Origin of the sequence: Haematobacter genomosp. 1, assembly GCF_002196855.1 — a bacterium.
GTDB lineage: Bacteria > Pseudomonadota > Alphaproteobacteria > Rhodobacterales > Rhodobacteraceae > Haematobacter.
The window spans coordinates 1-56115 of the sequence record NZ_NIPW01000024.1; the positions used below are offsets into that span (position 1 = coordinate 1).

Below are 56115 nucleotides of genomic sequence, written 5' to 3' on the forward strand. Positions count from 1 at the left end.
GGCTGGTCGCGGCGGCGCGGCCCCCGGTCGCACCCGCTCCACCCGCAATCGGCGATGAGGTGCTGCGGGCAGCGGGGCTGGCGCGGCGCTTCCGTCTGGCGCGGGGAGGCTGGCGCGGGACGCGTATCGCCGCGGTGGAGAGCGCGGATCTGGCCCTGCACGCGGGGGAGGCGGTCGGCCTCATCGGGCCGTCGGGCTCCGGCAAGACCACCTTGGCCCGGATGATCTGCCGGCTGGAGCAGCCCGATGGCGGGAGGCTGCGTCTCATGGGGGAGGATGCGCTGGCCGTCCCCCTTCGCCGTTTCGCGCACCACCCTTTGCGCGTCGCCGTGCAACTGGCGCTTCAGGATGCGCAGGGTGCCCTGCCGCCGCGCTGGACGGCCCGGCGTGCGATAGGCGATCCGCTGCGCCTGCTGCGGCCCGCGCTCGGTGAGGCGGAGCGAGAGGAGCGGCTGCGGGAGGCAGCCCGGCTTGCCGGCCTGCCGGAGGTGCTGCTGGACCGTCCGTCGCACACCCTTTCCGGCGGGGAGAGGGCGCGGGTCGGCCTGGCCCGCGCCCTCGCGCCCGAACCTGCGGTTCTGGTGCTGGATGAGCCGACATCCGCGCTGGATGCGACGCTTCGGGCAGAGCTGCTGGAGCGGCTGGACGCGCTGCGGCGGCAGCGGGCTCTGGCGCTCCTGTTCATCAGCCACGACCTTTCCGCCGTCGCGCGGCTGTGCGACAGGGCGCTGGTCATGGAGGCGGGCCGCGTGGTGGAGGCGGGGCCGGTGGTGCGCCTGCTCTCTCATCCGCAGGCGGACTGCACCCGTGCCCTGGTCGCGGCGATGCCGGTGCTCGCCGCCTAGCAGGCTGCAGAAGTTCTGCAGTGCCGCTGCTTGGGAAACCGGGAAATCGGCCCCGGTATGACCCAAGATGTGCCGGTTTCCGGCCGGAGTTGGTCCTATCGCGAACGATTTCCACTCCGGCGCGGCCCTGAAGGTCTCCTAGCCCCGCGACAGGGTGCGCAACTCCAGCATCCGGTGGAAGATGAAGCTGTAGCCCTCCACATCCTGGCGCATCGCGACATCCAGTGTCGGATGCCACAGCAGGATGATCGGCATGTCCTCCTTCACCATCTGGATCATGCGGGCCACATCGGCCTCATAGGCTGCCCTGTCGGTTTCGAACCGCGCCTTTTCCACCAGCTCCGCGAATTCCGCGTTCTGGTAGTTGCCGAAGTTCCACCGCGTGGTGCCGGTGTAGAAGATGCGGAAGAAATAGTCCGGGTCGCGCAGGAAGGCGATAGAGGCTTCGAAGTAGAAGGGAACCTTCTTCTCCTGCAACAGCGTGCCGAGCTGCCCGGAGGGCACCTTCTCGATCGTCACCCGGATACCGACCTTGCCAAGCGCGTCCTGCAGCAGCAGCGCCACGGGCTCCGCCACGCTCGCCTGCGACAGATCGTAGGAAAAGGTCGTGTCGAACCCGTCCTCCAGCCCTGCCTCCACCAGCAGCGCCTTTGCCCGCTCCGGGTCCGTCATCGTTCCGAGCGGCTGCGGGAAGGACAGGTCGCCCTCCGGCGCGGGGCCGAACAGCGGGGCCCCCCGGTTGAAGAGGGCGGTGCGGAACATCTCCTCATAGGGCAGGGCATGGGCGATGGCCTGCCGGACGCGCACATCGTCGAAGGGAGCGATGCCGCCGTTCATGCCGATGAACTGGAAGGCGGCGGTGGGCATCCCGGCGACCTTCAGCTCCGGCTCCTCCTGAAGGCGGGCCACGTCGGGGGCGGGGATGTCCTGCACGATATCCGCATCCCCCTTGCGCAGCGCAGCGAGGCGGGTCTCGGGCTGCGGCACCGTCTGCCACAGCACGCGGCGGATGCCGGGGAGCGGGCCGCTTTTCCAGTCCTCGAACCGCTCGAAAAGCACGCGTTCGCCCAGAGCGGCATCCGCCACGCGGAAGGCGCCGCCCCCCGCCGGGTTCATGCGCAGCCATTCGGAGGCGAAGGGATCGGCCTCCGTCGCGTGCTGCCGGGCGAGAGCGGAGTTGACGATGATCGGATAGGTGAGAGCGAGGTTCGGCAGCGCCAGCCGGTCCGGCTGCGGCAGGTCGATGCGGAAGGTGTGGCTGTCCACCACCACGAATTGCGCGGGATCGGTTAGGGAGCCGGTGGCGAATTGCGACCGTCCGATCGGGCTGGCCAGAACGCGGTCGAGCGAGAATTTCACATCCTCGGCGGTGACGGGCGCTCCGTCGTGGAAGGTGGCGTCGGGGCGCAGCCGGAACAGGATCTGCCGCCCGTCTGCGGACACCTCGTAGCTTTCCGCCAGTTCGGGCCGGATGTCGTAATAGTCGAAGCTGGCGAAACCGTCGGGCTGCGGCTTGTAGCCGAATGTCAGCAGCCGGTCATAGACGTTCCAGGTGATCTGCAGCGCGTTCCGGTTCACCCCGGCGGAGAAGCTGTCGAAGGCATTGGGCGCGCCTTCGGACAGGACGCGGAGATCCTGCCCGCGGCCCTGCGCCATGGCCCATTTGGCCGGCAGAAGGGCGGCACCCGTTCCCATGGCGAGCGTGGCAAGGAAGTGGCGTCGGTCCATGTGTCTTTCCTCGGATGGACAGCCCTGTGCGGGCGTTGTCGAACTGCTGCTCGATTTCGTCTGCAATGTCGTCAGATTTCGGTCGCGAGGACCGGTTCAGCTACGCGGTAAGGCATACCGGCCTCATAGCTGTTGGGGAAAGCTCCTGCAGCGGCGCGGGGGGAGATGGTTTCTGCCGCCATTGCCGCCTCCGGTCTGCCGAAGGCTTCTGGCGGGAGCCGTGGCGGGGAGAAGCTGAACCGGCGCCCGACATGAAAGCCGGATATGAAAAAGGCGCGGGGAGAGGACCCCGCGCCTTTCGCGTTTCGTCGTCAGCGGCTGAACTTCTTGTACTTGACGCGTTTCGGCGCCGCCGCGTCCGGGCCGAGGCGGCGGATCTTGTCGGCCTCGTAATCCTCGAAGTTGCCCTCGAAGAACTCCACATGCGCATCCCCCTCGAAGGCGAGGATATGGGTGCAGAGCCGGTCGAGGAAGAAGCGGTCGTGGCTGATGATCACGGCACAGCCCGCGAATTCCTCGATCGCCGCCTCCAGCGCCTGAAGCGTCTCCACGTCCAGATCGTTGGTCGGTTCGTCGAGGAGCAGCAGATTGCCGCCGGATTTCAGCAGTTTCGCCATGTGGACGCGGTTGCGTTCGCCGCCTGACAGCAGTCCCACCTTCTTCTGCTGGTCCGCGCCCTTGAAGTTGAAGGCGCCGACATAGTTCCGGCTGCTGATCGTCGCGTCGCCCAGATGGATCATCTCGGCCCCGCCGGAGATCTCCTCCCACACGTTCTTGTCGGGGTCGAGCGCGTCACGGGACTGGTCCACATAGGACATCTTCACCGTGTCGCCGATGGTGACGGTGCCCTCGTCCGGGGTCTCGTTGCCCGTCAGCATCTTGAACAGCGTGGATTTCCCGGCGCCGTTCGGGCCGATCACGCCGATGATGCCGCCCGGCGGCAGGGTGAAGGACAGGTTCTCGATGAGAAGCTTGTCGCCCATCGCCTTCTTCAGCCCCTCGACCTCGATCACCTTTCCGCCCAGACGCGGGCCGTTCGGGATGACGATCTGGGCCTTGCCCACCCGGTCCTTGACCGATTCCTCCACCAGCTTGTCATAGGCGGAGATACGGGCCTTGGATTTCGCCTGACGCGCCTTGGCGCCCGCGCGGATCCACTCCAGTTCCTTCTCCAGAACCTTCTGCTTGGCCTTGTCTTCCCGGGCCTCCTGCTCCATCCGCTTGGCCTTCTGCTCAAGCCAGTTGGAGTAGTTGCCCTCGTAGGGAATGCCCCGCCCGCGCTCCAGCTCCAGGATCCAGGAGGTGATGTCGTCGAGGAAGTAGCGGTCGTGGGTCACGCAGAGGATCGTGCCCTTGTATTCGATCAGGTGCTTCTGCAGCCAGGCGATGGTTTCCGCATCGAGGTGGTTGGTCGGTTCGTCCAGCAGCAGCATGTCGGGCGCTTCGAGCAGCAGCTTGCACAGCGCGACGCGCCGCCGCTCCCCGCCCGAGAGGGTGCTGACATCGGCGTCGTCCGGGGGGCAGCGCAGCGCTTCCATCGCCACATCCACCTGGCTGTCCAGATCCCAGAGGTTCTGGCTGTCGATGAGGTCCTGCAGCTCCGCCATCTCCTCCGCCGTCTCGTCGGAGTAGTTCATGGCGAGGTCGTTGTAGCGGTCGAGGATGGCCTGTTTGGACTTCACCCCTTCCATCACGTTGCCGCGGACGTTCAACTGCTCGTCGAGCTGCGGCTCCTGCGGGAGATAGCCCACGCGCGCGCCCTTGGCGGCCCAGGCCTCACCGGTGAAATCCTTGTCGATCCCGGCCATGACGCGCAGCAGCGAGGATTTCCCCGCGCCGTTCACGCCGACCACGCCGATCTTGACCCCCGGCAGGAAGTTCAGGCGGATATTCTCGAAGACCTTCTTGCCACCCGGATAGGCCTTGGAGACGCCATCCATGTGATACACATACTGGTATGAAGCCATTTCCGTTCCCTTCGTGGCGCTTTGCCCCCCATCTAGGGGAGATGCGGACAAAGGACAATCGCGGAGCGGGGGCGGAACGCCGGGAAACCGCTGCCGCGCGGGGTGAAATCCGCAACGACGCCCGCCGGTGCGGGCCGACTGTCGCCCCGGGAGCGCATGTGTCGGCCACGTGACGCCGCTTGTGGATTGTGCGGGCGAAGGCTGCTAGGAGGCGATGCGTCCAGCGGAGACCTCCGTTTGTCCATGTATGGCTTTCCCCATGCCCGCCCCGGGCAGAAGATCGGCTTGCTCGGCGGTTCCTTCGATCCGCCGCATGCGGGCCATGTCCATATCACGCTGGAGGCGCTGAAGCGGTTCCGGCTGGACAAGGTGTGGTGGCTCGTCTCCCCCGGCAATCCGCTGAAGCGCGAAGGCCCGGCCCCCCTGCATCGGCGGATGGAGGAGGCAGCGCGCGTCATGCACCATCCCCGCGTCGCCATCACCGACATCGAGGCGCGGCTCGGCACCCGCTATACGGCGGAGACGCTGAAGCGGATGCAGGCGATCTATCCCGGCGTGGATTTCGTCTGGCTGATGGGGGCCGACAATCTCGCCACCTTCCATCGTTGGGAAAACTGGCGCTGGATCATGGAGCATGTTCCGATCGGGGTCTTTGCCCGGCCCGGCAGCGGAATCGCGGCGCGCACCTCACGGGCGGCCAACCGCTATGCGGGTTTCCGCATTCCGCCCTCGGAAGCCGGGCGTCTGGCGCGGACCCATCCGCCCGCCTGGTGTTTCCTCGACATTCCGATGCGGCCGATCTCCTCATCACAGATTCGTGCGCGGGGGGAGTGGCGGCGGTGAGAGGTGCTTGCGGGATGCACGGCGCTGCATTTAACTCCCGCCGATGACCCGCTTTCCGTCTCTCAGCCGCCGTTCCCTGCTGGCACTTCTCCTCGCCGCTCCCGCCGGGGCGGCCTGCGCCCGCGCGCCGGAAACGGCGGCGCGTCCGCCGTCACGGCCGGGGCCTGACGATCTCGACGCGCTGCTGGCCCGCGCGCGGCTGGGGGCGGAGGTCTCCTTCCTGCTGGTCGATCCGGCGACGGGGGAGGTGCTGGACGCCCGCGACCCGACCGCCTCCCTTCCGCCCGCGAGCGTGGCCAAGACGATCACGACGCTCTACGCGTGGGAGACGCTTGGCTCCGCCCATCGTTTCACCACGCGCCTGCTCGCCACCGGGCCGATTCGCGACGGCGTGGTGCAGGGAGACCTGATCCTCGCCGGGGGCGGGGATCCCATGCTCTCCAGCGACGATCTGGGCGACATGGCGGAGGCTCTGCGCCAGCAGGGCGTCCGCGGGGTCAAGGGCGCGTTCCTCACCTGGTCGGGCGCGCTTCCCTATGTGGAGCAGATCGACCCGGCCCAGCCCGCGCATGTCGGCTACAACCCCGCCGTCTCGGGGCTCGATCTGAACTTCAACCGGGTGCAGTTCTTCTGGCAGCGGCAGGGTGGCGGCATCACCACCCGGATGGAGGCCACGGGCGACCGCTTCCGCCCGGAGGTCAGGATGGCGCGGATGCGTCTGGCCGACCGCGACACACCGCTGTTCACGTTCAGCGGCGGCAGGGGCACGGACGACTGGACGGTCGCGGCACGCGCGCTGAACGCGAAGGGAAGCCGGTGGCTGCCCGTCCGCTCCTCCGCCGCCTATGCGGGCGAGGCGTTTCGCGCGCTGGCCGCGCAGAAGGGCATCACGCTTGGCCCGCCCACACCTCTTGCCGGTGCGGCCCAGGGCTCGGCGCTCGTCTCGCATTCGAGCGACGACCTTGCCGCCGTCGCTGCCGACATGCTCAAATTCTCCAACAATCTGACGGCGGAGACGCTGGGCCTGACCGCCACGCTGGCGCGCGGGGGCAGGGCGGGCTCGCTCGCCAGTTCGGCAAGCGAGATGTCGGCCTGGGCAGCGGCCCGGTTCGGTGCCACAGGGATAGATCTGGTGGATCACTCGGGCCTGGGCGGAGAGTCACGCGTGACGGCGGCTGCCATGGTCCGGGTGCTCTCGGGCGGCGGCGTGCTGCCGACGCTGCTGCGCCGCTACGACCTGCCGGCGGGCTTCGGCCGCGGGCCGCAGCCGGTGGAGGTGCGGGCCAAGACGGGGACGCTGAACTTCGCCTCCGGCCTTGCGGGCTATATCCTGACACCGGGCCGGCCGCTGGTCTTTGCGATGTTCATGGGGGATCTTGACCGCCGCCGCGCCCTCTCCCGGCAGGAGCGGGAAAATCCGCCGGGCGCGCTGGAATGGACCTCCCGCGCCCGCCGGTTTCAGCAGGAACTGCTCGCCCGCTGGATCGCGGTCAGTACCTGAGCCGCGCTGTCAGAGGTGCCGGTAGCGCGCGCGCGCCCCGTATTCGATGGCAGCGGCATGGAGCCGGTCGATATCCAGCTCGTGGCGCATCTCCTGCAGCAGCCGCAGTTCCGTCTGCCGCGTGGCGCCATCGGTCGCGGCCACATCGCAGGCCAGCGCATAGGCCGTCTCGCGCAGGCGCTCGGGCAGGAAGCGGCGGATCAGGCCGAAGAACGCGTCCAGCCCGTCCTCCTCCTCGAACAGGTCGAGCACCACGCTGGACACGAAGCCGATGCGGTCCGGGTCGTAATTCGCGAACACCGGCAGATGGCCCACGATATCCTCGATGGCCAGCAGTTCCGATGTCGGCATCTGCTGATCGGAGGCGGAGACGGCGACCATGACCGCGACGAGGCAGTCCTGGGGTGTCATTCCGGCGTCGTTCTCGGTCTTGGTAGCCACGGAGGTGCCTCCCTCGATTCGGGTTTCGCATTGCTTAGAGAGGCGGCTTCTGTCCGGCAAGAGGCGGAGGCGCACCGCCAAGGGGTGCCAAGGGGTGCTTGACCGGAGCGCGGTGACGCGACATTAGGGTCTTTCCCCTGCGGGAAAGCCTGCGGGGCAGCATTTGACCCAGGCGCCTGCGCCGCGATCCGGGCGACCGCCCGCGCGGCCACGGCACCACCCTTCTGTCCGAAAGGAACGATCCCATGAGCGCCCTCAGAGACGCCGCGATGACCTCAAAGGCCTGGCCCTTCGAAGAGGCCCGCCGCCTGCTGAAGCGTTATGAGAAGGCGCCGCCGGAAAAGGGCTACGTGCTGTTCGAGACGGGCTACGGCCCCTCCGGCCTGCCGCATATCGGTACGTTCGGAGAGGTCGCGCGGACCACGATGATCCGCCGCGCCTTCGAGGTGATCTCCGACATCCCGACGCGGCTCATCTGCTTCTCGGACGACATGGACGGGATGCGCAAGGTCCCCGAGAACGTGCCCAACCGGGAGATGCTGCAGCGCAACCTTCAGCGCCCGCTGACGGAGGTGCCCGATCCGTTCGAGGAATTTGCCTCCTTCGGCGCCCATAACAATGCGATGCTGCGCCGGTTCCTCGACACCTTCGGGTTCGAGTATGAGTTCATCTCTGCCACCGAGTTCTACAAGTCCGGCCAGTTCGACGCGACGCTCCTGCGCGCGGCGGAGCGTTACGATGCGCTGATGAAGGTCATGCTGGCCAGCCTGCGGGAAGAACGCCAGCAGACCTATTCCATCTTCCTGCCGATCAGCCCCAAGACGGGCCGCGTGCTCTACGTGCCGCTGAAGGAGGTGAACGCCAAGGACGGCACCATCACCTTCGACGACGAGGACGGCGAGGAGATGACCCTGCCCGTCACGGGGGGCAATGTGAAGCTGCAGTGGAAGCCCGACTTCGGCGCCCGCTGGGCCGCGCTGGACGTGGACTTCGAGATGTATGGCAAGGACCATTCCACCAACACGCCGATCTACGATTCGATCTGCGAGATTCTGGGCGGCCGCAAGCCGGAGCATTTCACCTATGAACTGTTCCTCGACATCAATGGCGAGAAGATCTCCAAATCCAAGGGCAACGGCCTGACCATCGACGAATGGCTGACCTATGCCTCGACGGAGAGCCTCAGCTATTTCATGTATCAGAAGCCGAAAACGGCGAAGCGGATGTCCTTCGATGTGATCCCGAAGGCGATGGACGAATATCACCAGCAGCTCCGCGCCTATCCGGGGCAGGATGTGGCCAAGCAGGTGGACAACCCCGTCTGGCACATTCACGGCGGCACCCCGCCCGAAAGCCATATGGTGGTGTCCTACTCGATGCTGCTGAACCTCGCCTCCGTCGCCGGGGCCAGCGACAAGTCCGGGCTGTGGGGATTCATCCGCCGCTACGCGCCGGAAGCCACGCCGGAGAAGAACCCCGATCTGGACGCGGCGGCGGAATATGCCGTGCGCTATTTCCGCGACTTCGTGAAGCCGACGCTGGTTTTCCGCCGCGCCGAAGGCAAGGAGGTTGCCGCGCTGGAGGATCTGCGCCGCCGTCTTTCCACTTGGGAGGGCGGTCAGGATGCGGAAGCGTTGCAGACCATGGTCTTTGCAGTGGGGACCGACCACGGGTTCGAGCCGCTGCGGAGCTGGTTCTCCACGCTCTACGAGGTGCTTCTGGGGCAAAGTCAGGGGCCGCGGTTCGGCGGGTTCATCGCGCTCTATGGCATCCATGAGACGATCGCCCTGATCGACAGGGCGCTGGCGGGTGAACTGACCGCCTGATCCACCCAGATCTGCTGCTCAGCCCAGATCTTCGGCCGTCAGCCGGAAGGCACGGCCGAAGCCACCGTTGAGCGAGGCTCCCGTCGGGGTGAAAACCACGAAGCGGAAATCCGGCAGATCGACATAGAGCGTCGATTTCGGCCGCAACGTCAGCCAATGCGCCCGGAGGGCCTCATGCTCCGCCGTCCCGCGGGCGATGAACCGGGCGGTGGCGGAGAGCGAGAGGCGCGGATGGGTGAGCGGGTCGCCCTTCTCCCCCGGCTCGCCGATGAGCAAGCCAGCACGCGGATCCGCCGCCAGCGCGCGCGTGTGGAGAGCCAGACCGGAGACGAGGCTTACCGGCAGGCCCTCCGGCGTGGTGGCGAGCGCGACCCGGCTCACCTGCGGACCTTCCTCCGTCACCACGGCGAGCGCGGTGAACCGCGCAGCGTCCATCAGGCCGCGCGCCAGCGCGCGTGCCTCGTCATCGGTGGGGCGCAGGACATCCTTCGCTTCGGCCATGTCGTTTCCCTCTCGCCGGGCCCGTTCTTCCACGGGGCGTTCGCCTGTCTGGGCTTGCCGGAGGGCTGGCGCGACTCGTGTCGTTATCCGCGCGCTCCCGCTTCTGCGCAAGTCGTCGCGCTTCGGTTTTTCTGCGGGACAGCGGCATCCGGCGGAAAATGAACATTCATAATATTGAATTGATGCGGAAAATTCATGCCGCGATGCAGAGGATTTACAGAAATCCGTTTTCATCGTGAAGAAATTTACAGAATTTTCGCGCTATGAAAAGGGTTTACGCCTTCGTTTACTTGGGATTACACTCCTGTGATTGGCGAGGTCCGGAGGGGCTGGCGAAAGCCGGTGGACGCGCGAGCTGAGGAGGAACAATGTCGGCTCAGACAAAGGCGCAGCATGCGCAGGAATCGGAGACTCATGTCCCGTCGGCGGATTTCGTGGCGCAATCCCATGTGACCCCCGAGAAATATGAGGAACTCTATCGCGAGTCCATCGAAGATCCCGATGCCTTCTGGGGTCGGGAAGGCAAGCGGATCGACTGGATCGAGCCCTATACCAAGGTGAAGAACACCGACTTCACCTTCGGCAAGGTGTCGATCAAGTGGTATGAGGACGGGGTGCTCAACGCCTCTGTCAACTGCATCGACCGGCACCTCGCCACGCGGGGCCACCAGACGGCGATCATCTGGGAGCCGGACGATCCGAACCAGCCCGCGCTGCACATTACCTACAAGGAACTGTCCGAAAAGGTGAATCGCTTCGCCAACGTGCTGCTGAGCCAGGGCGTGATGCGGGGCGACCGTGTGGTCATCTACCTGCCGATGATCCCGGAGGCCGCCTATGCGATGCTCGCCTGCGCGCGGATCGGGGCGGTGCATTCGGTGGTTTTCGCCGGCTTCTCCCCGGACGCTCTTGCCAACCGGATCAACGATTCCGGCGCGAAGGTGGTCATCACCGCCGATACCGCTCCCCGCGGCGGCAAGCGGACGAACCTGAAATCCAATGCTGACATGGCGCTGCTCCATTGCTCCGACCGGGTGCGCTGCATGGTCGTCAAGCATACGGGCGATCAGACGACATGGATGGACGGCCGGGACGTGGACGTGAAGGCGCTGATGGAACACGCCAGCCCTGATTGCCCGCCGCGGCCGATGGGGGCGGAGGATCCGCTCTTCATCCTCTATACCTCCGGTTCCACAGGCAAGCCGAAGGGCGTCGTGCACACCACGGGCGGCTATCTCGTCTATGCGGCGATCACCCATGAGGTGACCTTCGACTATCACGAGGGGGACGTGTTCTGGTGCACGGCCGATGTGGGCTGGGTCACCGGTCACAGCTACATCCTCTACGGCCCGCTCGCCAATGGTGCGACCACGGTGATGTTCGAGGGCGTTCCCACCTATCCCGATGCAGGCCGCTTCTGGGCCGTCTGCGAAAAGCACAGGGTAAGCCAGTTCTATACCGCGCCGACGGCGATCCGCGCGCTGATGGGGCAGGGGCCGGAATGGGTGGAGAAATACGACCTTTCCTCCCTCAAGCTGCTTGGCACCGTCGGCGAGCCCATCAACCCGGAGGCCTGGCACTGGTACGACAAGCACGTGGGCAAGGGCGCGCTTCCCATCGTCGATACCTGGTGGCAGACGGAAACCGGGGGCCATCTCATCACCCCGATCCCCGGGGCGATCCCGACGAAGCCCGGCTCCGCGACCAAACCGTTCTTCGGCGTGAAGGCGGTGGTGCTGGAGCCGGAAAGCGGCAAGGAAATCGACCGGGTGGAGTGTGAGGGAGTGCTCTGCATCGCCGACAGCTGGCCCGGACAGATGCGCACCGTCTATGGCGATCACGAGCGGTTCCAGGAGACGTATTTCCAGCAATACAAGGGCTATTACTTCTCCGGCGACGGGTGCCGGCGGGATGCCGACGGTTATTACTGGGTCACCGGCCGGGTGGATGACGTCATCAACGTCTCCGGTCACCGCATGGGCACGGCGGAGGTGGAAAGCGCGCTCGTCGCGCATCCCGACGTCGCCGAAGCCGCCGTCGTCGGCTATCCGCATGAGATCAAGGGGCAGGGCATCTATGCCTATGTCACCCTGATGAACGGGGTTGAGGCGACGGATGACCTGCGCAAGAAGCTCGTCCAGTTCGTGCGCACCGAAATCGGCCCGATCGCCAGCCCCGACGTGATCCAGTGGTCGCCGGGCCTGCCCAAGACGCGCTCGGGCAAGATCATGCGCCGCATTCTCCGCAAGATCGCCGAGAACGACACCGGAAGCCTTGGCGATACCTCCACCCTCGCCGACCCGGGGGTGGTGGACGACCTCATCGCCAACCGCGCCAACAAGGGATGAACATGGACACCGCGACCCGCCCCGCCGCTCCGCCGGTCCTCATCCTGCTCGGCCCCCCCGGTGCGGGGAAGGGAACCCAGGCCCGGATGTTGGAGGAGCGTTTCGGCCTCGTCCAGCTTTCCACGGGCGACATGCTGCGCGCCGCGGTCGCCGCGGGAACGGAGGCAGGCCGCGCCGCGCAGGCGGTGATGGAAGCGGGCGGCCTCGTCTCCGACGGGATCGTCCTCTCCGTGCTGAACGAACGCCTCTCGGCGCCGGACGTGGCGCGTGGGGTCATCCTCGACGGCTTCCCCCGGACGGAGGGGCAGGCCGCTGCGCTGGATGCGCTGCTGGCGGAGCGGGGGCAGCGGATCGACGCCGTGGTGGCGCTCGATGTCGATGACGCCGCGATGGTGGAGCGCGTCGCGGGACGCTACACCTGCGCCGGTTGCGGCGAAGGCTATCATGACAGCTTCAAGACCCCGGCCGTGGCCGGGACTTGCGACAAATGCGGCAGCGGCGATTTCAAGCGCCGCGCCGACGACCGTGCCGAAACCGTGGCCGCGCGGCTTGCCGCCTACCACGCGCAGACGGCACCGCTGATCGCCTATTACGACCGCCGGGACGTGCTTGAGCACATCGACGCGATGGCCCCGATCGGGGATGTCGCGGAGAGCCTCGTCGGCATCGTGGAGCGCGTATCGGCCTGACGGGAAGGCCTTCGGCCCGGAGGAGGGGCCGGAGGGTGGCGGTTTCGCCGGCAACCTGATGAGCAAGAAGGGACAGGGATCTCCCCGTCGCGGCAGCGCCGCGATGGTCTGGGGACGCATGTCTCCGATGAATTCTGCATGCCACGGAGGAGGATACAGATGGCGATGGCAGATACCACGGTGCGCGAGCGCGCCCGTCCCATGACGCGGGAGGAGAAGAAGGTCATTCTGGCTTCTTCCGCCGGGACGATCTTCGAATGGTATGACTTCTATCTTTACGGGTCGCTGGCGGCGATCATCGGGGCACAGTTCTTTTCCGCCTTCCCGGAGGCGACGCGGAACGTGTTCGCACTGCTGGCCTTTGCGGCGGGCTTCATCGTGCGGCCCTTCGGTGCGCTGGTCTTCGGCTCGCTCGGCGACATGATCGGGCGGAAATATACCTTCCTGATGACGATCCTCATCATGGGGATTTCAACCTTCATCGTGGGCGTGCTGCCGGGCTATGAGTCGATCGGCGCGGCCGCGCCGATCATCCTCATCGCCCTGCGCATGCTTCAGGGCCTGGCGCTGGGCGGCGAATATGGCGGGGCGGCCGTCTATGTGGCCGAACACGCGCCGCAGGGGCGCAGGGGCTTCTACACGAGCTGGATTCAGACGACTGCGACGCTCGGTCTGCTGCTGTCGCTCATCGTGATCCTGATTACCCAGAGCATCGTGAACAACAACTTCGCCGCGGTGCCGCAGGTGATGAACGGCCAGCCCGTCCTGAACGCCGACGGCGTGCAGGTCATGCTCGACCCGTTCCGCGCCTGGGGCTGGCGGATTCCGTTCCTTGCCTCCATCCTGCTGCTGGGCATCTCGCTCTATATCCGGCTCCAGATGGAAGAAAGCCCCGCCTTCAAGAAGATGAAGGAGGAGGGCCGCGCCTCCAAGGCTCCGATGCGCGAGGCATTCGGCAACTGGAAGAACGGCAAGGTCGCGCTGATCGCACTGCTGGGTCTGACGGCGGGTCAGGCGGTGGTGTGGTATTCCGGGCAGTTCTACGCGCTGTTCTTCATCAACAACGTGGTCAAGGTCGATACCTTCACGTCCAACGTGCTGGTGGCCTGGTCGCTGATCCTCGGCACGGCGGGCTTCGTGTTCTTCGGGTCGCTCTCCGACCGCATCGGGCGCAAGCCGATCATTCTGGGCGGCTGCCTGATCGCGGCGATCACCTATTTCCCGGTGTTCGAATTCCTGAGCAAGACCGCGAACCCCGCGCTCTATGCCGCGCAGGAAACCCCGGTCACGGTGACGGCCTCCCCCGACGACTGCTCGTTCCAGTTCAACCCGACCGGCACCGCCAAGTTCACCTCGTCCTGCGACGTGGCCAAGGCGATGCTGGCGAAGAACTCCGTCAACTATTCGACGGTGGATGCGCCGGCCAACACGCTCGCCACGGTGGATATCGGCGGGACGGTGATCGCGTCGTATGACGCCTCCGCCCCGGATGCGGCGGAGCAGAAGAAGGCGTTCGAGACGGCGGTGAATACCGCGCTGCGCGGCGCGGGCTATCCACTGACGGCCGCAGAGAATACGACCGTCGCGAAGGCTGCGCATTTCTTCGACATCTTCACGGCGCAGAAGCTCACGCTCGTGCTTATCCTGACCTATCTCATCGTGCTTGTGACGATGGTCTATGGCCCGATCGCGGCGGCGCTGGTCGAACTTTTCCCGACACGCATCCGTTATTCCGGCATGTCGCTGCCCTATCACATCGGCAACGGCTGGTTCGGGGGGCTGCTGCCTGCGACGGCCTTCGCGATCAGCGCCCAGAGCGGAAACATCTACTCCGGTCTGTGGTATGCCATCGTCGTGGCGCTGATGACGGTGGTGATCGGGGCGATCTTCGTGCCGAACACGCACAAGCGGGATATCTTCTCGGACCGCGACTACCAATAAGGTCCGCCAGTTCGGACAGAAGGCGCGGCGGCTCCGGTCGCCGCGCCTTTTCGTTCAGCCGAAGGGATCCAGCGGATATTCCACACCGGTGAGGTAAAGCCCCTGCGGCGGAGAGACCGGACCGCAGGCGGCCCTGTCCCGCGCCTCCAGCGCGCGCGTCACATCCTCCGGCGTCCACCCGCCCGCCCCCACGCGTTCCAGCGTGCCAACCATGGAACGGACCTGATTGTGCAGGAAGCTCCTTGCGCGAAGATGGAAACGGTATTCCGTGCCGCCGGGATAGGGCAGCACTTCCAGATCGAACCGGTCCAGCGTCTTGACGGGAGAGTTCGCCTGGCAGAGCGTGGAGCGGAAGGTGGTGAAGTCATGCCGGCCAACAAGCCGCGCCGCGCCCGCCCGCATCGCCTCTGCGTCCAGCGTCTGCCGCACCTGCCAGACCAGTCCCGCGTCATGGGTGACGGGCGCCCGCCGCGAGACGAGGCGGAAGGTGTAGCGCCGCTCCAGCGCGGAGAAGCGGGCGTGGAAATCGGCGGCGACCTCCGCGACGGCCACCACCGCCACGGGAGCAGGCTTCAGATGGTGGTTCAGCGCCTCCATCAGCCGGAACGGCTGCCAGGCGCGCGCAAGGTCGCAATGGGCCACCTGGCCTGTCGCATGGACGCCGGAATCCGTCCGCCCCGCCGCGCCGATGCCCGGCGCCTCCGCCTCCAGCCGGCGGAGAGCGGTTTCCACCGCCTGCTGCACCGACGGCTGGCCGGATTGGCGCTGCCACCCGGCGAAAGGCGCGCCATCATATTCGATTTTCAGGGCATAGCGTGGCATGGTCGCCATGTGACCCCAAGCGGCGCGTTTCGCAAGCCCTACACAGCGCCCCGATCCGGCCCTATGTTTGCAGAACACGCGAAAGGGAGCGGCAGTTGGTTCTTGGCAGGATTGCGGATGGCGTCTCGCGGAGCGTCGAAACCCTGGGCGCGACCGTGTCGGAGGCGTTTTTCGAGCCCGTGATCCGTCTGGGCGTCACCGGGCTCGCGCGTTCGGGCAAGACGGTGTTCATTACCTCGCTGGTGGCGAACCTGATGGATCGCGGGCGGATGCCGCAATTCTCCCCCGCCGCTTCGGGGGCGATCAAGGCGGCGTGGCTTCAGCCGCAGCCCGATGACACGCTCCCGCGGTTCGACTATGAATCGCATCTTGCCGCGCTGAGCGGTGACAATCCCCGCTGGCCGGAGTCGACGCGCTCCATCTCCCAGCTCCGCCTGTCCTTCCGGGTGCAGCCCACGGGTTTGCTGGGCGCCGTGTCAGGACCGCGGACGGTGCATCTGGACATCGTGGATTACCCCGGCGAATGGCTGCTGGACCTTGGGTTGATGGAAAAGACCTATGCCGACTGGTCCGCGGAAACCCTGCGGCGGCTGGAGACGCGGGAGGAGGGTCGTGCCTTCCTCGCCCTCCTTGATGACACCGATGCAGGCGGGAAGTTCGACGAGCCGACGATAAAGACGCTGGCCGAGGCCTTCACCGCCTATCTCCATACCGCGCGGGAGGCGGGCTTTTCCGACTGCACGCCGGGCCGCTTCCTGCTGCCGGGAGAGATGGCCGGCTCCCCTGTGCTGACCTTTGCCCCCCTCCGCCCGCCGGAGAAGCCCGCGCGGGGCAGCCTTTGGCGCGAATGCGAACGCCGGTTCGATGCCTACAAGCGGGAGGTGGTGAAGCCCTTCTTCCGCGACCATTTCGCCCGGATCGACCGGCAGGTGGTGCTGGTCGATGCGCTTGGCGCGATCCATTCCGGCCCGCCCGCGGTGGAGGATCTGCGGCAGGCGCTGGCCGACATCCTCGGCGCTTTCCGGCCCGGACGGAACCGCTGGCTTACCTCCATGCTGGGCGGCAGGCGGGTGGAGCGGATCCTGTTCGCCGCCACAAAGGCGGATCACCTTCACCATTCCCAGCACCCGAGGCTCACCGCCATCATGGAGGCCCTGGTGCGGGAGGCACGGGACCGGGCGGATTTCTCCGGTGCCCGGACCGCGGCCATGTCCATCGCCTCCATCCGTGCGACGGTGGAGGAGCAGATAGACTGGCGCGGCCAGATGCTGGACGCCGTGCGGGGAACGCTGCTCGGCTCCGGGCGGCAGGCGGCCTATTACCCCGGCGAACTGCCCGACGACCCCGCCCGCCTGCTGTCCCCCGCGCGGGAGGGGGTGAAGAAATGGCTGGATGCGGATTACGAGATCATGAACTTCGCGCCCCCCCAGCTGCATCTGCGCCCCGGCGAGGGGCCGCCCCATATCCGCCTTGACCGCGCGGCGGAGTTCCTGATCGGAGACCGGCTGTGAGCGAGACCCCGCGCAAGGGCGTGCTGATCGAATATGCCGACGACGACCGGCCGGAGGTCACGCCCGCCTCCGCCCCGCCGATCATGGACGACCCGGACGCCGACCTTCCCACCGGGCAGGCGATGCGGACGATGGCGGTGCTGGCCTCCAGCCGTCCTTCCCGCCTGGCGAAGTTCTTCTGGGCGGTGCTGGTCGCGCTGATCGGCTTTGTCGTGACGCTCGCCACATGGGATTACATCACCGGCCTTATCCAGCGGAACCCGACGCTCGGCACCATCGCGCTGGTGCTGGTCGGGCTGTTCTGTCTCGCGCTGCTGCTGCTCATCGGCAAGGAATGGGTCGCCTATCTGCGTCTCGCCCGTCTCGACCACGTGAAGGTGGAGGTGGAGAAGGCGCTGGCCTCGGGCGACCTGTCCGCCGCGCGCAAGGTGGCCGATGACGTGGTGGCGCTTTACGCGGGCCGCCCCGAGCTCCGCTGGGGGCGGGAGCGGTATGCCGCGCGGCGGGAGGAACTGCTGGACGGCGACGGCCTCATCGATCTGGCGGAGGTCGAGGTGCTGGCCCCCCTCGACATCGCCGCCCGGCGGGAGGTGGAGGGCGCGGCGCGGCAGGTGGCCGTGGTCACCGCCTTCGTCCCGCTGGCGCTGGCGGATGTGCTGACGGCGCTGGCCGCAAACCTGCGGATGATCCGCCGCATCGCGGAGATCTACGGCGGGCGGACCGGCTTTTTCGGCAGCTGGCGGCTGCTGCGCACCGTTCTGACCCATCTGGTTGCCACCGGCGCGGTCGCGGCGGGCGACGATCTGATCGAGCCGCTGGTCGGCGGGGGGCTTCTGTCCAAGCTGTCGCGCCGCTTCGGCGAGGGGGTGGTGAACGGCTCCCTCACCGCGCGGGTCGGCGTCGCGGCGATGGAGGTCTGCCGCCCGCTGCCCTTCCGCCGCGCGCCGCGTCCCAAGGTGGCTAACCTCGTGAGCCGCGCCCTGACCGGCTTGTTCGACCGCAGGTGACCCGCAAGCCGGGTGTGGACGGGACGGGTGAGCGGCTCTATAAGCGCCCAATGAACGCGACGCTGGCACGCAATTTCCGAATTACCGGCCCGGCTCTCTGACCTTTCAGAGACGCCGGGGACATGGGTTTTCCGACCCGCGCCGACATTCCCTCCTCTGACCGGACCGTTCCGATGACCGATACGCCTGCCGATACCGTGGACTACCGCGACACCGTCTTCCTGCCGAAGACCGAATTCCCCATGCGTGCGGGCCTGCCCGCGCGGGAGCCGGAATGGCTGGCCCGGTGGGAGCGGATCGGTATCTACGACCGTCTGCGGGAAAAGACGGGGCGCGCGTCCTTCGTGCTGCATGACGGCCCTCCCTATGCGAACGGGCATCTGCATATCGGCCACGCGCTGAACAAGACGCTGAAGGACTTCATCGTCCGCTCCCAGCAGATGATGGGCAAGGACAGCCGCTACGTCCCCGGCTGGGACTGTCACGGCCTGCCGATCGAATGGAAGATCGAGGAACAGTACCGCGCCAAGGGTCTGAACAAGGACGACGTGCCCGTGGTGGACTTCCGCCGCGAATGCCGCCGCTTCGCCGAAGGCTGGGTCGATATCCAGCGGGAGGAGTTCAAGCGCCTCGGCATCACCGGCAACTGGGCCGATCCCTACCTGACCATGGCCTATCACGCCGAAGCCGTGATCGCCGACGAATACATGAAGTTCGTCATGAACGGCTCGGTCTATCAGGGGTCGAAGCCGGTCATGTGGTCACCGGTCGAAAAGACCGCGCTGGCCGAGGCGGAGATCGAGTATCACGATCACACCTCGCACACGATCTGGGTGAAGTTCCCGGTGGTCGCGGCCGGCAGCTTCCCGGAGGGGGACGGCTGCATGGACACCGGCCTTCTCTCGGCGGCGGTGGTGATCTGGACGACGACGCCCTGGACGATCCCGCAGAACCGCGCCGTGGCCTTCAGCCCTGAGATCTCCTACGGCCTTTACGAAGTGAAGGAAGCCGCCGAGGACAACTGGGCGAAACCCGGCGACCGTCTGCTGCTGGCCGACAAGCTGGCGGACAGCGTGTTCACCGCCGCGCGGATCGACCGGGCGGAGCGGCTGCGCGACGTGACGGCGGAGGAGCTGGGCGGGCTGATCCTGTCCCATCCGCTCCGCGGTGTGGAGGGCGGCGAAGGCGAGTGGGACTATGACGTGCCCATGCTGCCGGGCGATCACGTCACCGACGATGCCGGCACGGGCTTTGTCCATACCGCGCCCAGCCACGGCGACGACGACTATCAGCTCGGGCTGAAGTTCGGCCTTCCGATGACCTACAACGTGATGGAGGACGGCTCCTATCGGGCCGACCTGCCGCTGTTCGCGGGGGAGTTCATTATCACGCCGAAGGGCAAGGAGGGCGGCGCGAACAAGGCCGTCATCGACCGTCTGGTCGAGGCGGGCGCCCTGATCGCGCGGGGCCGGATCAAGCACTCCTATCCGCATAGCTGGCGCTCCAAGGCCCCGGTCATCTACCGCAACACCCCCCAGTGGTTCGTGGCGATCGACAAGCCGCTGGACGATGGCATGGCCACCTATGGCGACACGATCCGCCAGCGCGCACTGACCTCCATCGAGGACTTGGTGGCGTTTACGCCCGTGTCGGGGCGCAATCGGCTGCATTCCATGATGGAGACGCGGCCCGACTGGGTTCTGTCGCGCCAGCGCGCCTGGGGGGTGCCGCTCACCTGCTTCGTGAAACGGGGCGGGAAACCTACAGACGCCGATTTCCTGCTCCGCGACGCGGAGGTGAACGCCCGGATCGTCGCGGCCTTCGAGGCCGACGGCGCGGATGTATGGTTCGAGGACGGGTTCAAGGAAAAGGTGCTGGACGGCCTTTACGATCCCGCCGCCTACGATCAGGTCAGGGACGTGCTGGACGTGTGGTTCGACAGCGGCTCCACCCATGCCTTTGTGCTGCGCGACCGGCCCGACGGCACGCCGGACGGCATCGCGGATCTGTACCTGGAAGGCACGGACCAGCATCGCGGCTGGTTCCACTCCTCCATGCTGCAGGCCTGCGGCACCATCGGGCGCGCACCCTACCGCGGCGTGCTGACCCACGGCTTCACGCTGGACGAGAAGGGCATGAAGATGTCCAAGTCGCTCGGCAATACCGTGGTCCCGGCGGAGGTCATCAAGGAATACGGCGCCGATATCCTGCGGCTCTGGGTGGCGCAGTCCGATTTCACGGTGGACCAGCGGATCGGCAAGGAAATCCTGAAGGGCACCGCCGACAGCTATCGCCGCCTGCGCAACACCATGCGCTTCATGCTCGGCAATCTCGACGGCTGGGACGAGGCGGAACGCATCGCGCCGGAGGAGATGCCGGAGCTGGAACGCTGGGTGCTGCACCGTCTGGCCGAGCTGGATGGCGAGGTCCGGCGCGGCTATGACGCCTATGACTTCCAGGGTGTGTTCCAGAAGCTGTTCCAGTTCTGCACCGTCGATCTGTCGGCCTTCTACTTCGATATCCGCAAGGATGTGCTCTACTGCGATGGCGTGGACAGCCTGCGCCGGCGCGCGGCCCGCACGGTGCTCGACATGCTGTTCCACCGGCTGGTGACATGGCTCGCCCCGGTGCTGGCGTTCACGATGGAGGATGTCTGGCTGTCGCGCTATCCGGGCGAAGAGTCTTCCGTCCACCTGCAGGACTTCCCCGAGACGCCTGCGGACTGGCAGGATGCCGCGCTCGCCCGCAAATGGGAGGAGATCCGCCGCGTGCGCCGGGTGGTGACGGCAGCGCTGGAGATCCAGCGGCAGGAGAAGGTAATCGGTTCCAGCCTGGAGGCCGCTCCCGTCGTCCATGTGCGCAACCCGGACATGCAGGAGGCGCTGAAGGGCGTCGAATTCGCGGATGTCTGCATCACCTCGGAAATCTGGCTGACGACCGATCCGATCCCGGCCGAGGCGTTCCGCCTGCCGGAGATCGAAGGCGTGGGCGTGGTCTTTGAACATGCGGACGGCGGCAAATGCGAACGCTGCTGGAAGATCCTGCCCGATGTCGGCACCCACAAGCATCTGGGCACCTGTGCCCGCTGCGATGGCGTGCTTGCCTGAAGCGGGCGGCGCGCCCGGAGACTCCGACAAAAGAAAAAGGGCGCGGTTTCGCGCCCTTTTCGATATCCCGTCAACGTCGCCTGTCAGGGCTCTGTCAGGGCGGCGAGAAGCGCCCGGGCCTTTCGGTCATCTGCTGCACGATCCCCGCGAGGACGAGATAGATCGTCGTGATCGCCAGCCCCCATTGCACGACGCCGGAGGGCCAGAAATCCACCCAGGCGCTCCACCCGGCCAGCGCCACCCAGAGAAACGCCACCGGGCGCGTCAGGGCAGACCAGCGCTTCGTGCGCATGGGATGGACGAATTTCAGCGGCGCGAACATCAGCACCGCCAAGGCTATGACGATGGCGAGCACGATCCAGAAATCCGGCTTCAGCGCAAAGAACACGAGCACCACCATGTTCCAGCAGGCCGGGAAGCCGGAAAAGGAATTGTCCTTGGTCTTCATCCGGCTGTCCGCGAAATAGAGCACGGAGGCGAAGTTGATGACCAGTATCGCGCACCAGCCCGTCCATCCGGGCAGGATCCCGGAGGCAAAGAGCGCATAGGCCGGGATGAACACATAGGTCAGGTAGTCGATGATGAGGTCGAGCAGCACCCCATCTATGATCGGCGCCTTTTCCCGCACGTCGTAACGGCGGGCCAGCGGGCCGTCGATTCCGTCCACGATGAAGGCGACGACCAGCCACAGGAACATCGTGTCCCACTTGTGATCGACGGCGGCAAGCATGGCCAGCGTCGCCCAGATCGCCCCGGTGGCGGTGAAGATATGGACCAGATAGGCGCGAGCGGTGGTGATCATGGCAATCCCGTGACGTTCCCCCCGGTCATCGCCCATATTTCCCTCGGGCGCAACGCCGGGGACGCGCGCGAGGGTTCCCGGACCGCCCGATCGCCCTGTCTGGCCCTGCAATCATGGAGGCAGGAGCCCCCGCAGGGGGAGAGCCGGGCATCGGACAGGCCCGCCGCATTGCCTGCAACCGTGGCCCCAGATTGCCGCCGACACTTGTCTTCCGTTCAATCCCGCCGCCGCGCTTCCCGCGCCCCGCCCGTTTTCCGCCGAGAGTGTGCCAAACCCCTGCTCCTGCGAGGTGCAGCGGAATTTGCTTTTCCGCGGGCTATGGGCCCCATCGCTGCGTGCTGGGGTCTGAGAGTGGCCTCAGGAGGGGTTCGGTTCTGCATCACTGCGGTAAGGTGAGTCTTGAAGTGGTCTCCGCCGGTCATGCCCGCGGGTGGGTGTTCTCGTAGACCTCCATCAGCCGCCGTGCATCAACGGCGGTATAGACCTGCGTGGTGGAAAGCGAAGCGTGGCCCAGCAGTTCCTGTATCGCCCGGAGGTCGCCTCCCGCGTTCAGAAGATGCGTGGCGAAGGAGTGGCGGAGCGCATGGGGGGTGGCGGTCGCGGGCAGACCCATCTGGCTCCTGACCCGCTCCATCGCACGGGCGATCAAGCCGGGGTTGAGCGGACCGCCGCGCGCGCCTCGGAACAGCGGTTCCTCCGCCGGGACGGCGAAGGGAAGCAGGGCGACGTAATCCGCGACCGCCTGCCGTGCGGCGGGCAGCACGGGAACGAGACGCTCCTTGTTGCCCTTGCCGATGACGCGCAGCGTCTCGCCCAGCGGGGCGTCGCGACGGCGCAGGGACAGCGCTTCGGAAATCCGCAGGCCGCAGCCGTAGAGCAGCGTCACCACGGCGGCGTCGCGGGCGCCGAGCCACGGCTCCTCGTGCTGAAGCTCCACCCGGTCGATGACGGAAAGCGCGGCCTCCTCGCTCAACGGGCGGGGCAGGCGGGCCTTGAAACGGGGCGGGCGGATGCTGAGGACGGCGGTCGGCTCGAACCCCTCGCGTTCCGCCAGCCAGCCGTAGAAGGTCTTGACCGCCGTGAGCGCACGGGCAAGCGACCGCGCCGACAGGCCGCGCCCGCGCTCATGCGCCATCCAGGCCCGCATGTCGGAGCCTGTAATGCGGGCGAGGGGAGCCAGACCCGCTGCGCCGCCATGATGGGTGGAGAGGAACGTGAGAAACCCCACGACATCGCTGCGATAGGCGATCACCGTGTTTTCCGCCGCACCCTCCACCGCGCGGAGCCGGGTCAGCCATTGCTCCAGCGCGTCCCTGACCGCCGGGGAAAGCAGGCTCATGCCAGCCAGCGGCGCATCATCCGCTCAAAGGCCCCAGCGAGAAAGGTGAGAAGCTCCGTTCCGTGGCTCGAACGGAAGTGGTTGGCGTCGGAGGAACCGAGCGCCAGCAGCCCCGGCAGCCGTCCGGGGCCGAGATCCAGCAGCAGCAGCGCTTCGGACAGGATGGCGGCATCGTCATAAAGCTCGCCCGAATCCTGAAGGGGGCGGAGCGTGACCGGCTTGGCCCGCCCCCGCCGCCCGGTGGAGACATAGGCGTCGCAGAAGCCCGCGGGCGCGATCTTCAGGACGGGCAGGGGGCCGGGCGTCTCCGCCTCCACGTCCGCCTCGATCACCAGGCGCACGCTGTCGAGGCGCAGGATTTGCCGCGCCTCATCCTGCAGCATGGCGAGAAATTCGGCGAAATCCACAGGCTCCAGAAGCTTCAGCACGGCGCGCTGCACGATCCGGGTGCCGGCGAGGTTGTCATAGGCGGCGGCGATGACGTGCCGGTGGGTATCCTCCAGCCGGTCGAGTTCGGATTCGAGCCGCTCCATCGCGACGCTGCGCAGGTCTATCACATTGGGGCCAAGCGCGCGGTCATTCGCCGCGATGAGGGCGCGCATCAGATCCCTGTCTTCGAGAATGAGTTCCGGTTCCGCAAGAATACGTTCGCGCAGTTCCTGTGCCGTATTGTCCGCCATGGCTGCCCTCTCGATTTTTGTCCCGACTATGGCGGGGCGGCGGGAAGGCGGCAACGCGGGCGGTCAGCCCCCGTCCAATTCTTCCAGCGCGCGTGACATTACGGCCAGAGTGAGCGTGGCATCCGCGCCGTCCTCCAGCAGCCACGCCGCGGACAGAGCCGTTCCCGCCACGATCCAGCGGAGCAGGCGGGGACGGTCGATCCCGGCGTCACGGGCGACGATGGCCAGACGCGCCTCAAAGACGCCCGGCATCAGCGCGACGGGGTGGCGGGGCTCGGCAAGATCGGGATTGGTGAAAAGCCGGACATGGTCGAACGCCCTGTCGCCTTCGATCCCCTTCGGGTCGATGGCGAGCCAACCCTCCCCGCCGAAGTCGAGCACGTTGCCATGATGCAGATCGCCGTGGAGCGGCAGGCGCTCCTGCTGGTCGGCCAGCGCCTGCCGTGCGATCTCGGTCCCGCGGGCCAGTCTCGGATCGGCGGCAAAGCGCCACAGACCGGCAAACCACGTCTCCAGCGGCAGGAGCGGCGGCGCCCCGGCGCGGGGGCGGTGAAGACGGGCGAGCACCGCGCAGAGCGCCGCCGTCGCCGCGGCATCCTCTCCCGTCCGGGACATGTGGAGGAGCGACCGGGGCCCCGTGGCCCGCGCCATCAGCAGCGCATCGCCCTCGCAGGCCAGCACGCGGGCCGCGCCTTCACCGTGCCACCAGACCATCAGCGGATACCCCGCGCGCTCCTCGTCCGACCGCGTGACCTTCAGCATCGCGGGCCGGCCGAGGTGTCGCACGGGCAGGAGCCGTGCGCCGGGAGTGTCCGTTACCGGCCCGTCGGGGATCAGCCCCCAACGCGCCAGCCAGGGGTCGAAACGGGTCAGAGGATCTTCTGCCCCGTCGCCGCCCAGTCCTTGTTGAACTGGTCGAGGCCCTTCTCTGTCAGCGGATGGCTGGCCAGCGCCTTGATGACGGCGGGGGGCGCGGTGATGACATCGGCCCCGATCTTCGCGCATTCGGTGATATGGTTCACGGTGCGGATGGACGCTGCCAGGATTTGCGTCTCGAACCCGTAGTTGTCATATATGTGCCGGATGTCGGCGATGAGATCCAGGCCGTCGATGTTTATATCGTCCAGGCGCCCGATGAAGGGCGAGATGAAAGTGGCCCCGGCCTTGGCGGCGATCAGCGCCTGGTTGGGGGAGAAGCAGAGCGTCACGTTGACCATGAACCCTTCGTCCGACAGCACCTTGCAGGCCTTCAGGCCCGCCCAGGTCAGCGGCACCTTGACCGTGATGTTCGGCGCGATTTCGGCGAGCTTGCGGCCCTCCGCGATCATGTCGTCGGCGTCCTGCGCCACGACTTCCGCGGAGACCGGGCCGGAAACGATGCCGCAGATCTCCTTGGTGACTTCAAGGATGTTGCGGCCGGATTTCAGGATGAGCGACGGGTTGGTGGTGACGCCGTCGACCATGCCAAGCTCGTTCAGCTCGGCGATGGCCGCGACATCGGCGGTGTCGACGAAGAACTTCATCACGGGTGTCCTGTTCGTGAAAGGGATTGGAGGCCGTCATACCCCACCGGGAGGCGGGCGGAAAGTGCATGACTGACCTGTTTCACACCCCCGTTGCCGCGTCAGCCGCCCCCGGCCACTATCCGGCGGGCGCGCGCGTCGGCGTCGTGACCACGGCGCTCGACCGGCGGCTGGACTATCTGGCGCCGGAGGGCGGCTGCGCGGAGGGGGATTTCGTGCAGGTTCCGCTCGGTCCGCGGCAGGTGCTGGGCGTGGTCTGGGGGCCGGGAGACGGCGACTTCGACGCGGCCCGTCTCCGCCCCGTCACCCGCGTTCTGGATGCGGAGCCGATGGCGGAGACGATGCGCCAGTTTCTGGAGCGGGGCGCGCAATACACGCTGACGCCGCTCGCGCTCATGCTCCGGCTCGCCACGCGGGCGCCGGGGCTTGGCGCGCCGCCCGCGACGCGGCGCATCCTGCTGCGGGGCGGGCGGGAGCCGGACCGCATGACGGAGGCCCGGGCGCGGGTTCTGGACATCCTGGACGAATATGGCGATCCGGGCTTCACGCCCGCCGAGCTGGCGGGGCTGGCCGGGGTTTCCTCCGGCGTGGTGAAGGGCCTCGTGGCGCAGGCTGTGCTGCTGGAGCAGGAGGCCCCCCGCGACCAGCCCTATCCGCGGCTCGACCCCGCCCGCGCCGGTCATGCGCTGACGGAGGATCAGGCCGCCGCCGCGGCGCGGCTCCGGGAGGGCGTGGCCTCTGGCCGTTATGGCACGACGCTGCTGAAGGGCGTTACCGGCTCCGGCAAGACGGAGGTTTATCTGGAGGCCGTGGCCGAATGTCTGCGCGCCGGGCGGCAGGCGCTTGTGCTGCTGCCGGAGATCGCGCTGACGGCGGAATTCCTCAAGCGGGTGGAGGCGCGCTTCGGCGCGCGGCCTGCGGAGTGGCATTCCGGCGCCACCCAGACCGAACGCCGCCGCCTCTGGCGCGCGGTGAGCGGGGGCGAAGCGCAGTTCGTCGTCGGCGCACGGTCCGCGCTTTTCCTGCCCTTCCGCGATCTGGGGCTGATCGTTGTCGATGAGGAGCACGATACCTCCTACAAGCAGGAGGAGGGGATCCTCTACAATGCGCGCGACATGGCGGTGCTGCGGGCCTCGCTCTGCTCGGCGCAGGTCATTCTGGCTTCCGCCACGCCGTCGCTCGAAAGCTGGGCCAATGCGGAGGCGGGGAAATACGCGCGGATCGACCTTGCCGCGCGCTACGGCGCCGCGGAACTGCCCGAGATGCGGGCCATCGACATGCGCGACGAGGATGTGCCCTCCAACCGCTGGATCTCCCCCACGCTTGCCGCCGCCGTGTCGGCGCGGGTGGAGGCGGGGGAGCAGGCGCTGCTGTTCCTCAACCGGCGGGGCTATGCGCCGCTGACCGTCTGCCGGGCCTGCGGGCACCAGATCGGCTGCGACCACTGCGACGCCCGGATGGTGGAGCACCGGTTCCAGAAGCGGCTCGTCTGCCATCAATGTGGCGAGACGAAGCCGATCCCCACCGCCTGCCCCTCCTGCGGGGTGGAGGGCAAGCTCGCCCCCGTCGGGCCGGGGGTGGAGCGGCTGGCGGAGGAGGTGGAGGCGCTGTTTCCGGGCCGCCGGATCGCCGTGCTGTCCTCCGACCTTTTCGGCTCCGCGCGCGCGCTGAAGGCGCGGATAGAGGAGATCGCGGAGGGCGGCGCCGACATCATCATCGGCACGCAGCTCGTCGCCAAGGGCCACAACTTCCCGCTTCTGACGCTGGTCGGCGTGATCGACACTGATCTGGGGCTGAAAGGCTCCGATCTGCGCGCGGCGGAGCGCACGTTTCAGCTCATGCGGCAGGTGGCGGGCCGGGCGGGCCGGGCGGAGGGGCGTCAGGGGCTGGCGCTGCTCCAGTCCTTCCAGCCCGAGCATCCGGTGATACGCGCGATCCTTTCGGGCGATGAGGAGGGGTTCTGGCGGGCCGAGGCAGAGGAGCGCCGCGCGGCGGGGGTGCCGCCCTACGGGCGCATGGCCGGGATCATCCTGTCCTCCCCCGATGTGGCGGAGGCGTTCGACTTCGGCGCCGAACTCGCGCGGCGGGACCAGCCGCTCCGCCGCGTGGGGGCGCAGGTCTATGGCCCGGCCCCGGCACCGATCGCGCGCGTCAGGGGCCGCCACAGGGTGCGTCTGCTGGTGAAGGCGGGCAAGGGCGTGGGCCTTCAGGGCGCGATCTCCGAATGGATCTCGCAGCTTCGTGTGCCCGGTCACCTCCGGGTAACCATCGACATCGACCCGCAGAGCTTCTACTAGGCTGGAACATGCCACCTTGCCCCCGCGATTACTTGGGGTTGGCCGCAGGTTTCCTATATTCTCTCCACTCACAGGAGGACCGAGCATGTTCACCTTCCCCGGCAAGAAACTGGCGCTTCCCACGCGTGACGAGGCGCTTCCCGGCCGCACCCATCCCATTCCCACCGCCGAGACGCATTTCGTGTCCGGCCGCTCTCTCTGGGACATGCCGGAGGGGATGCAGGTGGCGATCTTCGGCATGGGCTGTTTCTGGGGTGTGGAACGTATCTTCTGGAAGGTGCCGGGGGTGTGGTCCACCTCCGTCGGCTATGCGGGCGGCGTGACGCCCAACCCGACCTATCAGGAGGTCTGCTCCGGCATGACCGGCCATAACGAGGTGGTCCGCGTCGTCTATGATCCGGCCATGGTCAGCTATGAGGATCTGCTGAAGGTCTTCTGGGAGAACCACAACCCCACGCAGGGCATGCGGCAGGGCAACGATGTCGGCACGCAGTACCGCTCCGCGATCTACTGGACCGATGAGGCGCAGCGCGCGGCTGCGGAAGCTTCGCTGGCCGCCTTTGCGCCGCGGCTGAAGGCTGCGGGCTATGGCGCCATCACCACGGAAATCCTGCCCGCGCCCGCCTATTATCCGGCAGAGGATTACCACCAGCAGTATCTGGCAAAGAACCCTGCGGGCTATTGCGGCATCGGGGGCACCGGCGTCACCTGCCCGGTCGGGATCGGTGCGGCGACCTGACCGCGACGCCTGCGGCAAAGCCGGCTCCGGGGGACCGGGGCTGGCAACGGGATCGCAAGCGGAGGGCGCGGTGAGCGAGAGAGCCGAAGCACAGGACGGCGGCACGCCGGAGGCGGACGGCCCGTCTGCCAAGGACCGGACCGGCGGAGATCGCTACGGGCACCCCTCCGCCCCGGCACCGCAGACGGCCTTTCCCGGACAGGTTCCGGTCGGCGCGTCCCGCCACGTTCCCCCCTGCCGCATCCTGGTGACGGGAGCCTCCGGGACCGGGACATCGACGCTGGGACGATTGCTGGCGATCCGTCTTGCGAGCCAGCATTTCGACACCGACGATTTCTACTGGCACCCCACGGATCCCCCCTTTCGCACACCCCGCCCGCCTGCGGAGCGGCTCGCGCTCATGGAGGCGATGTTCCTGCCCCGGCGGGACTGGGTTCTGTCCGGCGCGCCGATGCGGTGGGAGGGCCGGCTGCGGGAACGGGTGACGGCGGTCATCTTCCTCCGCCTCGACCCCGGAGAGCGGATGGATCGTCTCCGCCGGCGGGAGCGGTTGCGCTACGGCGATGCCGCCGACTGCCCGGAGACGGCGGAGTTTCTCGCCTGGGCGGAAAGCTATGACGATCCTTTCTTCACGGGCCGGTCGCTGGCGGGGCATCTGGCTTGGCTGGAGACATTCGCCTGCCCCGTCACGACGCTTGACGCGGCGCTCCCGCCCGACAGGCTCATGGAGATCAGCCTTTCCGTCCTTGACCCCTCCCGCGCCTCCGCTTAGGCGGGGCCGGAAACGCCCGGAGGCCCACATGCCCACCTATGCCGCCCTGACCACGCTGCCCGGCCGCGAGCCTGCCGATGCGCTTGCCGAAGCGCTGGAGGATCTGGAGCCCGAGCCCTACGGCGTCGGCGCCTTCGAAATCGAGGACGGCTCCGGTCTGTGGGAAGTCGGCGCCTATTTCTTCGATCCGCCGGACGAGGTGGCGCTGGCGCTGCTCGCCGCCGTTCATGCGGCCAAGGATTTCACCGTCTCCGAACTGCCGGAGATCGACTGGGTCGCCAAGGTTCGGCGCGAACTGCATCCGGTGGAGGCGGGGCGCTTCTTCGTCTATGGCGCGCATGATGCCGACAAGGTGCCCGAAGGCCGCGTGGCCCTGCTGATCGAGGCGGCGGTGGCCTTCGGCACAGGCCACCACGCCACAACGCTGGGGTGCCTCAAGGCGCTCGACAGGCTCGCGGACGAGGGGTTCGTCGGGCGGAACGTGGCGGATATCGGCTGCGGCACGGCGGTTCTTGCCATGGCGGCGGCCTCCCTCTGGCCGGGCACGGTGCTCGCCTCCGATATCGACGTCGTTGCGGTGGAGGTTGCTGCCGCGAATGCGGAGGCGAACGGCCTTGGCGACCGGTTGATCTGCGTGGAGGCCGCGGGTTTCGACAATCCGGCGATCACCTCCCGCGCGCCCTTCGATCTGGTCTTTGCCAATATCCTCAAGGGTCCGCTGGTGGAACTTGCGCCCGATATGGGCGTGAACGTGGCGGAGGGCGGCTATGTCATCCTGTCGGGTATCCTGAACCAGCAGGCCGATGATGTCGTCGCCGCCTATGAGGCGCAGGGCTTCGGCGTTGCCGCGCGCGATGAACTGGGCGACTGGACCACGCTCGTTCTGCGCAAGTGATCTGCCTGCGGTAGTAACCAGAATGCGAAAGGCCGCGCCCCTGTGCGGGGAACGCGGCCTTGCAATCGTCGGGCCCGCATCGGTTGCGGACCGGGTCGGCGGCTCAGCGGAAGAGCGCGCCGATATCGTCCAGATCGGCGCGGGTCAGGCCGATGTCGTTGAGTTCGCGGTCCGACAGGCGGGAGAGCGCCTTGCGGGTCAGCCGCGCGTCGTTCCAGCTTTTCAGGGCGCTGAAGGCGCCGAAGAACAGGTGGGGGGCGCGGCCTTCGGTCGAGCGGCCCGAGAGGCTCGGGTTGGTGTCGAGCGTAGCCATCTTGGTATCCTTTACAAAGTGCTTTTTATGGGAGCATCATCTTGACTGCGTTGCATCTAGAGCGGGCATTTTGAGAACTCAACGGGCGCAGATGTCATGGCGCTCTTGCGCGCCGCGCATGGCTTCTTTCACAAAAATTCAATGAAAATGGGTTCTTGCGATGAAGCTGATTTTCTCGCGGCGTCTGTGGTGATTTCTTCGAGGAAGTGGGGGGAAGTCGCAACTTCCTTGCGGGATTGTCGCTGATGCCCCGATCGTTCTGGCGGGTGTTCGCCTTTCGTGCTAGCGAGGCAAAAAGACAACAGAATGCTCGGGACAGGTCGGAATGCGCGTGATGGGGATAGATCCGGGCCTCCGAAACCTCGGTTGGGGGGTGATAGAGGTGCGCGGCTCGCGACTCAGCCATATCGCCAATGGCGTCCTGCATTCTGAGGGGGAGGATCTCGCCATGCGGCTGATGAGCCTGCACGCCCAGCTGTCCCGCGTCTTTGCCGCCCATGCGCCGGAGGCCGCGGCGGTGGAGCAGACCTTCGTCAACAAGGATGCCGTGGCCACGCTGAAGCTCGGTCAGGCGCGGGGCATCGCCCTGCTCGTCCCGGCGCAGGCGGGCATCCGGGTGGGCGAATATGCCCCCAACGCGGTCAAGAAGACGGTCGTGGGCGTGGGGCACGCGCAGAAGCGGCAGATCGACCATATGGTGCGGCTGCATCTGCCGGGCATCGCCATTGCCGGGCCGGATGCGGCGGATGCGCTGGCCGTGGCGATCTGTCATGCGCATCACATGCAATCCGCAGGCCGACTCGCCGCCGCGTTGGCGAGGGCGCAATGATCGGGCGCGTTGCCGGGCTGGTCGTGCATCGGGGCCAAGACCATGTGGTGATCGACGTGCGCGGCGTGGGCTATGTCGTTTACGTCTCGGACAGGACGATGGCCGCGCTGCCCGCCGTGGGCGGCGCGGCCGCGCTCTGGACGGAACTGCTGGTGCGGGAGGACCTGCTCCAGCTTTTCGGCTTTCCGACGCTGCTGGAGAAGGAGTGGCACCGGCTGCTGCTGACCGTGCAGGGTATCGGCGCCAAGGCGGCGCTGGCCATTCTGGGAACCCTCGGGGCGGAAGGGCTGGCGCGCGCCATCGCGCTCGGCGACTGGACGACGGTGAAGGCGGCGCCCGGTGTCGGCCCGAAGATCGCGCAGCGCGTGGTGAATGAGCTGAAGGGCAAGGCTCCCGCCGTCATGGCGCTCGGGGCCGGGCCGGGGCCGACGGTCGCGGCCCCCCTGACGGCCGAGGAGGGCGTGGTGGTGGACCTGCCGCCGCCCCCTCCGCCCTCTCCCTCGGCGGCTGCGACGGCGGAGGCGCTGTCGGCGCTGCTGAACCTCGGCTACGGACAGGGGGAGGCGGCGGCGGTGGTGGCGGAGGCTGCGGGCCGTGCGCCGGAGGCCGCGACGCCGGACCTGATCCGCGCAGCCCTGAAACTGCTCGCGCCGAAGGGCTAGGGCCGCAAAGCCTTGCCTTCCGGCCGATGTTCCGCGAAAGTTCCGGCGAGAGGCGCCATCATGTCCATGCCAGATCCCACCCTGCGGCCAGAGCCGCTGCCGGAGGACAGCTCCGAAACCGACCGGGCGCTTCGCCCGCAGCTTCTGGACGAGTTCATCGGTCAGGCGGAGGCGCGCGCCAATCTGCGCATCTTCATCGAAGCCGCCCGGATGCGGGGCGAGGCGATGGACCATACGCTCTTCCACGGCCCCCCCGGTCTGGGCAAGACGACGCTGGCCCAGATCATGGCGCGCGAACTGGGGGTGGGGTTCCGGATGACCTCCGGCCCGGTTCTGGCCAAGGCCGGGGATCTCGCCGCGATCCTGACCAATCTCGAACCCCGGGATGTGCTGTTCATCGACGAGATCCACCGCCTCTCGCCGGTGGTGGAGGAAGTGCTCTATCCCGCGCTGGAGGATTTCGCCCTCGACCTGGTGATCGGGGAGGGGCCTGCCGCGCGCACCGTGCGGATCGACCTGCCGCCCTTCACCCTGGTCGGGGCGACGACGCGGCTCGGCCTGCTCACCACGCCGCTCAGGGACAGGTTCGGCATTCCCACACGCCTCCAGTTCTACACGGAGGACGAGCTGTTCCAGATCGTCGCCCGCGGCGCGCGCCTCATGGGAATCACGGCGGAGGAAGGCGGCCTGCGGGAGATCGCCCGCCGCGCCCGCGGCACTCCCCGGATCGCCGGGCGGCTCCTGCGCCGCGTGGTGGATTTCGCGCTGGTGGAGGGGAACGGCCATATCACCCAGCCGCTCGCGGACGGGGCGTTGAGCAGGCTTGGCGTCGATGCGCTGGGGCTCGACGGCAGCGACCGGCGCTACCTCCGGCTCATCGCGGAAAGCTACGGCGGCGGACCGGTGGGGGTGGAGACGCTCTCTGCCGCGCTGTCGGAATCCCGCGATGCGATAGAGGAGGTGACGGAGCCCTACCTGCTGCAGCAGGGGCTCATCGCGCGCACGCCGCGCGGGCGGATGCTGGCGCAGGCGGCGTGGCGGCATCTGGGGCTCGAAGCCCCGCGGACGGAGGTGCGCCCCGCGCCACAGGGCGACCTTTTCGGCTAGCCCCCCGGTTTCCCTGAGAGGGATTCCGCCCTATATGCCCTGTCCTGACAGGATTGTGTGGAGCCGCGCTGACGGATGAGACGCCCCTGCCGTCCCGGTCAGCCCGTTCCACGACCGCAGAAAGGCAGAAGCGATGTTCCGCTTCTTTGAAACCCTTGTCGATCCCTACACGGCGTATGAGGAGCGGGATGCCCCTCCGCGCCGCCTGTGGCCGTTCCTGCTGTCCTTCGCCCGGCCTTTTCGCGGGGTGTTCGCCATCACGGCGGTACTCTGCATCATCGTGGCCTCGGTGGAGGTGGCGCTGGTGTGGTACATGGGCCGTGTGGTGGACTTCCTCTCGCAGGGCACCCCGGCGGAGGTCTGGGCCGCCCATGGGACGGAGCTGCTGCTGGCGGGCCTGTTCATGCTCACGCTCCGCCCGGTGGTCCAGGGGCTGTCGGTGGCGTTTCTCAACAACACCATCGTGCCGAACTTCGGCACGCTCATCCGCTGGCGCTCGCACCGCCATGTGCTCCGCCAGTCCGTCGGCTGGTTCGAGAACGACTTCGCGGGGCGGGTCGCCAACCGGATCATGCAGGCCCCCGGTTCTGCGGGAGATGCCGTCTATCAGATTTTCGACGCGATCACCTTCGCGCTGGCCTATATCATCGGCGCGACCGTGCTGCTGGCGGATGCGGATCCGCGCCTGGCGCTGCCGCTGCTCGGCTGGCTCGTGCTCTACGGGCTGCTCATGCGCTGGACGATGGTGCGGGTGAGCGTCGCCTCGCAGGCCGCTTCGGACGCCCGTTCCGCGCTGACGGGGCGGGTGGTGGACAGCTACACCAACATCCATTCGGTCAAACTCTTTGCCCATCAGGGCAAGGAGGTGGACTATGCCCGCGAGGGGATGGAGCGGTTCCGGCAGGCCACCGCGCGGGAGATGCGCGTGTTCACCACGATGGATGTGGTGCTGATGGCGCTGAACGGGCTGCTGATCGTGGCCGTCGTGGGCTGGGCGCTCTGGCTCTGGATGCAGGGGAGCGCCTCTGTGGGGGCGGTCGCGGCGGCAACGGCCCTGACCCTCCGGCTCAACGCGATGACCGGCTGGATCATGTGGGCGCTCACCCACTTCTTCCAGTCGCTCGGCATCGTGGAGGAGGGGATGCAGACGCTGGCCGAGCCGATCCACCTCGTTGACCGGCGGGAGGCGGTGGCGCTGAAGCTCACCAAGGGGCTCGTCCAGTTCGAGAACGTGAGCCACCACTACGGCCGCGGCAGCGCGGGGTTGGACGGCGTCACCCTCACCGTTCGCCCGGGCGAGCGGATCGGCCTGATCGGGCGGTCCGGCGCGGGCAAGACGACGCTGGTGAAGCTGCTGCTGCGGTTCTACGACCCGGAGCGCGGCCGCATCCTGCTCGACGGGCAGGACATCTCCGGGGTCACGCAGGACAGCCTGCGCCGCGCGATCGGCATGGTGCAGCAGGAAAGCTCGCTTCTCCACCGGACGGTGCGGGAGAATATCCTCTACGGTCGCCCCGATGCGACGGAGGAGGAGATGATCGCCGCGGCGAAGCGGGCGGAAGCGCATGACTTCATCCTCCAGCTGCGCGACCGCGAGGGGCGCGCGGGCTATGACGCGCAGGTGGGCGAGCGGGGGGTGAAGCTCTCCGGCGGGCAACGGCAGCGGGTGGCGCTGGCCCGCGTGATCCTGAAGAACGCCCCGATCCTCGTGCTGGACGAGGCCACCTCCGCATTGGACAGCGAAGTGGAGGCCGCCATTCAGGAGACTCTCTACGGCGTGATGGAGGGCAAGACGGTGATCGCCATCGCGCACCGCCTGTCCACCATCGCCGCCATGGACCGGATCGTGGTGCTGGATGCCGGCCGCGTGGTGGAGGACGGCAGCCATGACGAACTGCTGGCCGCGGGCGGCATCTACGCCGGCCTCTGGGCGCGGCAGTCGGGCGGGTTCCTCGGCATGGATACCGGGATGGAGAGTGGCCCAGAGACTGAGGCAGAGACTGAGCCAGGGACTGGCCCGAAGACGACCAACGGGGAGAACGCTCCCCTGACCGCAGGAGAACCCACATGAGAGGGGTCACGAACGCCGATATCTTCATCCCGGCGGAATCGTCGCCGCCGCAGACGCTGGGCGCCTTCTTCCTGTGGTGCATCAAGGGCGCCTGGGTGTGGCTGCTGATCGCGGGGGTGCTCGCGGCGCTGGCGGGCGTGCTGGAGGTCATGACGGCGCTGGTGCTGGGGCGGGTGATCGACACGACGACCAGCACCGCGACGGCGGATTACTTCTCCGCCCATTCCGCGACGCTGATCGGCTTCGTGCTGTTCTTCGCGGTGTTGCGCCCGGTGGCCATCGGCGTCTCCACGGCGGCCAACAACCTGCTGGTCGCGCCGAACGTGATGCCGCTGGTCCTTTCGCGGCTGTTCCGCTGGACGCTGGGCCAGTCCGTCACGTTCTTCGACAACGATTTCGCGGGGCGCATCGCGCAGAAGCAGATGCAGACCGCCCGCGCCGTGACGGAAACCGCGACCGATTTCATCAACGCGGTCACCTTCGCGCTTGCCTCGGTCGTCGGCTCGGTCGCGGTGCTGGTCGCCATCGACCCGTGGATCGCACTGGCGCTGGCGGTCTGGCTGCTGCTCTACCTGCTGCTCATCCGCTACTTCCTGCCGCGTGTCCGCAAGCGCTCGACCCAGCGGGCGGCGGCGCGGGCGATGATCTCCGGCCATGTCGTGGACACGATCACCAACATCAAGACGGTGAAACTCTTTGCCCACGCGGATTTCGAGGATCAGGTCGCCTTGGGTGCGATGAGCGATTACCGCCGCAAGACCATCCGCTTCGGCATCGTCTCCACCTGGCTGCGCTTCGGGCTGAATGCGCTGGGCGGCATCCTGCCCGTGGTGCTCATCGGGGGGGCGCTGCTGCTCTGGACGCGGGGCATGGCCACGGCGGGGGATATCGCGGCCTCCGGGGCCATCGCGCTCCGCATCTCGCAGATGACGGGCTGGGTCTCCATGTCGCTGATGAGCATCTATGCCAATGTGGGCGAGATCGAGGACGGCATGAACACCCTCTCCCGCCTGCACAGCCTGACCGACAAGCCCGATGCGATCGAACTGACGCGGGTGAGCGGGGCAATGACCTATGACGACGTGACCTTCACCTATGGCGGCGGGTCGGCCGGGGTCCGGGGCGTCACGCTCGACATTCCCGCTGGGCAGAAGGTCGCTCTGGTGGGCGCGTCGGGTGCGGGGAAATCGACGCTGGTCGCGCTGCTTCTCCGGCTCTACGACACGGAGAAGGGGCGCGTTCTGATCGACGGCTACGACGTGCGCGACGTGACGCAGGAGAGCCTGCGCCGCCAGATCGCCATGGTCACGCAGGAGACGGCGATGTTCAACCGCTCCGCCCGCGACAACATTCTCTACGGTCGCCCCGACGCGACGGAGGAGGAGATGATCGCCGCAGCCAAGGCCGCCGAGGCGCATGAGTTCATCCTGAAGATGTCCGACCATCAGGGGCGCAAGGGCTATGACGCGCATCTGGGCGAGCGGGGGGTGAAGCTCTCCGGCGGCCAGCGGCAGCGGATAGCCCTCGCCCGCGCCTTCCTGAAGAACGCGCCGATCCTCGTGCTGGACGAGGCCACCTCCGCATTGGACAGCGAGGTGGAGGCCGCCATTCAGGACTCGCTCGACCGGGTGATGGAGGGCAAGACCGTCCTCGCCATCGCGCACCGCCTCTCCACCATTGCCGCGATGGATCGGATCGTGGTGCTGGACGAGGGCCGGATCGTGGAGGAGGGCACGCATGACGCCCTGCTGGCCCGCGACGGTCTCTATGCCCGCTACTGGCGGCGGCAGTCGGGCGGCTTTCTGGCCGTCGATCCCATGGACGGGGCGGAGACGGAGGCGGCGGAATGACCCTCACCGTTCAGCGCCTCGGCCATCATGGCGACGGGATTGCCGTGGGGGCGGACGGCCCGGTGTTCATTCCCGGCGCCCTCCCGGGGGAAGAGGTTGCGGGGGATGTCTTGGGCGATCGCCTCGCCCAGCCGCGCATCGTCACCCCTTCCTCAGACCGGGTCCGCGCGCCCTGTCCGCATTACCGTGCCTGCGGGGGCTGCGCGCTCCAGCATGCCTCCGACGCCTTCGTGGCCGCGTGGAAGACGCAGGTGGTGGCGGCAGCCCTTGCCGCACAGGGGATCGAGACGGAACTGCGCCCCATCCTGACCTCGCCCCCCCGGTCCCGCCGCCGGGCGGCGCTGTCCGGGCGGCGCACCAAGACAGGGGCGATGATCGGCTTTCACGGGCGCGCGTCCGATCAGCTCGTGGATACGCCTGCCTGCCTGCTCCTCCATCCCGAGTTGATGGCCCTCCGCCCGGCGCTGGAGGAGGTGACGCTGGCCGGTGCCTCGCGGAAGGCGGAACTGACGCTTACCCTCACCCGTGCCATCGGCGGGGCCGATCTGGCGGTGACGGGCGGCAAGCCGCTGGACGCCGCGCTCCGCAGGGATCTGGCGGTGATCGCGGGGCGGCACGGGATCGCACGTCTGAGCTGGGAGGGGGAGGTCGCCGTGCAGGCCGCCGAGCCGTTCCAGCGATTCGGCGCGGCCCTCGTCTCGCCGCCGCCCGGCGCATTTCTTCAGGCCACCGCCGAAGGGGAGGCCGCGCTGCTCGCCGCCGTGCGGGAGATCGTCGGGACCGCCCCTCGCGTGGGGGATCTGTTCTGCGGCTCCGGCACCTTTGCCTTGCCGCTGGCCGAGCGGGCCGAGGTGCTGGCCGTAGAGGGAAGCGCACCGGCCATCCGGGCGCTGGAACGCGGCTGGCGGGGCGCCCAGGGGCTGCGCAAGGTCACGGCAGAGGCGCGTGACCTGTTCCGCCGCCCGTTGCTCGGCCCCGAACTCAAGCGGCTCGACGCGGTGGTCATCGACCCCCCGCGCGCCGGAGCCGAGGCCCAGACGCGAGAGATCGCCGCTGCGGGCGTGCCGCGAATCGCCGGTGTCTCCTGCAATCCCCTGACCTTCGCCCGTGACGCGCGTCTGCTCACGGGCGCGGGTTACAGGCTGGACTGGGTCCAGCCGGTGGATCAATTCCGCTGGTCCACCCATGTGGAACTGGTTGCATCTTTCCGCCGCGACTGACGTCCAAACCGCCTAGGCGAATCTGGCGGAAATCTGCTACCCTCCCGGGCAATAAAAAAAGGGACGGGCAGGACCATAACCATGTGGCGAATTCTTTCGCTTCTCTTGCTTTGCGTGACGCTGACGGCCTGCGGAGCGCAATCCAAGTTCAAAAGCTATGACGGGCCAGAGGTCACGTCGATACAGGTGCACAAGTCGCAGCGGAAAATGTATCTGCTGCACGACAATATCGCGATCAAGACCTATGACATCGGGCTGGGGCCGCAGCCTCAGGGCCACAAGCAGATTTCGGGCGATGGCCGCACGCCGGAGGGGCTCTACTTCATCGACCGGCGCAATCCCAACAGCCAGTATCATCTGTCGGTCGGGATTTCCTATCCCAACCCGCATGATGTGGAGGTCGCGCGTGCGCTCGGCCTCTCTCCGGGCGGTGACATCTTCATCCATGGAGAGGCCGGTTGGGCCAAGGGCCGCGCGCGGGACTGGACGGCCGGTTGCATCGCCGTGACCGACAAGGAGATCGAGGAGATATACTCCATGGTCCGTGAAGGAACGCCGATCTACCTGCTGCCATAGGAAAGGGGCCGCGCGGCCCCTTCCCGTCGGTTGCCACGGCCTCTCCCCAGGAGGCCGTGGCGTCCGCGCTGTGCGGATCAGCTTCCGAGCAGCATCGTCCACCATATCTTGCCCCTGCCATCCTGAAAGAAGTCGAACCCCATCAGGCGGGCGGCCGGGTCGAGAAGCGTCTCGCGCGAGGGTTTGTCCTCCATCCACGCGGCCAGCGTCTCCAGCTCCGTCTCATAGGTTTCGGAGATGAGCTCCCCCCGAACCTCACCGCCATAACCCGCGCGTTGCGCCCGGATGATGGGCGAGGAGCCGTCGGAGCCGAAGTGCCAGGGCCGGTTCTGCACCGCCATGTCGCGCGAATGGGTCGCAGCGGCGGCGTTCAGTTCGGGCGAAAGCTGCAGCATCGCCAGCCCGCGCGCCGAGCGGAGCGCATTCACCCCGTCCAGCATCCGGTACTGGATGGCGCCCGTCTCTCCGGCGCTCAGCTGGTAAAGGCGGGGCAGCGGCTTCCCATCCGTGCCATACTGGATGGGCGGCGGCGAGGAACAGGCGGCGAGCGTCGCCGCGGTGGTGAGCAGAAGAAGCGAAGTTCGGAGCATGTGGTTCGTTTGCCTGTTGGAGAAGGGTCCCCGGAGATGTAGCCGCCCGGGCCCGCGGTCGCAAATATCCCTGTCAAAAGGCGGCATCACGAGTATTTGTTGATTTGCAGCCTGTGACAGAGAGCATTAAAGCGCAAATTCTGGGATGACCAGAAGCACACCTGTCAAGGTGACAGGACGCCGCAATCAGATCGCCACGGGCGGTCGAAGGAGTGAGGGATGAAGAAGTCGCAGGGTTCCGCTTCGGGGGTCGGTTTCAGCCGGCGCATGTTCGTCGGGGGCATGTTGCTTGGCAGCCTCGCAGCACCGGCCGTCGCCCGCGCTCAGGCGAACATGTCCAACTCCACCGAGATGGAAAAACCGCTGTCGCCGACGATCCGGCGCAACATCTCCAGCTTTCGCACGCATCACTGGCAGGACTACTTCAGCAATACCAGGAACGGGGCGATTCTGGTCGATATCAACAGCCGCGCGCTGCATTTCTGGTCGGAGGACCAGACGATCTACCGGCTCTATCCGACCTCCGTGCCGGAGACGGACGATCTGACCCGCAAGGGACGGACCGAGGTGGTGAAGAAGGTTGACGGCCCCTCCTGGCGCCCGACACCGGCGATGAAGCAGCGCAATCCCGACTGGCCGGATTTCATCGGGCCGGGCCCGGACAATCCGCTGGGCACGCATGCGCTCTACCTCTCCTGGGCCTACTACCGGATCCATGGAACGCAGGATACGCGCAAGATCGGACGGCGGTCCTCCAACGGCTGCATCGGGCTTTACAATGAACACATCGCCGAGCTGTTCGGCATGGCCAATGTGGGCACACAGGTGTTGCTAATTTGACGCCTCCTCAGGGGTGTAAGCGGCGCTCCGCTCAAACCCTCTTTGCAGGCGCAATTTTCGGTGATTACTGGAGTTTACGAGGCTCGTTTTTCAGGCCCGGCTCCGTATACGCGGGGCGGGATATCACTGGAGGTCAACATGAAAAAGATCGCGCTCGCGGCTGCCGTGTCGGTTGCTGCTTCTTCGGCTTTCGCAGGAAACATCAACGCTCCGGTCGTGGAACCGGTCGTCCAACCGGAAGTCGTGGTGCAGGACACGTCCTCCTCCTCGGCCGGTGTGGTCGTGCCGCTGCTGCTCGTCGTGCTGGTCGGCGCGGCTCTGGCGGCGAACTGAGATACCCCGGCAGGCCGGTCGCAGGACCGGTCACGGCCCGGAACTCAGGGGGCGGTGGGCAACCACCGCCCTTTCCCATGTCTGTTCGGGCCCACTTCGGTCTGAGTCAGGCCACCCACCCGGCCAGGTTCTCCGCCACGATGGCCTCCAGCGCCGCGATATGGGCGGCCTCGTCGTTCAGGCAGGGAATGTAGGTAAAGGTTTCGCCCCCGGCCTCCTCGAAGGCATGGCGGATCTCGCCGTTGATTTCCTCCAGCGTCTCGATGCAATCGGCCGAAAACGCGGGAGCCATCACGGCGATATTGCGGATGCCCTGCCGCGCCAGAACCGCCACGTGCTCGACCGTATAGGGCTTGAGCCATTCCTCCGGCCCGAACACCGACTGGAAGGTCACGTCCACCGCGTCTTTCTCCCAACCCAGCCGTTCGCGCAGCAGGCGCGTCGTCTTCTGGCACTGGCATTGGTAGGGATCGCCCGAGAGGTGATAGCGCACCGGCATGCCGTGGTAAGAGGTGACGAGCTTCTGTGGCCGCACCGGCAGCGCGGCATAGGCGGTCTCCACGGATCGGGCGAGCGCCTCCACATAGAGCGGATGGTCGAAATAGGCAGGCACGGTCCGCGCGGCGGGCTGCCACCGCTCGGCCATCAGGGCGCGGAAGAACTGGTCGTTCGCGGTCGCGGTCGTGGCCCCCGCATATTGCGGATAGAGCGGGAAAAACAGGATGCGGTCGCAGCCTGCGGCCACCATCTCCGCCACCTTCTCTGCGGTCGAGGGCTTGCCATAACGCATGCAGAAATCCACCGTCACGGCATCGCCAAAGCGCGCGGCCAGCGCGTCGCGCAGCGCTTCCGTCTGATTGCGGGTGATGGTGAGCAGGGGGCTTTCACCCCGCTCCTCGTCCCAGATCAGCTTGTAATTCGCGCCGGAGGAGAAAGGCCGCTTCGTCAGGATCACCGTCTGCAACAGCGGCTGCCATTTCCACGCGGGGTAGTCGATGACCCGCTTGTCGGAGAGAAACTCGTTCAGGTAGCGCCGCATCGACCAGTAGTCATACCCGTCGGGCGTGCCGAGATTGGCCAGCAACACGCCGATCCGGCGGGGCGGAAGCGCCGGATGGTCCGGCGGGGCGTGCGAGGGACGAGCCGCGAGAGAGGATGGCTTCTGGTCTAGCATGTCGGGTTTCCTGCTGACGGACAACGGCGAGATAACCGCTGGCCGCGGGATTTCAATTCGTGCCTTTGTCGCGGGGCGCGTTCAAGGCATCCTCCAGCCGCTGAATCGCGGTGCCCGGCCGCAGCGGCTGCTGCTGGCTGGCATCGGGCACCCAGCCGGTGAGATACACGATCTCGAACGTGGCAGGCAGGCGGCCATCTGGCAGGGCATAGGTCCGTCCATAGATCTCCGCAGCCGTCGGGAACAGCATCCGCGGCGGCATCGTCTTGCGCCGCGCGGCCAGCGCATTTGTCTCCGCCATCGCCCGGAGGTCGCGAAACAGCGCCATGAGATCGCCATAGGTCACCGTCAGCTTCACCCCGTCGGCCACCGGCAGGGCCAGGCCCGCACGGTGAAGCAGCCCGCCCAGATCGCGAATCTCCCCCATCGGCGCCACGCGGGGGGACAGCCCTCCGGTCAGCGCGACCTCCGCCTCCGCCAGCGCGGCCCGGAGCTCGCTGAGCGTCTGACCGGCGAAAAGCGCGCCCAGAAATAGCCCATCAGGCCGGAGAGCGCGGCGCGCCTGCACCAGTTGTCCCACCGGATCGGCGGACCAGTGCAGCGCGAGGTCATGGATCAGCAGGTCATGCGCGCCTTCTTCAAGGTCCAGCACCTCCTCATCCGCGACGAATCGGGCATTGGGGAAGGCGTGCCACGCTTCGGGAAAAGCGGTGACGATGGCCGGGTTCGTAAACCTTCTGTTAACCTCTGTCAGTCTCTCCTGCATCTCGTCCGCCACGGCATCATGCAGAAAGAGCGCGGGTTGGTCCCGCCGCGCCCGCTCGCGCTGGCGGAGAAGTTGGGGGCGATCGGTCAGTTGGGGTGGTTGATGCATGAGCCTACCTTGGAACCTGCCGAATCTAGGGGCAGGGTCCGCACTTTGCAAACGCTCGTCGCGCGGGGAGGGCGCGCGGCCCTGCGCGCGCTCTATCCGCCGCAATGCGTGGCCTGCGCCGCGCCGGTGGCGGAGGACTTCGGCCTTTGCCCGGACTGCTGGCGGGATGTGGATTTCCTGGACGGTCTGGTCTGCGACGCCTGCGGCCTGCCCCTGCCGGGTGGGCCGGAAGACGGCGTGCTCTGCGACGGCTGCCTGCGCGAACCGCCGGTCTGGGACAGGGCGCGCGCGGTCTTCACCTATGCCGGGACGGGGCGGCGGCTTGTTCTGGCGTTCAAGCATGGCGACCGCACCGAACTTCATCGTCCGGCCGGGCGCTGGTTGAGGCAGGCAGCGGAACCGCTCCTGCTTCCCGAAACGGTGATCGCGCCCGTGCCGCTTCACTGGGTCAGGCTGCTGCGGCGGCGCTACAATCAGTCGGCCTTGCTGGCGCAGGCGCTGGCGCGGGAAACCGCGATGGACTGCGTCGTTGATCTGCTGCATCGGCCGCGTTCCACCGGCAGCCAGGATGGGCGTGACAAGGCAGGCCGTTTTGCCAACATGGCTGGTGCGATCCGCTGCACGCCGCGTCGGGCCGCGGCGATCGCCGGTCGCCCGGTGCTTCTGGTCGATGATGTGCTGACATCGGGCGCCACCCTTGCCGCCTGCACCGCGGCGCTCCGGGCGGCGGGGGCGTCGCAGGTCGCGGCGGTTGTGCTCGCACGCGTTGCGAAAGGGGGGTAAGCACTTATATCTGGCGCGAACCACGAGGATACCATGGCCGATATCGAGATCTACACGACGCCCACCTGCCCCTATTGCGCGGCAGCAAAACGTTTACTTGCCAAAAAAGGCGTCGCCTATCGAGAAATCGATGTGTCCCGTGATCCCGATCTGCGCAGCGCGATGACCCGGCGGGCGGGCGGGCGGCATACGGTGCCACAGATTTTCATCGGCGATGTGCATGTCGGCGGCTCCGATGATCTGCACGCGCTGGAAGCGGCCGGTCGCCTCGATCCGCTGCTCAAGGGCTGAAGGGATGCGCGCGGCTCTGGTTCAGCTCAACGTCACCGATCTGCCGGAGGAAAACCTCCCCGGCACCCTCGCGCTCATCGATCAGGCGGTGGCTGGCGGGGCGGAGTTCGTGTTGACGCCGGAGGTGACGAACTGCATCTCCACCGACCGCGCCCACCAGCGCACGGTGCTGCGCCACGAGGAAGACGATCCCACTCTCGCCGCGCTTCGCGCCCGCGCGCGGGACCACGGGGTCTGGCTGCTGATCGGCTCGCTCGCGCTTCTGACGCACGACCCGGATGGCCGTTTTGCCAACCGCGCCTTTCTCATCACGCCGGAGGGGGAGATCGCCGCGCGCTACGACAAGATCCACATGTTCGACGTGCAGGTCTCCGAGACGGAAGTGTATCGCGAATCCTCCGGCTATCGGCCCGGCGAGCGGGCGGAGGTGGTAGCGACACCTTTCGGGAAGGTCGGGCTGTCGATCTGCTACGATCTGCGGTTTCCCTATCTGTATCGCGCGCTGGCCAAGGCGGGCGCGGAAATTCTTACGGTTCCTGCCGCCTTCAATACCACCACCGGTGCCGCGCATTGGGAGCCTCTGCTGCGGGCCCGTGCCATAGAGACGGGCTGCTTCGTTCTCGCGCCCGCGCAGACGGGCACGCATGTCGAGCGCAAGGGCCCGGGGCGGAGAACCTACGGTCATGGGCTTGTCGTCGCCCCTTGGGGAGAGGTTCTGGTGGATGCGGGGACGGAGCCGGGCGTGACGTTCGTCGATCTCGATCTTGCGGAAGTGCGCAAGGCCCGCGGCAGAGTGCCCTCTCTCGACCATGACCGGGCCTTTGCGGGACCATGACGCAGCCGGAGCACGAGCCGCTTGGCGCCCTTCTTTTCAGCGAAATCTATATGGTCGATCAACTCGCGCGGACCTTGCTGTCAAAGGCTCTGCCGCGGGGGATGGAACTGTCGCATTTCGCTGTTCTCAACCACCTCGCCCATCTGAACGAAGAGCGCACGCCGGCCCAGCTCGCCCGCGCCTTCCACGTCACCCGTGGCGCGATGTCCAACACCATTTCGAAACTCGAATGGGCGGGTCATGTTCATGTGCGCCCGGACTGGGACGACGCCCGTCGCAAGTTCGTGGCCATCAGTCCCGCAGGCCGCGCGGCCCGCGATGCCGCCTTTGCCGCGATCTCTCCGGCCATGTCACGCACGGCGCGTGCGCTCGGCACAGAACGTGTGCGCGCGGTTCTTCCGGTTCTGCGGGAGTTGCGCATGTGGCTGGAGGAGGATTGAGCTTCATCCCGGTTCCCGCATGGCAACCACCTGATCGGCGCTGAACTGGGCACCCCCCCGAAGGATGAGCTGGATGGCGCCGTTGGTGTCGGCCCGTATCTCCTCAACGCGCTGATAGGCCGGCACGCTCTCCGTCGTGAGCGGTGTTGTCCCGGAATACGTCTGGACGCTGAAACTGTAGCGGCCCGGCGGGAGGGGGGCCTCACCCGACAGGCTTCCCGCCCAGCTCACGGCGCCGCCATCCATCGGGAAATCCTCACGCGCGACGATGTCTCCACCGCTGTCCCGGACAATCAGAACGGCACGATCCGCCTCCGCCAACTCCGGTGGAAGAAGGGTCAACGGCGCGCCATCGTAAACCGCGGGAGAGGTCACTGCCACCTCCTTGCCCAGCCAGTTGGAGAAGCCCGACACCCCCCCAAGCCCCGGGCCGGAGGCCAACCCTTCCAGAAGCTGGTTCGTCCGCATCTGCTGCTCGACGCCCGAAAATGTCGCGAGCTGCACGGCGAATTCGCTGGATTCCATCGGATTCAACGGATCCTGATTCTGCAACTGCGTCGTCAGCATCCGAAGGAATGTCTGAAAATCGGTGCTGGCGAACCCTCCGCCTGACGCGCTTGGCGTTCCTGTGCTGCGCTGCGCTGTCGTATTTGCAATGTCCAATTTGTCCTCACATGCGCAAATCCAGCCGGTCCTCACCAGCCAGACCTTTTCGGGGAACGGCTTCGATCGTCACGGCAAACTGGGTTTCGACTGTCTCTGATCGGAGCTGATTACGACGGTCCTGCCTCTTTTCGCCGCCGAAGTGGAAGCTGACCTCGCCATAGCCCTGCTGCCGGAGATCCCGCTGAAGCTCCGCTGCCTGACGCTTTGCCGCGTCTAGGGAGTCCGCTCGGCTTGAATCAACTTCCACGCGGATACCGCTTGGTGTTTCGTGGATCTTCAAGTCCAGCCGCCCAAGGTCTTTGTCGTCCAGAGACAGTTCCATCGCCTCACCATCCTGCCGCAAAAACAGCCGGTGTGCCTCCTCCGCGACCGGAGCGGGCGGCGAGAAAAAACGGGGACGGGCTTCGTTGACGCCCTCCGAGTGTCGTTCAGCCCTTCCAGACTCGCGGAGAGCAGGCGTCTCCACCGCTTCTCTGTCCAGGACAACTACAGCCTCACCGCGCGAATCGGGTCCGGCCCCACGTCCTTGGTTCTCGGGCTCTGTCGCATCCCCGCCGGGCTCAAAATCGACCTTGCCGGTATAAAGCGGGCTGGCACCCGCCGCCGCTTGGGAAGCCATCTTGTCCGGCGGCAGGGTATCCGCCCTGCCTTCCGCGCCCATGGGCTGGCCGGATGGTCGCGGCGGCACCGCCGCGGCGATCTCGGGTGGGTTTATTTCACGGCTGGGCGGGCCGCGCTCCGCGATATCCATGCGATTGTGCATGTCAGGCGTGAGGCTTTTGGCTGCCGGCGGCCCAATATCCTGCGATTCGGTTGACTGCCTGACGATGGCGGGGGGCGTGCTCTCGATACTTCCCGGCGCGTTTCCCGATTGCCGGAAATGCGGCTGCTCGTAAGAAAAACCCTCTGACAACTCCTTACTCGCTGGCCTGATTTCCGGCATTGTGCGTGTCTCAGCCGCTGCTGAGGAAATACCCGGCAAAGCGAAAGCCGCGGTCGCAGAGTCAGCCCCCGTTTGCTCTGAGAGTTGCGGCGGGTTTTTCCTCTCCTCGTCCGATTGCACTGGGCCTTCCATACCCGTCTCAAAAGGACTTGGTAAAGCTTCCGACCGAATATCCTCGATTTCAACCGCTTCCGGCTGAATGTCCTGCAGGACGGCCGAATCTGGAAAAACCGGCATAACCCGGTAAGTGCCATCAAGTTTAGTCGAATTTGGCGCCTCTGCTTCGAGACGGACAGAGAAGGGAATCAGCGGACTTGGCATCAATGTCCTTGGCCCGGGTTCAGGCTCTTTGGAATTGGCGGGCCCCGCTTCAAGCTCATCTTCAAACGCCGGACCCACCAGGAATTCGCATGCAGCAGGCGCCAACCCGGCATCCGTCGTTGGGGCAACATTCGAAAGAAGAGCAATGGCGTCCATCGTAGGCCTCGCGTTGTGCCATTCGATAATGACCGCAGGAAGTTACTCAATCTTTACCGCTGCGCGCGAAATATGCTGGCAACGAGTGAAAGGAGATGCCGATGGAAATCGATGGAATGCCTAATCAGTCACGGTTACTGAAACTGCGAGCCGCTGCGGAAGCACTGGAGGGCGCTTTTCTCGCGGAAATGCTCAAACCTGCCGAAGCGAAGAACGATTTCGGCGGCGGTGTGGGCGAGGGGCAGTTCGCCTCCTTTCTGCGCGAGGCTCAGGCGAAGCAACTTGTACGCGCGGGGGGGGTGGGCCTTTCGGAGAGCCTCTTCACTGCGCTGATTCGGGGGGAGAGCGGCCATGCGTAATGCGCTCGCACTCATGGAGGCAACGCGTGAAGCGATTGTCGCCGGGCGATTTGAACGGCTGACGGATCTGATCGATGCGACAGATTATCTGCTGGCGCAACTGCCACGAGCTTCAGGCGAGGAGCTTGCGATTGTTCGCGCTCGCGCGCTCCGAAACCAGGGACTTATCAGGGCGGCGCTGACGGGCCTGCGATCATCGGCATCTCTCAACGGCTCCTTTTCCGCTTATGGAACAGATGGCCGCCGCATCACGGACAGCACCGGCCCTGCCGTCGAGCGAAAGGCCTGATCGTTAGAATGCGAGATATTCTCCGCGTCGCTTTAGGAATTCATTAGAGATTCGGCGCCATGATGGACAGGCATCCAGCGGGATGGCGCGGAAAAATCCGCATCGGGCAGAAGGCCGGACCAGCCAATTCACGGCACAACGGGCGCAAAACGCGACCTTATCAGGGGAATTCCTATGTCCAGCATTCTTACGAACTCGAGCGCGATGGTCGCTCTTCAGACGTTGAAGGGCATTAACAGCAGTCTTGCCAAAACTCAGGACGAAATCTCCACCGGGAAGTCGGTCGCTTCCGCCAAGGACAACGCCGCCGTCTGGGCCATTTCCAAAACGATGGAATCCGATGTGGCGAGCTTTAAGGCGGTGTCGGACGGCTTGTCCCAGGCGAAGTCCACTATTGCCGTTGCCCGGACTGCGGTCGAATCGATTGCTGAAGATCTGACTTCGATCAAAGGCAAGATCGTCGCTGCGCAGCAGGGAACCGGTTCCGCCGAACTCCAAAAGGACATCGAAGGGGTTATCGCGAACATCAAGTCCACGATCAGCACGGCGCAGTTCAGCGGTATCAGTCTGCTGGAAGGAACAGGGTCGGTCGACTATCTGGCGTCTCTGGATCGCAGCTCCGACGGGTCTGTGACACCGACCAAGATCAGCGTGGCGAAGCAGGATCTGTCCATCGGCACCTATACCGCGAAGGCCGCCTTCACCGGTTCGGACGGTGTGTCGACGGGAGCGGATACCTTTGCGACCACGGTGGATGGTGGCGGGGCAAGCACCAGCATCGTCATCGACAATGATACCGATGCTCTGGCCGCCGGTGACCGGATCTCGGTGACTATCGGTGACAAGACCGCAAGCTATACTGTCACTGCCGACGATGTCGCCTCCTCGACCCCGGCCGATCTGGTTGCGGTGGGTCTGAAGGGCGCGGTCGAAGCCTTGGGTATCGAGGGTGTCAGCCTTGACTACGACAGCGGGACGCCGGGCACGCTGGTGCTTACGAACAATGGGGCGGGCGACCTTGCCGTCTCCGGTCGCTTTCAGAACGCGGGCAGCGGCGGCCTGGGCGCGCTCGACTCCATCGATGTGAGCACCGTCGCGGGGGCTGCGTCGGCGCTGACGGCGATCGAAGGACTTCTCGATACCGTAAAGACCGCGGGCGCGACGCTGGGCTCCACCGAAAGCCGTGTCGAAAAGCAGGCGAACTTCATCAGCAAACTGTCCGATGCTCTGACACAAGGTATCGGGGCCATGGTGGACGCGGATATGGAAGAAGCCTCGGCGCGGCTCCAGGCGCTGCAGGTGCAGCAGCAGCTGGGGATTCAGGCGCTGTCCATCGCGAACTCTGCGCCGCAGAACGTGCTGTCGCTCTTCCGTTAATATCGTCTGCGGCGGGGCCTATGCCTCGCCGCGCCTTTTTTCCGAGCGTTGAGCCATGTGTCGCTGAAAGGATGCATCTTGAACGCAATCGAGAAGGCGCGAAGCGCCTACGCGCGAACCGAGCCTATGCTGGGAACGGAGCGCGATATGGAATACGAGGCCTTTGCAAGGGCGACACGGCAACTCCGTGCGGCCGTGGCTGGCGGTCGGGCTGGTTTCCCGGCTCTCGTCCAGGGGCTTCACGACAATCGCAGACTGTGGACCGTATTGGCGACGGATGTCGCGAGCCAGCGCAATGGATTGCCCGCCGCGCTCCGAGCGCAGATCTTCTATCTCGCGGAGTTCGTGCGGGTTCAGAGTGATCGTGTATTGAACGGCACTGCCGAAGTGGAAGCGCTGATCGAGATCAATATGGCTGTCATGGCAGGACTCCGGCAACGGGGGACGGGCTCTTGAGCGGGCTGGTTCTCAAACTTGCTCCGGGAGAGAGGCTGCTCGTCAACGGGGCCGTGATTGAAAATGGCGATAGACGATCGCGCTTTTCGATCATCACTCCCGGGGTCCATATTCTTCGCCTCCGCGATGCGCTTCATCCCCGAGAGGCGACAACACCCGTCCGTCGGGCCTGTTATATGGCGCAGCTGGTTCTGTCCGGCGATGCGACGGAACAGGCGACATGTGCCGATCTTTTGGCGGCGATAGATCAACTTGATGATGTCATGGCGGATGCTGCCAGCCGGCTGTTGTTGTCACAGGCGCGGCAGAGTGTCGTCGCACATCAATACTATGCGGCTCTTAAAACGCTTCGCGGGTTGTTGCCCAGGGAAGCGCGACTTCTGGCAGAACCATGAGCTTCGGTCCCGTCATTCCCGTCGGTGGATATGCCGGATGGCGGTTTCTTCAGCGTACTGCGGAAGCGCAGAAGGAAACTTTCGTCGCTTCCGCTAAAATGCAGCGCGACGAAGCCTATTTCAGAGAACGCATCAGCGGAATTTCCAGCGCGGAGGAGCTGGTCGCGGACCGGCGCCTGCTTCAGGTTGCGCTTGGCGCCTTTGGTCTGGGTGATGACATTGGTAACAAGTACTTCATCCGAAAAGTACTGGAAGACGGTGTCAACGAACGAACCGCGCTCGCCAATCGGCTTTCCAACAAAGCCTATGCCGAGATGGCATCGACTTTTTCCTTTACCGAGGAGCCGCCTTTCACGCAGAGGGAGGGTTTCGCGGATGCCATCCTCTCTGCATACAAGACACGTGCGTTTGAAGCGGCAGTGGGGGAAAGCAACGACGACATGCGACTGGCGATGAATGCGCAGCGTGAATTGGAGAAACTGGCGGAGCGACCCGGATCGGACAACACTCTTTGGTATGCGGTGCTGGGGTCGAAGCCGTTGCGTACCGTTTTCGAACGGGCGTTTGCCTTACCGGCGAGTTTCGGCGCTCTCGACATAGACCTGCAACTGCGAACGATGAAGAGCCGGGCGCAGAACACACTTGGCCAGAGTACCATCAAGCAGTTCGCCGATCCTGACCAGTCCGAAGCGCTGATCCGCCGCTTCCTCCTGATGTCCGATCTTCAATCGGGAGCATCGCAAAACGCACCCGGCGCGGGGGCGCTCGCCCTTTTGCGGGGGCAGGGGAGCGCGGCCTCCCTGCTTTCCATCCTGCGGAGGTAGCCCGCCACGGAGTGATCCTGCACCGCGAGGGCAGGCACCAAAGCGGGCGCGGGCGTGAAACTCCCCTCATGGAGACCGTCAGCGCAGACGATTGAGCAGATCGTAGGAAGGATAGCCGTCCGGTGTCATGCCGCTCGCGACCTGATAGCCCCGGATGGCGGCAATCGTGTCGGGGCCGATTTTGCCATCCGCGCTCCCGGGATCGAAACCGGCACGGGCGAGGCGTTGCTGCAGTTCCGTTCTCTCCGATTGGGTAAGCGCCCGGTCCGTTCTGGGCCAGGCGGTAAGGAAGGGGCCGCCGCCCTTCAGCCGGTCGGAAAGATGGCCGACACCCATCACATAGCTGTCGGCGGCGTTGTAGCGCGAGATGGCGCGGAAATTGTTGAAGATCAGAAAGGCGGGGCCACTTGCCCCGGCAGGCTGGAGCACGGACGCCGCGCCATCCCGTAGCCTCGTGCCATCGGCGGAGCGGATGCCCAGGGAGGACCATTCCGCGACACTCTTGCGCGTACCCTTGCCCGCGAGAGAATGGTTGAACCCGGCAGGAAGCACCACCTCCACCCCCCAGGGCTGGCCGCGCGTCCAGCCGGAGCGCGCCAGATAGGCGGCGGTGGAAGCGAGCGCGTCCGAGGGGTCGTCGGACCAGATGTCCCGCTTGCCGTCACCATGGAAATCCACGGCGTAGAGCAGGTAGCTTGTCGGGATGAACTGCGTGTGGCCCATCGCCCCGGCCCAGGAGCCGGTCATGTGCCGGGCATCGACATCGCCTGCCTGAATGATCTTCAGCGCGGCGACGAGTTGCTGTTCGAAGAACGCGCCGCGCCGTCCGTCATAGGCCAGGGTGGCAAGCGAAGGAATCACCGGCATGGTTCCCCGGTGGCTGCCATAGGAGCTTTCCATGCCCCAGACCGCGACGACCACCTCACGCTCCACACCGTAGCGGGCCTCGATCTCGTCCAGCACGCGGCGGTTCTCGGCCAGCGCCTTGCGCCCGTTCTCGATCCGCGTGTCGGAGACGGCGCTGTCCAGATATTGCCAGATGGCGCGCGTGAACTCGGCCTGATTACGGTCGCGCTGGATCACTTCCGGCACGTAGCCCACGCCCGCGAAGGCGGTGTCAAAGGTCCGGGGCGATATCCCCTGAGCCGTCGCCCGACCCCGGAAGCCGGAGAGCCAGCTGTCGAAGCCCTGATCCTCCACCATGTTCAGGGCCTGCACCGCAACGGGCGCGCGGGGGAAATCACGCGTTTCCGCGGAGGACCGCGATACCCAGTCGGACGACCCGCAGGCCGGAAGTGCGACGAGGCCAGCCACCGCGAAGGCGGTCAAGGAATTGCGCATACTGTCACCTGCTCGATATTCTTTTTGTTGCGCCGATGGTAGCAACGGAAGACCGATCTGCAAAGCGTCGCGGTGGTCGCAGGTGAAACTTTCGTCCTATCTTTCCCGCTTGCGCCGGGTGAGCTTGCGGGAGGTTGCGTCCTTGCGCGCCTTGGCCGGGCCGGGCTTGCGCCCCTTGGGCGCCCCCGTGCGCCGCCCGCCGGGACGGCCCCCCGCCCGCGGGCCGCGCGGCAGCTCGTTGTCCTCCAGCGTCAGCAGGTCCAGCACCAGCCCGCCGGTCACTGGCACGGCCTCCGCCAGCCGGACGGTGACGCGCTGCCCGAGCGAGAGCGTGAGGCCGGTCTGATCGCCCATCAGCGTCTGGCTGTCGGCGTCGAAATGGAAATACTCATGCCCCAGCGCGCGGATGGGGATCAGCCCGTCCGCCCCTGTCTCATCCAGTCGGACGAAGACGCCGAAACGGGTGATGCCGGCGATGCGGCCCGCGAATTCATTGCCCACCCGCTCGGACAGATAGGCGGCAAGGTAGCGGTCCGTCGTGTCCCGCTCCGCCGCCATGGAGCGGCGCTCCGTCTCCGAGATATGCTCCGCCGTGGCCTCCAGCCCCTCGATATCGGCGGGGGTCAGACCGTCCTTCCCCCAGCCATGGGCCGAGATCAGCGCGCGATGGACGATGAGGTCGGAATAGCGCCGGATCGGCGAGGTGAAATGCGCGTAGGACCGCAGCGCCAGCCCGAAATGGCCGAAATTCTCCGGGTGGTAATAGGCCTGCGTCATCGACCGGAGGGTGGAGATGTTCAGAAGCTGGTCGAACGAAGTCCCCTCCGCCTGTGCGAGCAGGTTGTTGAGATGCCGGGTCTGAAGCACCTGTCCCTTGGCCAGCGTGAAGCCGGAAGCCTCCGCCACTTCGCGGAGCGCGTCGAGCTTCTCGGGCGAAGGCTCCTCGTGCACGCGGAACAGCAGGGGACGGCGGCGCTGGATCAATTCCTCCGCCGCGGCGACATTGGCGAGGATCATGAACTCCTCGATGAGCTTGTGCGCGTCCAGCCGGTCCCGGAAGGCGACGGAGGCGACGCGGCCGTCTTCCGTCAGGATGATCCGCCGCTCCGGCAGGTCGAGGTCCAGCGGCTGACGGCGCGCCCGCGCGGCGCTGGCGGCGGCATAGGCGGCGTAAAGCGGGCGGATCACGCGGTCCAGCAGCGGTTCCGCCTGTGCATCAGGCGCCCCGTCCTGAGCGGCCTGCACCTGCTCATAGGTCAGCGACGCGGCGGAGCGCATGAAGCCCCGCACGAAACGGTGGCTGATCTTGTTGCCCTCCGCGTCGAGCCGCATGCGAACGGCGATGCAGGGGCGCGCAACCCCTTCGTGGAGCGAGCAGAGGTCGCCCGACAGCCTGTCCGGCAGCATGGGCACCACGCGGTCGGGGAAGTAGGTGGAATTGCCGCGCTCCCGCGCCTCACGGTCCAGCGCGGAGCCGGGTTTCACGTAATGCGCCACATCCGCGATGGCTACCCAGACGATATGGCCGCCGGGGTTGCCTTCATCGCTGTCCGGCTCCGCATAGACCGCATCGTCATGGTCGCGGGCATCGGCGGGGTCGATGGTGACGAGGGGGATGTCGCGCAGATCGTCCCGGCCGCGCGCGGTCGCGGGTTTCATCGCATCGGCCTCGGCGATCACGCTGTCGGGGAAGGCGTCGCGGATGCCGTGCTGATGGATCGCGATGAGCGAGACGGCCTTCGGAGCCGAGGGGTCGCCGAGCCGTTCGATGACGCGCGCCTGCGGCAGACCCATGCGGGCGCGGTGGCCAAGCTGTTCGGCCTCCACCAGCTCGCCATCCTGTGCGCCCTGCGTGGCGGTTGCGGCCACGCGCCAGTCGCGGTCGGCGCCCTTGTCGATGGGCACGATGCGCCCGCCCTCCGTTTCCTTGCGGAAGACGCCGAGGATGCGGCGCGGGTTGCTGCCGATCTTGCGGATCAGGCGGGCCTCGTAATGATGGTCCTCCGCCCCTGCCTCCACCACGCGGGCAAGGATGCGGTCGCCGGGGCCGATCGCGGGATCGGTCTTGCGCAGCACCATGAGGATGCGCGGCTCCGGCCCGTCGCCCTGCCATTCCAGCGCTCGGGCGAAAAGGTCGCCGTTGCCGTCGGGCTTCAGCACCTCCAGAACGGAGACCGGGGGCAGCTTCTCCGCATCGCGGTAGCGGCTCCGTTTCCGCTCGAGCTGCCCTTCCGTCTCCAGCTCTTTCAGGATGCGTTTCAGCTCGACCCGCTGATCGCCCTTCACGTTGAAGGCTTTCGCGATGTCGCGCTTGGCCGAAAGGCCGGGATGTGCGGCGATCCACTCAAGGATCTGGGATTTGGAGGGCAGCGGGTTCATGCACACGCCCTACCACAGGCTGCGGGTCCGGTCATCCGGGAAACCGGCGGCGGGGGCGGCGGGTTTGCCGCATTTTCACGGCTCCCGCAGAAGCCTCAGGCGAAATAGTCCCGCAGGATGCGGGCATAGATCGCCTTCAGGCCCAGGATCTGCGCGATCTCCACCCGTTCGTCCACCTGGTGCATCGTCTTGCCGACTAGCCCGAATTCCACCACGGGGCAATGGCGGCGCACGAAACGCGCGTCCGACGTGCCCCCGGTGGTGGAGAGCGCGGGGGTGATGCCCGTCTCCGCCTCCACCGCGCGGGCAATGAGGCCGGAGAGCGGACCGGGCGGCGTCAGGAAGGCTTCTCCCGAGACCTTGGTGCGCATCCCGAAGGTGATGCCGGTTTCCGCTGTCACCCGGTCGGCCTCCTGCCGGATCCAGTCGGTGAGGCTTTGCGAGCTGTGGGTGTCGTTGAAGCGGATGTTGACCGTCGCCCGCGCCTCGGCCGGGATCACGTTGGTGGCCTTGTTGCCCGTATCCACGGTGGTGATGGCGAGGGTGGAGGCGTCGAAATGATCGGTTCCGGTATCGAGCCTGTGGCTCGCCAGCCGGTCGAGCAGCCGGACGAGGCCGGTCAGCGGGTTCCTCGCGCGGTGCGGATAGGCGGAATGGCCCTGCACGCCCTCTGCGGTCAGAAAGGCGCTCATGGAACCCCTCCGTCCGATCTTCATCATGTCGCCCAGCCGCTCCGGGCAGGTGGGCTCGCCGACGAGGCAGACATCCATCCGCTCGCCCTGCGCCTCCATCCAGTCGAGGATCGCGGTGGTCCCGTCCACGCCGTCGCCTTCCTCGTCCCCCGTCAGCGTGATGACGATGGAGCCGTCGGGCGGCGTCTCCTGCACGAAGTCGATGGCCGCTGCGACGAAGGCGGCGACGCCCGATTTCATGTCGGTCGCGCCGCGTCCCCAGATCTCCGGGCCGACCACTTCCCCCCCGAAGGGGTCATGGCTCCAGCCTTCGCCTGCGGGGACCACGTCGGTATGCCCGTTGAAGCCGAAGCTCCGCCCGTTTCCGCTCTTGCCCCAGCGGGCGAACAGGTTGGCGATGCCGTTACGGTCCACCCGTGTGCAGGCGAACCCGGCCTCCGTCAGCACCCGTTCCATGAGGAGGAGCGCGCCGCCTTCCTCCGGAGTGACGGAGGGGCAGCGGATCAGTTCGGCGGTGAGGGCTACGGGATCTGTGGGCATGGGCGACCTCCTGCTGTCGGAAGAGGGAGTAGCGCGCCCGGGGCCGGGTGGGCAATGCTTCCCGCGCCTGTCGCGGTCCTGTCGCGGTCTTGTCGGGGCCGACTGTATGGCCGCCCTTCTCTCCGCCCGTCTTTGCTGGCCGTCCTTGCTGCCTGCTGGACCCGCCCGTCTGCCCCCGTCTTCGCGGCCCTCCTGTCGGGTCCGAGCGTCTGGCATCACCACGCTCAGCGCGCGGTCATCCGCCCAGCCGACCGTCATTTCGGCAAGACGCCCTTCGCCAGCGCCGTGGAGCACGTCCGGCGTCTGCGCGCCGCGCCGCGCCGCGTCATCGGCACCTGACATTCCGGGTCGCCGAGAAGGAGGTTGTAGTCCACTGAAGGCGCACCCGACTGTTCCTGACATCAACCCGGCATGGATGACGCCCTGAAACGGCGTGCCACGCCGCCCCATCTCCGGCCCGCCTGC

Annotated in this window: 52 protein-coding genes; 33 read left to right on the plus strand and 19 right to left on the minus strand. The window is 66.7% G+C overall.

Annotation, left to right across the window (positions count from 1 at the left end; genetic code table 11):
* On the plus strand, positions 1-845 hold an 845-nt coding region (locus CDV49_RS12185; protein ID WP_179209193.1), incomplete at its 5' end, for an ATP-binding cassette domain-containing protein.
* A 138-nt stretch (positions 846-983) separates the two neighbouring features.
* Here the strand turns inward: CDV49_RS12185 and CDV49_RS12190 are convergent.
* Positions 984-2573 carry an ABC transporter substrate-binding protein gene (locus CDV49_RS12190; protein WP_218821963.1) on the minus strand — a complete coding sequence of 530 codons (1590 nt, stop codon included), beginning with the start codon at positions 2571-2573 and terminating at the stop codon, positions 984-986.
* Positions 2574-2884: 311 nt separating this feature from the next.
* The gene (gene ettA / locus CDV49_RS12195; RefSeq protein ID WP_088215715.1) at positions 2885-4540 is read right to left on the minus strand and encodes an energy-dependent translational throttle protein EttA; all 1656 of its coding nucleotides are present in this window, start codon (positions 4538-4540) and stop codon (positions 2885-2887) included.
* A 243-nt stretch (positions 4541-4783) separates the two neighbouring features.
* On the opposite strand from ettA, the gene CDV49_RS12200 reads away from it, so the two are divergent.
* Both CDV49_RS12200 and dacB read left to right on the plus strand, forming a co-directional pair.
* Positions 4784-5383, plus strand: coding sequence for a nicotinate-nucleotide adenylyltransferase (locus tag CDV49_RS12200; protein WP_088215716.1), 600 nt, complete (start codon positions 4784-4786; stop codon positions 5381-5383).
* Positions 5384-5426: 43 nt separating this feature from the next.
* Positions 5427-6884 (plus strand): D-alanyl-D-alanine carboxypeptidase/D-alanyl-D-alanine endopeptidase, encoded by a 1458-nt coding sequence (gene dacB, locus CDV49_RS12205; protein WP_088215717.1) that lies wholly within the window; start codon positions 5427-5429, stop codon positions 6882-6884.
* Positions 6885-6893: 9 nt separating this feature from the next.
* On the opposite strand, the gene CDV49_RS12210 is transcribed toward dacB, so the two are convergent.
* Entirely contained in the window at positions 6894-7295 is a 402-nt protein-coding gene (locus tag CDV49_RS12210) for a tellurite resistance TerB family protein (RefSeq protein WP_088215847.1), read from the minus strand.
* Between the two features lie 275 nt (positions 7296-7570).
* Here CDV49_RS12210 and CDV49_RS12215 point away from each other — a divergent pair, with 275 nt between their 5' ends.
* Positions 7571-9151 (plus strand): lysine--tRNA ligase, encoded by a 1581-nt coding sequence (locus CDV49_RS12215; RefSeq protein WP_088215718.1) that lies wholly within the window; start codon positions 7571-7573, stop codon positions 9149-9151.
* Between the two features lie 18 nt (positions 9152-9169).
* Here the strand turns inward: CDV49_RS12215 and CDV49_RS12220 are convergent, their stop codons facing one another.
* The gene (locus CDV49_RS12220) at positions 9170-9652 is read right to left on the minus strand and encodes a HugZ family pyridoxamine 5'-phosphate oxidase (RefSeq protein ID WP_088215719.1); all 483 of its coding nucleotides are present in this window, start codon (positions 9650-9652) and stop codon (positions 9170-9172) included.
* Between the two features lie 368 nt (positions 9653-10020).
* On the opposite strand from CDV49_RS12220, the gene acs reads away from it, so the two are divergent.
* The 3 genes from acs (at position 10021) to CDV49_RS12235 (ending at position 14630) form a co-directional block, all read left to right on the plus strand.
* Complete coding sequence (gene acs / locus CDV49_RS12225) at positions 10021-12000, plus strand: acetate--CoA ligase (RefSeq protein ID WP_088215720.1); 1980 nt, start codon at positions 10021-10023, stop codon at positions 11998-12000.
* The gene (locus CDV49_RS12230; RefSeq protein WP_088215721.1) at positions 11997-12689 is read left to right on the plus strand and encodes an adenylate kinase; all 693 of its coding nucleotides are present in this window, start codon (positions 11997-11999) and stop codon (positions 12687-12689) included. Before acs ends, CDV49_RS12230 begins: the two co-directional genes overlap by 4 nt.
* A gap of 159 nt (positions 12690-12848) precedes the next feature.
* Entirely contained in the window at positions 12849-14630 is a 1782-nt protein-coding gene (locus CDV49_RS12235) for an MFS transporter (RefSeq protein WP_256947324.1), read from the plus strand.
* 54 nt (positions 14631-14684) lie between these two features.
* Here the strand turns inward: CDV49_RS12235 and truA are convergent, their stop codons facing one another.
* Positions 14685-15452, minus strand: a complete 768-nt coding sequence (gene truA / locus CDV49_RS12240; RefSeq protein WP_088215849.1) for a tRNA pseudouridine(38-40) synthase TruA — start codon at positions 15450-15452, stop codon at positions 14685-14687.
* Positions 15453-15547: 95 nt separating this feature from the next.
* Between truA and CDV49_RS12245 the strand changes: the two genes are divergently transcribed.
* The 3 genes from CDV49_RS12245 (at position 15548) to ileS (ending at position 21077) form a co-directional block, all read left to right on the plus strand.
* Positions 15548-16963 (plus strand): YcjX family protein, encoded by a 1416-nt coding sequence (locus CDV49_RS12245; protein ID WP_088215722.1) that lies wholly within the window; start codon positions 15548-15550, stop codon positions 16961-16963.
* The gene (locus CDV49_RS12250) at positions 16960-17970 is read left to right on the plus strand and encodes a YcjF family protein (RefSeq protein ID WP_088215723.1); all 1011 of its coding nucleotides are present in this window, start codon (positions 16960-16962) and stop codon (positions 17968-17970) included. The genes CDV49_RS12245 and CDV49_RS12250 overlap by 4 nt, the downstream gene beginning before the upstream one ends.
* Positions 17971-18143: 173 nt before the next feature.
* Positions 18144-21077, plus strand: coding sequence for an isoleucine--tRNA ligase (gene ileS, locus CDV49_RS12255; RefSeq protein ID WP_088215850.1), 2934 nt, complete (start codon positions 18144-18146; stop codon positions 21075-21077).
* Positions 21078-21171: 94 nt separating this feature from the next.
* Here ileS and CDV49_RS12260 read toward each other — a convergent pair whose 3' ends face one another.
* From CDV49_RS12260 to fsa, 5 genes are all read right to left on the minus strand, one after another.
* A complete protein-coding gene (locus CDV49_RS12260) occupies positions 21172-21879 on the minus strand; it encodes a CDP-alcohol phosphatidyltransferase family protein (RefSeq protein ID WP_088215851.1) in 708 nt (235 codons plus the stop codon).
* Positions 21880-22297: 418 nt separating this feature from the next.
* Positions 22298-23218: a tyrosine recombinase XerC gene (locus tag CDV49_RS12265; protein ID WP_088215724.1), complete on the minus strand. Its 921-nt coding sequence runs from the start codon at positions 23216-23218 to the stop codon at positions 22298-22300.
* Positions 23215-23898, minus strand: coding sequence for a DUF484 family protein (locus CDV49_RS12270; protein WP_088215725.1), 684 nt, complete (start codon positions 23896-23898; stop codon positions 23215-23217). Before CDV49_RS12270 ends, CDV49_RS12265 begins: the two co-directional genes overlap by 4 nt.
* Before the next feature lie 63 nt (positions 23899-23961).
* Positions 23962-24771 carry an aminoglycoside phosphotransferase family protein gene (locus CDV49_RS12275; RefSeq protein ID WP_088215852.1) on the minus strand — a complete coding sequence of 270 codons (810 nt, stop codon included), beginning with the start codon at positions 24769-24771 and terminating at the stop codon, positions 23962-23964.
* On the minus strand, positions 24768-25421 hold the full coding sequence (gene fsa, locus CDV49_RS12280) for a fructose-6-phosphate aldolase (protein ID WP_035707584.1): 654 nt from the start codon (positions 25419-25421) through the stop codon (positions 24768-24770). Before fsa ends, CDV49_RS12275 begins: the two co-directional genes overlap by 4 nt.
* A gap of 68 nt (positions 25422-25489) precedes the next feature.
* Here fsa and CDV49_RS12285 point away from each other — a divergent pair, with 68 nt between their 5' ends.
* The 4 genes from CDV49_RS12285 (at position 25490) to CDV49_RS12300 (ending at position 30124) form a co-directional block, all read left to right on the plus strand.
* Positions 25490-27718, plus strand: a complete 2229-nt coding sequence (locus tag CDV49_RS12285; RefSeq protein ID WP_088215726.1) for a primosomal protein N' — start codon at positions 25490-25492, stop codon at positions 27716-27718.
* Positions 27719-27803: 85 nt separating this feature from the next.
* Positions 27804-28457, plus strand: coding sequence for a peptide-methionine (S)-S-oxide reductase MsrA (gene msrA, locus CDV49_RS12290; RefSeq protein WP_088215727.1), 654 nt, complete (start codon positions 27804-27806; stop codon positions 28455-28457).
* A gap of 70 nt (positions 28458-28527) precedes the next feature.
* Positions 28528-29229 (plus strand): AAA family ATPase, encoded by a 702-nt coding sequence (locus CDV49_RS12295; protein WP_218821964.1) that lies wholly within the window; start codon positions 28528-28530, stop codon positions 29227-29229.
* 28 nt (positions 29230-29257) lie between these two features.
* Positions 29258-30124, plus strand: a complete 867-nt coding sequence (locus CDV49_RS12300; RefSeq protein ID WP_088215728.1) for a 50S ribosomal protein L11 methyltransferase — start codon at positions 29258-29260, stop codon at positions 30122-30124.
* Between the two features lie 103 nt (positions 30125-30227).
* On the opposite strand, the gene CDV49_RS12305 is transcribed toward CDV49_RS12300, so the two are convergent.
* The gene (locus CDV49_RS12305; protein ID WP_088215729.1) at positions 30228-30437 is read right to left on the minus strand and encodes a DUF1127 domain-containing protein; all 210 of its coding nucleotides are present in this window, start codon (positions 30435-30437) and stop codon (positions 30228-30230) included.
* 325 nt (positions 30438-30762) lie between these two features.
* Here CDV49_RS12305 and ruvC point away from each other — a divergent pair, with 325 nt between their 5' ends.
* From ruvC to CDV49_RS12340, 7 genes are all read left to right on the plus strand, one after another.
* Positions 30763-31266 (plus strand): crossover junction endodeoxyribonuclease RuvC, encoded by a 504-nt coding sequence (gene ruvC, locus CDV49_RS12310; protein ID WP_088215730.1) that lies wholly within the window; start codon positions 30763-30765, stop codon positions 31264-31266.
* Positions 31263-31928, plus strand: a complete 666-nt coding sequence (gene ruvA, locus CDV49_RS12315) for a Holliday junction branch migration protein RuvA (protein ID WP_088215731.1) — start codon at positions 31263-31265, stop codon at positions 31926-31928. Before ruvC ends, ruvA begins: the two co-directional genes overlap by 4 nt.
* Before the next feature lie 60 nt (positions 31929-31988).
* On the plus strand, positions 31989-33035 hold the full coding sequence (gene ruvB, locus CDV49_RS12320; protein WP_088215732.1) for a Holliday junction branch migration DNA helicase RuvB: 1047 nt from the start codon (positions 31989-31991) through the stop codon (positions 33033-33035).
* 133 nt (positions 33036-33168) lie between these two features.
* Complete coding sequence (locus CDV49_RS12325) at positions 33169-35106, plus strand: ABC transporter ATP-binding protein (RefSeq protein ID WP_088215733.1); 1938 nt, start codon at positions 33169-33171, stop codon at positions 35104-35106.
* On the plus strand, positions 35103-36956 hold the full coding sequence (locus tag CDV49_RS12330; protein WP_088215734.1) for an ABC transporter ATP-binding protein: 1854 nt from the start codon (positions 35103-35105) through the stop codon (positions 36954-36956). The genes CDV49_RS12325 and CDV49_RS12330 overlap by 4 nt, the downstream gene beginning before the upstream one ends.
* Positions 36953-38176 carry a class I SAM-dependent RNA methyltransferase gene (locus CDV49_RS12335; protein ID WP_088215735.1) on the plus strand — a complete coding sequence of 408 codons (1224 nt, stop codon included), beginning with the start codon at positions 36953-36955 and terminating at the stop codon, positions 38174-38176. The genes CDV49_RS12330 and CDV49_RS12335 overlap by 4 nt, the downstream gene beginning before the upstream one ends.
* Positions 38177-38257: 81 nt before the next feature.
* A complete protein-coding gene (locus CDV49_RS12340) occupies positions 38258-38752 on the plus strand; it encodes a L,D-transpeptidase family protein (protein ID WP_088215736.1) in 495 nt (164 codons plus the stop codon).
* 77 nt (positions 38753-38829) lie between these two features.
* Here CDV49_RS12340 and CDV49_RS12345 read toward each other — a convergent pair whose 3' ends face one another.
* Entirely contained in the window at positions 38830-39342 is a 513-nt protein-coding gene (locus CDV49_RS12345; protein ID WP_088215737.1) for a CAP domain-containing protein, read from the minus strand.
* A gap of 219 nt (positions 39343-39561) precedes the next feature.
* Here CDV49_RS12345 and CDV49_RS12350 point away from each other — a divergent pair, with 219 nt between their 5' ends.
* Both CDV49_RS12350 and CDV49_RS12355 read left to right on the plus strand, forming a co-directional pair.
* A complete protein-coding gene (locus CDV49_RS12350) occupies positions 39562-40182 on the plus strand; it encodes a L,D-transpeptidase (RefSeq protein WP_373447802.1) in 621 nt (206 codons plus the stop codon).
* 138 nt (positions 40183-40320) lie between these two features.
* Entirely contained in the window at positions 40321-40515 is a 195-nt protein-coding gene (locus CDV49_RS12355; RefSeq protein WP_088215738.1) for a hypothetical protein, read from the plus strand.
* Positions 40516-40621: 106 nt separating this feature from the next.
* Here the strand turns inward: CDV49_RS12355 and hemH are convergent, their stop codons facing one another.
* Together hemH and CDV49_RS12365 are read right to left on the minus strand one after the other, a co-directional pair.
* Positions 40622-41689 carry a ferrochelatase gene (hemH, locus tag CDV49_RS12360; RefSeq protein WP_088215739.1) on the minus strand — a complete coding sequence of 356 codons (1068 nt, stop codon included), beginning with the start codon at positions 41687-41689 and terminating at the stop codon, positions 40622-40624.
* A 52-nt stretch (positions 41690-41741) separates the two neighbouring features.
* The gene (locus tag CDV49_RS12365) at positions 41742-42563 is read right to left on the minus strand and encodes an SAM-dependent methyltransferase (protein WP_088215740.1); all 822 of its coding nucleotides are present in this window, start codon (positions 42561-42563) and stop codon (positions 41742-41744) included.
* Positions 42564-42608: 45 nt separating this feature from the next.
* Here CDV49_RS12365 and CDV49_RS12370 point away from each other — a divergent pair, with 45 nt between their 5' ends.
* Genes CDV49_RS12370 through CDV49_RS12385 form a run of 4 tightly spaced genes read left to right on the plus strand, consistent with a single transcriptional unit; the run spans position 42609 to position 44912 of the window.
* Complete coding sequence (locus CDV49_RS12370) at positions 42609-43346, plus strand: ComF family protein (protein WP_256947325.1); 738 nt, start codon at positions 42609-42611, stop codon at positions 43344-43346.
* A gap of 33 nt (positions 43347-43379) precedes the next feature.
* Positions 43380-43637 carry a glutaredoxin 3 gene (gene grxC / locus CDV49_RS12375; RefSeq protein WP_088215742.1) on the plus strand — a complete coding sequence of 86 codons (258 nt, stop codon included), beginning with the start codon at positions 43380-43382 and terminating at the stop codon, positions 43635-43637.
* A 4-nt stretch (positions 43638-43641) separates the two neighbouring features.
* Positions 43642-44472, plus strand: coding sequence for a carbon-nitrogen hydrolase family protein (locus CDV49_RS12380; RefSeq protein WP_088215743.1), 831 nt, complete (start codon positions 43642-43644; stop codon positions 44470-44472).
* Entirely contained in the window at positions 44469-44912 is a 444-nt protein-coding gene (locus CDV49_RS12385) for a MarR family winged helix-turn-helix transcriptional regulator (protein WP_088215744.1), read from the plus strand. The genes CDV49_RS12380 and CDV49_RS12385 overlap by 4 nt, the downstream gene beginning before the upstream one ends.
* 3 nt (positions 44913-44915) lie before the next feature.
* Here CDV49_RS12385 and CDV49_RS12390 read toward each other — a convergent pair whose 3' ends face one another.
* Both CDV49_RS12390 and fliK read right to left on the minus strand, forming a co-directional pair.
* The gene (locus tag CDV49_RS12390; protein ID WP_256947326.1) at positions 44916-45611 is read right to left on the minus strand and encodes a flagellar hook capping FlgD N-terminal domain-containing protein; all 696 of its coding nucleotides are present in this window, start codon (positions 45609-45611) and stop codon (positions 44916-44918) included.
* Positions 45583-46998, minus strand: a complete 1416-nt coding sequence (fliK, locus tag CDV49_RS12395; RefSeq protein WP_143413167.1) for a flagellar hook-length control protein FliK — start codon at positions 46996-46998, stop codon at positions 45583-45585. Before fliK ends, CDV49_RS12390 begins: the two co-directional genes overlap by 29 nt.
* A 101-nt stretch (positions 46999-47099) precedes the next feature.
* Between fliK and CDV49_RS12400 the strand changes: the two genes are divergently transcribed.
* The 6 genes from CDV49_RS12400 (at position 47100) to CDV49_RS12425 (ending at position 50698) form a co-directional block, all read left to right on the plus strand.
* Positions 47100-47357 carry a rod-binding protein gene (locus tag CDV49_RS12400; RefSeq protein WP_256947327.1) on the plus strand — a complete coding sequence of 86 codons (258 nt, stop codon included), beginning with the start codon at positions 47100-47102 and terminating at the stop codon, positions 47355-47357.
* On the plus strand, positions 47350-47646 hold the full coding sequence (locus CDV49_RS12405) for a hypothetical protein (protein ID WP_088215748.1): 297 nt from the start codon (positions 47350-47352) through the stop codon (positions 47644-47646). Before CDV49_RS12400 ends, CDV49_RS12405 begins: the two co-directional genes overlap by 8 nt.
* Before the next feature lie 174 nt (positions 47647-47820).
* Positions 47821-49023, plus strand: coding sequence for a flagellin (locus tag CDV49_RS12410; RefSeq protein ID WP_088215749.1), 1203 nt, complete (start codon positions 47821-47823; stop codon positions 49021-49023).
* Between the two features lie 78 nt (positions 49024-49101).
* Positions 49102-49479: a flagellar biosynthesis regulator FlaF gene (gene flaF / locus CDV49_RS12415; RefSeq protein ID WP_088215750.1), complete on the plus strand. Its 378-nt coding sequence runs from the start codon at positions 49102-49104 to the stop codon at positions 49477-49479.
* The gene (gene flbT / locus CDV49_RS12420; protein WP_088215751.1) at positions 49476-49874 is read left to right on the plus strand and encodes a flagellar biosynthesis repressor FlbT; all 399 of its coding nucleotides are present in this window, start codon (positions 49476-49478) and stop codon (positions 49872-49874) included. The genes flaF and flbT overlap by 4 nt, the downstream gene beginning before the upstream one ends.
* Complete coding sequence (locus CDV49_RS12425; protein ID WP_088215752.1) at positions 49871-50698, plus strand: DUF1217 domain-containing protein; 828 nt, start codon at positions 49871-49873, stop codon at positions 50696-50698. The genes flbT and CDV49_RS12425 overlap by 4 nt, the downstream gene beginning before the upstream one ends.
* A gap of 78 nt (positions 50699-50776) precedes the next feature.
* Here CDV49_RS12425 and CDV49_RS12430 read toward each other — a convergent pair whose 3' ends face one another.
* The 3 genes from CDV49_RS12430 to dapE all read right to left on the minus strand — a co-directional run bounded on the left by CDV49_RS12430 (position 50777) and on the right by dapE (position 55650).
* On the minus strand, positions 50777-52039 hold the full coding sequence (locus CDV49_RS12430; protein WP_088215753.1) for a lytic murein transglycosylase: 1263 nt from the start codon (positions 52037-52039) through the stop codon (positions 50777-50779).
* Positions 52040-52135: 96 nt separating this feature from the next.
* Positions 52136-54418: a ribonuclease R gene (gene rnr, locus CDV49_RS12435; protein WP_088215754.1), complete on the minus strand. Its 2283-nt coding sequence runs from the start codon at positions 54416-54418 to the stop codon at positions 52136-52138.
* 95 nt (positions 54419-54513) lie between these two features.
* Entirely contained in the window at positions 54514-55650 is a 1137-nt protein-coding gene (gene dapE / locus CDV49_RS12440; protein ID WP_088215755.1) for a succinyl-diaminopimelate desuccinylase, read from the minus strand.
* Between the last annotated feature and the right edge of the window lie 465 nt (positions 55651-56115).

Excerpts from the sequence above, each read along its gene's own strand:
- fsa (WP_035707584.1), bottom strand. The coding sequence starts at position 25,421 with ATGAAGTTCTTCGTCGACACCGCCGATGTCGCGGCCATCGCCGAGCTG.
- msrA (WP_088215727.1), top strand. The coding sequence starts at position 27,804 with ATGTTCACCTTCCCCGGCAAGAAACTGGCGCTTCCCACGCGTGACGAG.
- CDV49_RS12365 (WP_088215740.1), bottom strand. The coding sequence starts at position 42,563 with ATGCATCAACCACCCCAACTGACCGATCGCCCCCAACTTCTCCGCCAG.
- CDV49_RS12210 (WP_088215847.1), bottom strand. The coding sequence starts at position 7,295 with ATGACACCCCAGGACTGCCTCGTCGCGGTCATGGTCGCCGTCTCCGCC.
- CDV49_RS12405 (WP_088215748.1), top strand. The coding sequence starts at position 47,350 with ATGCGTAATGCGCTCGCACTCATGGAGGCAACGCGTGAAGCGATTGTC.
- ruvA (WP_088215731.1), top strand. The coding sequence starts at position 31,263 with ATGATCGGGCGCGTTGCCGGGCTGGTCGTGCATCGGGGCCAAGACCAT.
- CDV49_RS12335 (WP_088215735.1), top strand. The coding sequence starts at position 36,953 with ATGACCCTCACCGTTCAGCGCCTCGGCCATCATGGCGACGGGATTGCC.
- CDV49_RS12330 (WP_088215734.1), top strand. The coding sequence starts at position 35,103 with ATGAGAGGGGTCACGAACGCCGATATCTTCATCCCGGCGGAATCGTCG.
- hemH (WP_088215739.1), bottom strand. The coding sequence starts at position 41,689 with ATGCTAGACCAGAAGCCATCCTCTCTCGCGGCTCGTCCCTCGCACGCC.
- CDV49_RS12430 (WP_088215753.1), bottom strand. The coding sequence starts at position 52,039 with ATGCGCAATTCCTTGACCGCCTTCGCGGTGGCTGGCCTCGTCGCACTT.
- CDV49_RS12385 (WP_088215744.1), top strand. The coding sequence starts at position 44,469 with ATGACGCAGCCGGAGCACGAGCCGCTTGGCGCCCTTCTTTTCAGCGAA.
- CDV49_RS12230 (WP_088215721.1), top strand. The coding sequence starts at position 11,997 with ATGAACATGGACACCGCGACCCGCCCCGCCGCTCCGCCGGTCCTCATC.
- ileS (WP_088215850.1), top strand. The coding sequence starts at position 18,144 with ATGACCGATACGCCTGCCGATACCGTGGACTACCGCGACACCGTCTTC.
- CDV49_RS12345 (WP_088215737.1), bottom strand. The coding sequence starts at position 39,342 with ATGCTCCGAACTTCGCTTCTTCTGCTCACCACCGCGGCGACGCTCGCC.
- CDV49_RS12190 (WP_218821963.1), bottom strand. The coding sequence starts at position 2,573 with ATGGACCGACGCCACTTCCTTGCCACGCTCGCCATGGGAACGGGTGCC.
- CDV49_RS12400 (WP_256947327.1), top strand. The coding sequence starts at position 47,100 with ATGGAAATCGATGGAATGCCTAATCAGTCACGGTTACTGAAACTGCGA.
- CDV49_RS12325 (WP_088215733.1), top strand. The coding sequence starts at position 33,169 with ATGTTCCGCTTCTTTGAAACCCTTGTCGATCCCTACACGGCGTATGAG.
- CDV49_RS12340 (WP_088215736.1), top strand. The coding sequence starts at position 38,258 with ATGTGGCGAATTCTTTCGCTTCTCTTGCTTTGCGTGACGCTGACGGCC.
- CDV49_RS12350 (WP_373447802.1), top strand. The coding sequence starts at position 39,562 with ATGAAGAAGTCGCAGGGTTCCGCTTCGGGGGTCGGTTTCAGCCGGCGC.
- CDV49_RS12285 (WP_088215726.1), top strand. The coding sequence starts at position 25,490 with ATGACTGACCTGTTTCACACCCCCGTTGCCGCGTCAGCCGCCCCCGGC.
- dacB (WP_088215717.1), top strand. The coding sequence starts at position 5,427 with ATGACCCGCTTTCCGTCTCTCAGCCGCCGTTCCCTGCTGGCACTTCTC.
- CDV49_RS12260 (WP_088215851.1), bottom strand. The coding sequence starts at position 21,879 with ATGATCACCACCGCTCGCGCCTATCTGGTCCATATCTTCACCGCCACC.
- CDV49_RS12265 (WP_088215724.1), bottom strand. The coding sequence starts at position 23,218 with ATGAGCCTGCTTTCCCCGGCGGTCAGGGACGCGCTGGAGCAATGGCTG.
- CDV49_RS12270 (WP_088215725.1), bottom strand. The coding sequence starts at position 23,898 with ATGGCGGACAATACGGCACAGGAACTGCGCGAACGTATTCTTGCGGAA.
- rnr (WP_088215754.1), bottom strand. The coding sequence starts at position 54,418 with ATGAACCCGCTGCCCTCCAAATCCCAGATCCTTGAGTGGATCGCCGCA.
- ettA (WP_088215715.1), bottom strand. The coding sequence starts at position 4,540 with ATGGCTTCATACCAGTATGTGTATCACATGGATGGCGTCTCCAAGGCC.
- ruvC (WP_088215730.1), top strand. The coding sequence starts at position 30,763 with ATGCGCGTGATGGGGATAGATCCGGGCCTCCGAAACCTCGGTTGGGGG.
- CDV49_RS12410 (WP_088215749.1), top strand. The coding sequence starts at position 47,821 with ATGTCCAGCATTCTTACGAACTCGAGCGCGATGGTCGCTCTTCAGACG.
- acs (WP_088215720.1), top strand. The coding sequence starts at position 10,021 with ATGTCGGCTCAGACAAAGGCGCAGCATGCGCAGGAATCGGAGACTCAT.
- ruvB (WP_088215732.1), top strand. The coding sequence starts at position 31,989 with ATGTCCATGCCAGATCCCACCCTGCGGCCAGAGCCGCTGCCGGAGGAC.
- CDV49_RS12220 (WP_088215719.1), bottom strand. The coding sequence starts at position 9,652 with ATGGCCGAAGCGAAGGATGTCCTGCGCCCCACCGATGACGAGGCACGC.
- CDV49_RS12215 (WP_088215718.1), top strand. The coding sequence starts at position 7,571 with ATGAGCGCCCTCAGAGACGCCGCGATGACCTCAAAGGCCTGGCCCTTC.
- CDV49_RS12425 (WP_088215752.1), top strand. The coding sequence starts at position 49,871 with ATGAGCTTCGGTCCCGTCATTCCCGTCGGTGGATATGCCGGATGGCGG.
- CDV49_RS12200 (WP_088215716.1), top strand. The coding sequence starts at position 4,784 with ATGTATGGCTTTCCCCATGCCCGCCCCGGGCAGAAGATCGGCTTGCTC.
- CDV49_RS12380 (WP_088215743.1), top strand. The coding sequence starts at position 43,642 with ATGCGCGCGGCTCTGGTTCAGCTCAACGTCACCGATCTGCCGGAGGAA.
- CDV49_RS12305 (WP_088215729.1), bottom strand. The coding sequence starts at position 30,437 with ATGGCTACGCTCGACACCAACCCGAGCCTCTCGGGCCGCTCGACCGAA.
- CDV49_RS12235 (WP_256947324.1), top strand. The coding sequence starts at position 12,849 with ATGGCGATGGCAGATACCACGGTGCGCGAGCGCGCCCGTCCCATGACG.
- fliK (WP_143413167.1), bottom strand. The coding sequence starts at position 46,998 with ATGGACGCCATTGCTCTTCTTTCGAATGTTGCCCCAACGACGGATGCC.
- grxC (WP_088215742.1), top strand. The coding sequence starts at position 43,380 with ATGGCCGATATCGAGATCTACACGACGCCCACCTGCCCCTATTGCGCG.
- CDV49_RS12300 (WP_088215728.1), top strand. The coding sequence starts at position 29,258 with ATGCCCACCTATGCCGCCCTGACCACGCTGCCCGGCCGCGAGCCTGCC.
- CDV49_RS12355 (WP_088215738.1), top strand. The coding sequence starts at position 40,321 with ATGAAAAAGATCGCGCTCGCGGCTGCCGTGTCGGTTGCTGCTTCTTCG.
- dapE (WP_088215755.1), bottom strand. The coding sequence starts at position 55,650 with ATGCCCACAGATCCCGTAGCCCTCACCGCCGAACTGATCCGCTGCCCC.
- truA (WP_088215849.1), bottom strand. The coding sequence starts at position 15,452 with ATGCCACGCTATGCCCTGAAAATCGAATATGATGGCGCGCCTTTCGCC.